This is a genomic window from Rhizobium sp. NZLR1b (assembly GCF_019685155.1).
Taxonomy (GTDB): Bacteria; Pseudomonadota; Alphaproteobacteria; order Rhizobiales; family Rhizobiaceae; genus Rhizobium.
Genome location: NZ_JABDWC010000005.1, coordinates 282,553 through 336,737 on the forward strand (window position 1 = coordinate 282,553; position 54,185 = coordinate 336,737).

59 protein-coding genes and 3 pseudogenes (2 of these 62 only partly in view) are annotated in these 54,185 nt (G+C 61.0%); 33 read left to right on the forward strand and 29 right to left on the reverse strand.

The annotated features are described in order from the left end of the window. The 3 genes from HJB84_RS10090 to HJB84_RS10100 form a co-directional block, all read left to right on the forward strand. Positions 1-819, forward strand: the 3' portion of a protein-coding gene (locus HJB84_RS10090; RefSeq protein WP_221115846.1) for an MFS transporter. It extends 348 nt beyond the left edge of the window; 819 of the gene's 1,167 nt are visible here — the last part of the coding sequence; the start codon falls outside the window, past its left edge; its stop codon occupies positions 817-819. A gap of 25 nt (positions 820-844) precedes the next feature. Next, on the forward strand, positions 845-1,969 hold the full coding sequence (locus tag HJB84_RS10095) for an alkene reductase (RefSeq protein ID WP_207581246.1): 1,125 nt from the start codon (positions 845-847) through the stop codon (positions 1,967-1,969). A 73-nt stretch (positions 1,970-2,042) separates the two neighbouring features. Next, a complete protein-coding gene (locus tag HJB84_RS10100; RefSeq protein WP_221115847.1) occupies positions 2,043-2,843 on the forward strand; it encodes an aminoglycoside phosphotransferase family protein in 801 nt (266 codons plus the stop codon). Here the strand turns inward: HJB84_RS10100 and HJB84_RS10105 are convergent. Next, positions 2,840-3,862, reverse strand: a complete 1,023-nt coding sequence (locus HJB84_RS10105) for an NAD(P)H-binding protein (RefSeq protein WP_221115848.1) — start codon at positions 3,860-3,862, stop codon at positions 2,840-2,842. The genes HJB84_RS10100 and HJB84_RS10105 overlap by 4 nt on opposite strands. A 94-nt stretch (positions 3,863-3,956) precedes the next feature. Here HJB84_RS10105 and HJB84_RS10110 point away from each other — a divergent pair, with 94 nt between their 5' ends. Further along, positions 3,957-4,856: a LysR family transcriptional regulator gene (locus HJB84_RS10110; protein WP_207581249.1), complete on the forward strand. Its 900-nt coding sequence runs from the start codon at positions 3,957-3,959 to the stop codon at positions 4,854-4,856. 208 nt (positions 4,857-5,064) lie between these two features. Next, positions 5,065-5,580 carry a GrpB family protein gene (locus tag HJB84_RS10115; protein ID WP_221115849.1) on the forward strand — a complete coding sequence of 172 codons (516 nt, stop codon included), beginning with the start codon at positions 5,065-5,067 and terminating at the stop codon, positions 5,578-5,580. A 3-nt stretch (positions 5,581-5,583) separates the two neighbouring features. Here HJB84_RS10115 and HJB84_RS10120 read toward each other — a convergent pair whose 3' ends face one another. Beyond that, positions 5,584-5,865 carry a DUF2188 domain-containing protein gene (locus HJB84_RS10120; RefSeq protein ID WP_164013504.1) on the reverse strand — a complete coding sequence of 94 codons (282 nt, stop codon included), beginning with the start codon at positions 5,863-5,865 and terminating at the stop codon, positions 5,584-5,586. Between the two features lie 230 nt (positions 5,866-6,095). Here HJB84_RS10120 and HJB84_RS10125 point away from each other — a divergent pair, with 230 nt between their 5' ends. After that, a complete protein-coding gene (locus HJB84_RS10125; protein WP_221115850.1) occupies positions 6,096-7,193 on the forward strand; it encodes a calcium:proton antiporter in 1,098 nt (365 codons plus the stop codon). A gap of 73 nt (positions 7,194-7,266) precedes the next feature. Here HJB84_RS10125 and HJB84_RS10130 read toward each other — a convergent pair whose 3' ends face one another. From HJB84_RS10130 to HJB84_RS10155, 6 genes are all read right to left on the reverse strand, one after another. Continuing rightward, entirely contained in the window at positions 7,267-8,136 is an 870-nt protein-coding gene (locus HJB84_RS10130; RefSeq protein ID WP_221115851.1) for a 3-deoxy-manno-octulosonate cytidylyltransferase, read from the reverse strand. 35 nt (positions 8,137-8,171) lie between these two features. Continuing rightward, complete coding sequence (locus HJB84_RS10135) at positions 8,172-9,077, reverse strand: glycosyltransferase family 8 protein (protein ID WP_221115852.1); 906 nt, start codon at positions 9,075-9,077, stop codon at positions 8,172-8,174. A gap of 182 nt (positions 9,078-9,259) precedes the next feature. Next, positions 9,260-9,646, reverse strand: a complete 387-nt coding sequence (locus tag HJB84_RS10140) for a type II toxin-antitoxin system VapC family toxin (RefSeq protein WP_207581254.1) — start codon at positions 9,644-9,646, stop codon at positions 9,260-9,262. A 2-nt stretch (positions 9,647-9,648) separates the two neighbouring features. Then, positions 9,649-9,909: a type II toxin-antitoxin system Phd/YefM family antitoxin gene (locus HJB84_RS10145; protein WP_221115853.1), complete on the reverse strand. Its 261-nt coding sequence runs from the start codon at positions 9,907-9,909 to the stop codon at positions 9,649-9,651. 97 nt (positions 9,910-10,006) lie between these two features. Next, entirely contained in the window at positions 10,007-11,209 is a 1,203-nt protein-coding gene (locus HJB84_RS10150) for a pyridoxal phosphate-dependent aminotransferase (RefSeq protein ID WP_207581256.1), read from the reverse strand. Positions 11,210-11,219: 10 nt separating this feature from the next. Beyond that, on the reverse strand, positions 11,220-11,534 hold the full coding sequence (locus HJB84_RS10155; RefSeq protein ID WP_207581257.1) for a hypothetical protein: 315 nt from the start codon (positions 11,532-11,534) through the stop codon (positions 11,220-11,222). Between the two features lie 78 nt (positions 11,535-11,612). Here HJB84_RS10155 and HJB84_RS33520 point away from each other — a divergent pair. The 5 genes and pseudogenes from HJB84_RS33520 to HJB84_RS10175 form a co-directional block, all read left to right on the forward strand. After that, positions 11,613-11,759 (forward strand): annotated as a pseudogene (locus HJB84_RS33520) (ATP-dependent DNA ligase); the annotation flags it as partial. 22 nt (positions 11,760-11,781) lie between these two features. Further along, positions 11,782-13,413 carry a glycosyltransferase family 39 protein gene (locus HJB84_RS10160; RefSeq protein ID WP_221115854.1) on the forward strand — a complete coding sequence of 544 codons (1,632 nt, stop codon included), beginning with the start codon at positions 11,782-11,784 and terminating at the stop codon, positions 13,411-13,413. A gap of 281 nt (positions 13,414-13,694) precedes the next feature. Further along, positions 13,695-14,009: pseudogene (locus HJB84_RS10165) on the forward strand (marine proteobacterial sortase target protein); the annotation flags it as partial. Positions 14,010-14,160: 151 nt separating this feature from the next. Continuing rightward, a pseudogene (locus HJB84_RS10170) lies at positions 14,161-14,403 on the forward strand (class GN sortase); the annotation flags it as partial. A gap of 127 nt (positions 14,404-14,530) precedes the next feature. Continuing rightward, the gene (locus HJB84_RS10175; RefSeq protein ID WP_207581258.1) at positions 14,531-15,673 is read left to right on the forward strand and encodes a PQQ-dependent sugar dehydrogenase; all 1,143 of its coding nucleotides are present in this window, start codon (positions 14,531-14,533) and stop codon (positions 15,671-15,673) included. 4 nt (positions 15,674-15,677) lie between these two features. Here HJB84_RS10175 and HJB84_RS10180 read toward each other — a convergent pair whose 3' ends face one another. Continuing rightward, complete coding sequence (locus tag HJB84_RS10180) at positions 15,678-16,151, reverse strand: DUF3052 domain-containing protein (RefSeq protein ID WP_207581259.1); 474 nt, start codon at positions 16,149-16,151, stop codon at positions 15,678-15,680. Between the two features lie 99 nt (positions 16,152-16,250). Between HJB84_RS10180 and HJB84_RS10185 the strand changes: the two genes are divergently transcribed. Next, positions 16,251-17,141, forward strand: a complete 891-nt coding sequence (locus tag HJB84_RS10185; RefSeq protein ID WP_207581260.1) for a DMT family transporter — start codon at positions 16,251-16,253, stop codon at positions 17,139-17,141. Between the two features lie 65 nt (positions 17,142-17,206). On the opposite strand, the gene HJB84_RS10190 is transcribed toward HJB84_RS10185, so the two are convergent. Further along, the gene (locus HJB84_RS10190) at positions 17,207-17,416 is read right to left on the reverse strand and encodes a hypothetical protein (protein ID WP_207581261.1); all 210 of its coding nucleotides are present in this window, start codon (positions 17,414-17,416) and stop codon (positions 17,207-17,209) included. Between the two features lie 211 nt (positions 17,417-17,627). Between HJB84_RS10190 and HJB84_RS10195 the strand changes: the two genes are divergently transcribed. Both HJB84_RS10195 and HJB84_RS10200 read left to right on the forward strand, forming a co-directional pair. Next, positions 17,628-17,843, forward strand: coding sequence for a cold-shock protein (locus tag HJB84_RS10195; protein ID WP_003561293.1), 216 nt, complete (start codon positions 17,628-17,630; stop codon positions 17,841-17,843). A 148-nt stretch (positions 17,844-17,991) separates the two neighbouring features. After that, positions 17,992-18,453 carry a BA14K family protein gene (locus HJB84_RS10200; protein ID WP_207581262.1) on the forward strand — a complete coding sequence of 154 codons (462 nt, stop codon included), beginning with the start codon at positions 17,992-17,994 and terminating at the stop codon, positions 18,451-18,453. Between the two features lie 168 nt (positions 18,454-18,621). Here HJB84_RS10200 and HJB84_RS10205 read toward each other — a convergent pair whose 3' ends face one another. After that, complete coding sequence (locus tag HJB84_RS10205) at positions 18,622-19,467, reverse strand: oxidoreductase (protein WP_207581263.1); 846 nt, start codon at positions 19,465-19,467, stop codon at positions 18,622-18,624. 35 nt (positions 19,468-19,502) lie between these two features. Between HJB84_RS10205 and HJB84_RS10210 the strand changes: the two genes are divergently transcribed. Further along, complete coding sequence (locus tag HJB84_RS10210; RefSeq protein ID WP_207581264.1) at positions 19,503-19,976, forward strand: helix-turn-helix domain-containing protein; 474 nt, start codon at positions 19,503-19,505, stop codon at positions 19,974-19,976. On the opposite strand, the gene HJB84_RS10215 is transcribed toward HJB84_RS10210, so the two are convergent. Genes HJB84_RS10215 through HJB84_RS10225 form a run of 3 tightly spaced genes read right to left on the reverse strand, consistent with a single transcriptional unit; the run spans position 19,973 to position 22,573 of the window. Next, positions 19,973-21,349, reverse strand: coding sequence for an ATP-binding protein (locus tag HJB84_RS10215; protein WP_207581265.1), 1,377 nt, complete (start codon positions 21,347-21,349; stop codon positions 19,973-19,975). The two genes, HJB84_RS10210 and HJB84_RS10215, sit on opposite strands and share 4 nt — an antisense overlap. Positions 21,350-21,379: 30 nt before the next feature. Further along, positions 21,380-22,081: a response regulator gene (locus tag HJB84_RS10220; protein ID WP_003581129.1), complete on the reverse strand. Its 702-nt coding sequence runs from the start codon at positions 22,079-22,081 to the stop codon at positions 21,380-21,382. Beyond that, positions 22,082-22,573, reverse strand: coding sequence for a MarR family winged helix-turn-helix transcriptional regulator (locus tag HJB84_RS10225; RefSeq protein ID WP_207581266.1), 492 nt, complete (start codon positions 22,571-22,573; stop codon positions 22,082-22,084). It abuts the gene before it with no gap. A 263-nt stretch (positions 22,574-22,836) separates the two neighbouring features. Between HJB84_RS10225 and HJB84_RS10230 the strand changes: the two genes are divergently transcribed. Further along, on the forward strand, positions 22,837-23,727 hold the full coding sequence (locus HJB84_RS10230; protein WP_207581267.1) for a branched-chain amino acid aminotransferase: 891 nt from the start codon (positions 22,837-22,839) through the stop codon (positions 23,725-23,727). A 90-nt stretch (positions 23,728-23,817) separates the two neighbouring features. Here the strand turns inward: HJB84_RS10230 and HJB84_RS10235 are convergent, their stop codons facing one another. Together HJB84_RS10235 and HJB84_RS10240 are read right to left on the reverse strand one after the other, a co-directional pair. Continuing rightward, positions 23,818-24,087 carry a hypothetical protein gene (locus HJB84_RS10235; RefSeq protein WP_207581268.1) on the reverse strand — a complete coding sequence of 90 codons (270 nt, stop codon included), beginning with the start codon at positions 24,085-24,087 and terminating at the stop codon, positions 23,818-23,820. A 188-nt stretch (positions 24,088-24,275) separates the two neighbouring features. Beyond that, positions 24,276-24,893, reverse strand: a complete 618-nt coding sequence (locus tag HJB84_RS10240; RefSeq protein ID WP_207581269.1) for a DUF1236 domain-containing protein — start codon at positions 24,891-24,893, stop codon at positions 24,276-24,278. 287 nt (positions 24,894-25,180) lie between these two features. Here HJB84_RS10240 and HJB84_RS10245 point away from each other — a divergent pair, with 287 nt between their 5' ends. Further along, positions 25,181-25,825: an MBL fold metallo-hydrolase gene (locus HJB84_RS10245; RefSeq protein WP_207581270.1), complete on the forward strand. Its 645-nt coding sequence runs from the start codon at positions 25,181-25,183 to the stop codon at positions 25,823-25,825. Between the two features lie 62 nt (positions 25,826-25,887). Here the strand turns inward: HJB84_RS10245 and HJB84_RS10250 are convergent, their stop codons facing one another. From HJB84_RS10250 to HJB84_RS10265, 4 genes are all read right to left on the reverse strand, one after another. After that, positions 25,888-26,229 (reverse strand): tRNA-binding protein, encoded by a 342-nt coding sequence (locus HJB84_RS10250; RefSeq protein WP_207581271.1) that lies wholly within the window; start codon positions 26,227-26,229, stop codon positions 25,888-25,890. A 10-nt stretch (positions 26,230-26,239) separates the two neighbouring features. Next, positions 26,240-27,067, reverse strand: a complete 828-nt coding sequence (gene proC, locus HJB84_RS10255; protein ID WP_221115855.1) for a pyrroline-5-carboxylate reductase — start codon at positions 27,065-27,067, stop codon at positions 26,240-26,242. Position 27,068: 1 nt separating this feature from the next. Beyond that, a complete protein-coding gene (locus tag HJB84_RS10260) occupies positions 27,069-27,569 on the reverse strand; it encodes a YbjN domain-containing protein (protein WP_207581273.1) in 501 nt (166 codons plus the stop codon). A gap of 493 nt (positions 27,570-28,062) precedes the next feature. Then, positions 28,063-28,323, reverse strand: a complete 261-nt coding sequence (locus HJB84_RS10265) for an accessory factor UbiK family protein (RefSeq protein ID WP_207581274.1) — start codon at positions 28,321-28,323, stop codon at positions 28,063-28,065. A 202-nt stretch (positions 28,324-28,525) separates the two neighbouring features. Here HJB84_RS10265 and lgt point away from each other — a divergent pair, with 202 nt between their 5' ends. From lgt to HJB84_RS10295, 6 genes are all read left to right on the forward strand, one after another. Further along, entirely contained in the window at positions 28,526-29,374 is an 849-nt protein-coding gene (gene lgt / locus HJB84_RS10270; RefSeq protein WP_207581275.1) for a prolipoprotein diacylglyceryl transferase, read from the forward strand. A gap of 19 nt (positions 29,375-29,393) precedes the next feature. Continuing rightward, on the forward strand, positions 29,394-30,494 hold the full coding sequence (locus HJB84_RS10275) for a class I SAM-dependent methyltransferase (protein ID WP_207581276.1): 1,101 nt from the start codon (positions 29,394-29,396) through the stop codon (positions 30,492-30,494). A 111-nt stretch (positions 30,495-30,605) separates the two neighbouring features. Then, positions 30,606-31,400 (forward strand): peptidoglycan editing factor PgeF, encoded by a 795-nt coding sequence (gene pgeF / locus HJB84_RS10280; protein WP_207581277.1) that lies wholly within the window; start codon positions 30,606-30,608, stop codon positions 31,398-31,400. Between the two features lie 5 nt (positions 31,401-31,405). Next, a complete protein-coding gene (locus tag HJB84_RS10285; RefSeq protein ID WP_207581278.1) occupies positions 31,406-32,557 on the forward strand; it encodes a Xaa-Pro peptidase family protein in 1,152 nt (383 codons plus the stop codon). Positions 32,558-32,644: 87 nt separating this feature from the next. Continuing rightward, positions 32,645-33,472 (forward strand): hypothetical protein, encoded by an 828-nt coding sequence (locus tag HJB84_RS10290; protein ID WP_207581279.1) that lies wholly within the window; start codon positions 32,645-32,647, stop codon positions 33,470-33,472. Positions 33,473-33,577: 105 nt separating this feature from the next. Then, positions 33,578-34,510: a ribose-phosphate pyrophosphokinase gene (locus HJB84_RS10295; protein WP_207581280.1), complete on the forward strand. Its 933-nt coding sequence runs from the start codon at positions 33,578-33,580 to the stop codon at positions 34,508-34,510. 78 nt (positions 34,511-34,588) lie between these two features. On the opposite strand, the gene HJB84_RS10300 is transcribed toward HJB84_RS10295, so the two are convergent. Next, a complete protein-coding gene (locus HJB84_RS10300; RefSeq protein ID WP_221115856.1) occupies positions 34,589-35,617 on the reverse strand; it encodes an aldo/keto reductase in 1,029 nt (342 codons plus the stop codon). A 118-nt stretch (positions 35,618-35,735) separates the two neighbouring features. Between HJB84_RS10300 and HJB84_RS10305 the strand changes: the two genes are divergently transcribed. Beyond that, entirely contained in the window at positions 35,736-36,641 is a 906-nt protein-coding gene (locus HJB84_RS10305; protein ID WP_207581282.1) for a LysR family transcriptional regulator, read from the forward strand. Positions 36,642-36,697: 56 nt separating this feature from the next. On the opposite strand, the gene HJB84_RS10310 is transcribed toward HJB84_RS10305, so the two are convergent. Next, complete coding sequence (locus HJB84_RS10310) at positions 36,698-38,161, reverse strand: hypothetical protein (protein WP_221115857.1); 1,464 nt, start codon at positions 38,159-38,161, stop codon at positions 36,698-36,700. Positions 38,162-38,508: 347 nt separating this feature from the next. On the opposite strand from HJB84_RS10310, the gene HJB84_RS10315 reads away from it, so the two are divergent. The 5 genes from HJB84_RS10315 to HJB84_RS10335 all read left to right on the forward strand — a co-directional run bounded on the left by HJB84_RS10315 (position 38,509) and on the right by HJB84_RS10335 (position 43,664). Further along, positions 38,509-39,117, forward strand: coding sequence for a 50S ribosomal protein L25/general stress protein Ctc (locus HJB84_RS10315; RefSeq protein WP_164013558.1), 609 nt, complete (start codon positions 38,509-38,511; stop codon positions 39,115-39,117). A gap of 186 nt (positions 39,118-39,303) precedes the next feature. Then, entirely contained in the window at positions 39,304-41,655 is a 2,352-nt protein-coding gene (locus HJB84_RS10320; protein WP_207581285.1) for an EAL domain-containing protein, read from the forward strand. Positions 41,656-41,668: 13 nt separating this feature from the next. After that, positions 41,669-42,382: an ABC transporter substrate-binding protein gene (locus HJB84_RS10325; protein WP_207581286.1), complete on the forward strand. Its 714-nt coding sequence runs from the start codon at positions 41,669-41,671 to the stop codon at positions 42,380-42,382. Positions 42,383-42,474: 92 nt separating this feature from the next. Next, positions 42,475-43,206 (forward strand): aminoacyl-tRNA hydrolase, encoded by a 732-nt coding sequence (gene pth, locus HJB84_RS10330; protein WP_221115858.1) that lies wholly within the window; start codon positions 42,475-42,477, stop codon positions 43,204-43,206. After that, the gene (locus tag HJB84_RS10335; RefSeq protein ID WP_207581288.1) at positions 43,203-43,664 is read left to right on the forward strand and encodes a GNAT family N-acetyltransferase; all 462 of its coding nucleotides are present in this window, start codon (positions 43,203-43,205) and stop codon (positions 43,662-43,664) included. Before pth ends, HJB84_RS10335 begins: the two co-directional genes overlap by 4 nt. An 8-nt stretch (positions 43,665-43,672) precedes the next feature. Here HJB84_RS10335 and clpS read toward each other — a convergent pair whose 3' ends face one another. Continuing rightward, positions 43,673-43,984 (reverse strand): ATP-dependent Clp protease adapter ClpS, encoded by a 312-nt coding sequence (clpS, locus tag HJB84_RS10340; protein WP_207581289.1) that lies wholly within the window; start codon positions 43,982-43,984, stop codon positions 43,673-43,675. Between the two features lie 315 nt (positions 43,985-44,299). Here clpS and ychF point away from each other — a divergent pair, with 315 nt between their 5' ends. After that, entirely contained in the window at positions 44,300-45,403 is a 1,104-nt protein-coding gene (gene ychF, locus HJB84_RS10345) for a redox-regulated ATPase YchF (protein WP_207581290.1), read from the forward strand. A 23-nt stretch (positions 45,404-45,426) separates the two neighbouring features. On the opposite strand, the gene HJB84_RS10350 is transcribed toward ychF, so the two are convergent. Then, entirely contained in the window at positions 45,427-46,530 is a 1,104-nt protein-coding gene (locus tag HJB84_RS10350) for a hypothetical protein (RefSeq protein ID WP_207581291.1), read from the reverse strand. 191 nt (positions 46,531-46,721) lie between these two features. Here HJB84_RS10350 and HJB84_RS10355 point away from each other — a divergent pair, with 191 nt between their 5' ends. Further along, positions 46,722-47,213, forward strand: coding sequence for a MaoC family dehydratase (locus HJB84_RS10355; protein WP_207581292.1), 492 nt, complete (start codon positions 46,722-46,724; stop codon positions 47,211-47,213). Then, a complete protein-coding gene (locus HJB84_RS10360) occupies positions 47,210-47,677 on the forward strand; it encodes a MaoC family dehydratase (protein WP_207581293.1) in 468 nt (155 codons plus the stop codon). Before HJB84_RS10355 ends, HJB84_RS10360 begins: the two co-directional genes overlap by 4 nt. Before the next feature lie 21 nt (positions 47,678-47,698). Here HJB84_RS10360 and HJB84_RS10365 read toward each other — a convergent pair whose 3' ends face one another. The 4 genes from HJB84_RS10365 to petA form a co-directional block, all read right to left on the reverse strand. Beyond that, entirely contained in the window at positions 47,699-48,244 is a 546-nt protein-coding gene (locus tag HJB84_RS10365) for an adenine phosphoribosyltransferase (protein ID WP_207581294.1), read from the reverse strand. Between the two features lie 110 nt (positions 48,245-48,354). Then, positions 48,355-49,239 carry a cytochrome c1 gene (locus tag HJB84_RS10370; protein ID WP_207581295.1) on the reverse strand — a complete coding sequence of 295 codons (885 nt, stop codon included), beginning with the start codon at positions 49,237-49,239 and terminating at the stop codon, positions 48,355-48,357. Positions 49,240-49,264: 25 nt separating this feature from the next. Beyond that, a complete protein-coding gene (locus HJB84_RS10375; RefSeq protein ID WP_207581296.1) occupies positions 49,265-50,545 on the reverse strand; it encodes a cytochrome b N-terminal domain-containing protein in 1,281 nt (426 codons plus the stop codon). A 14-nt stretch (positions 50,546-50,559) separates the two neighbouring features. Further along, the gene (petA, locus tag HJB84_RS10380) at positions 50,560-51,138 is read right to left on the reverse strand and encodes a ubiquinol-cytochrome c reductase iron-sulfur subunit (protein ID WP_207581297.1); all 579 of its coding nucleotides are present in this window, start codon (positions 51,136-51,138) and stop codon (positions 50,560-50,562) included. 285 nt (positions 51,139-51,423) lie between these two features. Between petA and HJB84_RS10385 the strand changes: the two genes are divergently transcribed. Continuing rightward, the gene (locus HJB84_RS10385) at positions 51,424-52,356 is read left to right on the forward strand and encodes an endonuclease/exonuclease/phosphatase family protein (protein WP_207581298.1); all 933 of its coding nucleotides are present in this window, start codon (positions 51,424-51,426) and stop codon (positions 52,354-52,356) included. Here the strand turns inward: HJB84_RS10385 and HJB84_RS10390 are convergent. Next, positions 52,312-54,185, reverse strand: the 3' portion of a protein-coding gene (locus HJB84_RS10390; protein WP_207581299.1) for an ABC transporter ATP-binding protein. Its footprint extends 40 nt past the window's final position; 1,874 of the gene's 1,914 nt are visible here — the last part of the coding sequence; its start codon lies off the right edge, out of view; the stop codon is at positions 52,312-52,314. The genes HJB84_RS10385 and HJB84_RS10390 overlap by 45 nt on opposite strands.

The window sequence follows — 54,185 nt, forward strand, 5'->3', positions numbered from 1 at the left end:
GCCGGGCTCGTCGCCGAAGACCGCAAGGCCCGCGCAGTCGCACTGATGTTTACCGGCCTGACGCTTGCCAACGTTCTCGGCGTACCGCTCGGCACCGCAATCGGCCAAGCCTATGGCTGGCGCGCCACCTTTGGGGTCGTCACCGTCATCGGCGTCGTCACCATTCTCGGCCTGATCGCCATCCTGCCCAGGGATAAGCAGCAGGAAAACGGCAGTATCCTGCGCGAAATCGCGGCGCTCAGGAATGGCCGCCTGTGGCTGGCGCTCTCCACCACCGTCTTCTTCGCTGCCTCGATGTTCGCCCTCTTCACCTATATCGCCCCGTTGCTGCGCGACGTCACCGGCGTTTCGCCGGAAGGCGTCACCTGGACGCTGTTCCTGATCGGCCTCGGACTGACCATCGGCAATCTCGTCGGCGGCAAACTTGCCGACTGGCGTCTTGGCGCGACGCTTGCCGGCGTCTTCGCCGCGATCGCCCTCACCTCGATCGTCTTCAGTTATACGAGCCGCTTCTTTATCCCGGCTGAAATCACGCTCTTCCTCTGGGCACTAGCAAGCTTCGCCGCCGTGCCGGCGCTCCAGGTCGGCGTCGTCAGCTTCGGCAAGGACGCCCCGAACCTGGTTTCAACCATTAATATCGGCGCCTTCAACACCGGCAATGCACTCGGCGCCTGGGTTGGCGGCCTCGTCATCGATGCCGGCTTCGATCTCACCCGCGTGCCGCTCGCCGCAGCCCTGATGGCCCTGATCGGCCTCGGCGCGACGGCGCTCACCTATCTCTCCGCCCGGGGCCGAGCCGCCCTCGCCCCCGCTGAGTGAACCTCCCGCAAAAGAAAGGACCATCATGGCCAAGCTTTTCGAACCCACCAAGGTCGGCGATATCGCAGTCAAGAACCGCATCGTCATGGCGCCGCTCACCCGCAACCGCTCGCCGGGCGCGATCCCGAACGACCTCAACGTCGAATATTACCGCCAGCGCGCCACGGCTGGCCTGATCATCACCGAAGCGACAGCGATCACCCATCAGGGCCAGGGTTATGCCAACGTGCCCGGTCTCTATAGCAAAGAGGCTCTCGACGGCTGGAAGCGCGTAACCAACGCGGTCCATACAGCAGGCGGCAAGATCGTCGTCCAGATGTGGCATGTCGGCCGCATCTCGCACACGACGCTGCAGCCGAACGGCGGCAAGCCGGTCTCTTCGACCGACCGCGTCGCCAAGGCCAAGACCTATCTGGTCAACGGCGACGGCAGCGGCAGCTTTGCCGACACCTCCGAGCCGCGCGCGCTCGAAACTACCGAAATCCCCGGTATCGTCGAAGATTACCGCAAGGCCGCCCGCGCGGCGATTGACGCCGGTTTCGACGGCGTCGAGATCCATGGCGCCAACGGCTACCTGCTCGACCAGTTCATCCGCGACGGCGTCAACGAGCGCACCGACCAATATGGCGGCTCGATGGAAAACCGCACCCGTCTGACCTTCGAGGTCGTCGATGCCGTTGTGAGCGAAATCGGCGCAGGCCGCACCGCGATCCGCATCTCACCGGTGACGCCATCGGGTGAAAGCTACGATTCCGATCCGCAGGCGACCTTCACCCATGTCGTCGAAGGTCTGGCAAAATACGATCTCGCCTATATCCATGTGATCGAAGGCCAGACCGGTGGTGATCGCGACTACCGCCAGGGCGACAATCCGTCCTTCGACTATAAGGCGTTGCGCGAGGCTTATGAAACGGCCGGCGGCAAGGCCGACTGGATGGTCAATAACGGTTATGACCGGGAACTGGCGGTCGACGCCATTGAAAGTGGCCGCGTGGATCTCGTCGCCTTCGGCAAGCCCTTCATCGCCAATCCCGATCTTGTCGAACGGCTGGCGAAGAACTTGCCGCTCAACACGCCAGACCAGTCGACCTTCTATGGCGGCACCGCCAAGGGTTATGTCGATTACCCCGTCCTCGAAAAGGTCGCCTGAGCCTTTCCACGCCAACGCGAATCCCGCCGAAAGGCGGGATTCCATTTCCGAGATGTCTTTGTAGGGTGCCATCATGTTCGCTCCCCATCTTGATCGCTGGTCGCTGATTGCCGACGGCGAACCCATCATCACCCATTCAAGCCGCCTGCTGCCAGTCCTTTGGCAGGACAGGCCCGCCATGCTGAAAGTGGCGGCCGATATTGACGAACGATACGGCGCGCTGTTGATGCAATGGTGGGCGGGTGATGGCGCAGCCCATGTCTATGCCCAGGAAGGCGACGCCGTGCTTTTGGAAAGGGCGATGGGAAAACGCTCGCTGCTTGCCATGGCGATGAACGGCGAGGACGACGAGGCGAGCCGCATCCTCTGCCGAACGGCGGCACGGCTGCATGCGCCGCGCGAAAAACCGCTTCCTGATCCCGTGCCCCTCGCCCACTGGTTCCGCGATCTGGAACCGGCAGCCAAAAAACATGGCGGCACGCTTGCCAATTGCTCAGCGATTGCCGACGCCCTGCTTGCCGACCAGCGCGACCTCACCGTCCTGCATGGCGATATTCATCACGACAACATTCTCGACTTCGAGGCGCGTGGTTGGCTGGCGATTGATCCGAAACGGCTCCATGGCGAGCGCGGCTTCGATTTCGCCAATATCTTCGCCAATGAGGACCTGCCTGTTATCACCGATCCCGCCCGTTTCCGCCGCCAGCTCACCGTCGTTTCGGCCGAGGCCAGGCTGGAGTCAAAACGGCTGCTGCGATGGATTGCGGCCTATTCCGGCCTTTCCGCCGCTTGGTTCCTCGGCGACACAGACACGCGGCAGGCGGAGACGGCTCTGACAGTCGCCCGGCTCGCCCTCGCTGAATTAGAGGCCTAACCCGCATTCTCATGCGAAGGCGCGATCAAGCCGGTCATCATGTCACGATGCGATTCAGGCAGGCAGCCGAGCGCCACGAGCGAAGCCCTGACCGCCTCGTCGATCGGCGTCTGCGGCTCTTTGCCGAGTTCGGCAACCAGCTTGCCGTTCCTCATCCGCAACGGCACCTTCCAGAGATAGCGCATCTCCCTGATCTCCCGCATCACAGCAACAAACGGCGCCGCCAGCGGCACGATCCACCAGGGGAAGCCGCCGATTTTCGCCTTGCCGCCGGCGACACGTTTGATGGCTTCGGCCATCTGCATGCCATCCGCATCCCAGAAGCCTTCCATATGATAGACGGCAAAGGGCGGCAGCCGATCGGCCCGCTCGGCAAGCCGAGCGATTGTTTCCGCCATGTCGGGCAGATAGGCCCACTGATGGCCGACGCCGTGCCGTCCCGGATTCTTGATCGTGCCGACCGGCTTGCCCGGCGTCACCAGGCCGGATGAGAACCAGCTGTTTCCAGTCGCACCCGGACCGAAGAAATCCCCGGCCCTGACGATGATGACGCCCGCGCCGGATTGCGACGCCGCCTTCAGCCGCTTCTCCATTTCGACACGGACTAGCCCCTTCTTCGTCACCGGATGCTGCGGGCTATCTTCCGTCGGCGCCGGCAGGGCATCGGGGCCGAAATTGTAGACGTTGCCCGGCAGCACGATGCGCGCGCCGACGGCGCGAGCAGCGGCAATGCTATTGTCGAGCATCGGCAGCACCAGCGTTTCCCAGTCGCGGTAACCGGGCGGATTGACGGCGTGGACGATCAGGTCGACGCCTTCAGCCGCCCTCAACACGTCGCCGGCATTCATCGCATCGCCCTGCATCCATTCGAAAGCCGGCTCGCGCCTCGACGCCTTGGCGGCATCACGGTTGAGCGCCCGGATGCGCCAGCCGCGGGCAAGCAGCTTGCGGGCAACCGCTCCGCCGATGCCGCCGGTGGCGCCGAGAATGAGCGCCGTCGTGTTCATTTTGCTGTTCATGACAATCATCTCCATCGATCCGATAAAAGGACTATGCCACCGGGAGGAGATAAACAAAATTGACGAAATAAATGCAGCTGCTATACAAAAATACATGATCGCTGAACCGAGCTGGGATTTCTACCGCAGTTTCCTGACCGTGCTCCAGCAAGGGTCGCTTTCGGCCGCCGCCCGCGAACTGGGGCTGACGCAGCCGACCATAGGTCGTCATGTCGACGCACTGGAAATGGCAATCGGCGCCGAACTCTTCACTCGATCCCCGAACGGGCTATTGCCGACCGACGCCGCACTGGCGCTGAGACCCTATGCCGAGACGCTGGCGGCAACCACTGCCGCCCTTTTGCGCACCGCATCCGGCGAGCGCGATCGCGTGGCTGGAACCGTCAGGATCAGCGCCAGCGAGGTCATCGCCATCGAAGTGCTGCCTGGGCTTCTTGGACGGCTGCAGGAGACATATCCCGAACTCCAGATCGAGCTGTCGGCTTCCGATACGATAGAGGACCTGGTGAACCGCGAGGCCGATATCGCCGTGCGCATGGCCGAGCCGCAGCAGGGTGCGCTCGTCGTGCGTCGCATTGGCGATATCCCGCTCGGCTTCCATGCCCATCGCCGCTATCTCGAACGATACGGCATTCCGCAAACCTTGGCTGACCTCGCAAACCACCGGCTCATCGGCTTCGACCGGCAGACGGCCTATGTCCGTATGGTGATGAAGCGCTACGCGGTTCCCGGCATCCACTTCTCCTACAGGACCGACAGCAATCTCGCCCAGCTTGCCGCGGTCCGCGCCGGCGTCGGCATCGGCCTCTGCCAAGTCGGGCTTGCACGTGAAAACCCCGATCTGGTGCACGTGCTACCCGATGCTTTCGGCCTACCGCTCGGCACGTGGGTGGCGATGCATGAGAGCCTGAAGACCTCGCCGCGCTGTCGCGCCACCTTCGACGCACTGGTCAAGGGGCTTCAGGACTATCACCGATATTCGACCAGCACATAAGCTCCAAATCCGGAATCGATTTTCGCAAAGAATCTTGCGCAAATTCAACGTGATTGAGCATCTAAAGCATGTCGCGCAAAAGTGTTCAGCGGTTTTGCGCTAACGACATGCGTAAAAACAAAGACCTAAAGCGCGAGGGGCGAATCTGAAGATCGCGACGCGCTTTAGAACCTGTCCTATCGGACGCGCGGCGCTGTAGCGGAAGAAGATGATGACCCACGATCCGGTTGAACTCGTGCCCTACGATCCGCAATGGCCAGAGGCGTTTCGGCGCATCCGCGACAGGTTACTCGTCTTGCTGCCGCAGGCGCTCTCCATCGACCACATCGGCAGCACGTCCATATCGGGCATGAGTGCCAAACTGCTGATCGATATCGACATCGTTCTTCCCGGCCTCGGGCACATCGAGGATGCCACCGATGTGCTTCTGGCAGAAGGCTACGAACCGCGCGGCAATCGTTACGACGACGAGGTCTGGGCATTTTTATCACGAGGTTCCGTGCCGCGGGAGCGCGTCTACCTCGGCCTGCTCGGCAATGGCACGCATCGAAACAGGCTCGCTTTTCGGGATTATCTCATCATGCATCCGCAGGCGGCGGCCGATTATGCCGCGCTCAAACGCAGGCTGGCAGCCGAATTCAGGATGGACGGCAATCGCTATACTGCGCATAAGCGCGAATTCGTCGACGCGATCGTCGCGCGGGGCTTAACGGACGACGATTAGGCTTCAGATGCCTTGCGAGGCCTCGGCCGAGCGGTCCTTCCACTGGCCGTCCACCACCTCGGTTTCCGGCCGGTCGCCGCCTTCGGCATATTCCTCATGCCACTTGCCGTTCTCGTCCTGCCAACTGATCTCGGCGGAATCGCCGCCGACCTGCTGTTCGGCCGCGACGATACGCGCAGCTTCCACTGCCTCGGCATGGGTCGGGAATGCCTCGGAATAGACGCCTCCGAGCCGGTAGGCCCAACCGCCGTCATGCGGCACGACTTCGTAGACCACCTTGATCATGCATTCACCTCCTCATCTTCTTGTTGCGCATTCGCACGCTTCCGGACAGGATCCGGATCATCGCGGCCGCTTGACGAGAATTCGAGGACGCCGCGATCTGCTTTTCGGCCCCGATGACATCAGTATTCCATTAAACGCCGAAGACTGCAAATGGGACTGGATCGATGCTTGCTTGATATGCGGAATCAGTGACTTAGATAAAACGCATGGATCGGGACAGGAGCTGAAGCTTGGGGATTGCATCACGCTTGAAAGAAGAGAAGTTTCTGGTCGCGGCACTTGTCGTTGCAGCGATCGCCTATTTCTTGGAACACGCGGTGATCGAGATGGGACGCGGCATCGCCCTGATCGCGGCCGCCGCCCTGGTCGGCACCATCGTTCTCGCCTCGATCCGAGTTGCCCATCACGCCGAGCTGCTCGCCGTCAAGGTTGGCGATCCCTATGGCACGATGATCCTGACGCTGTCGGCCGTCGCCGTCGAGGTCATCATCCTCGCCATCATGATGAGCGGCGAGAGTTCGCCGGCACTGGTGCGCGACACGATCTATTCCGCCCTGATGCTCGATATCAACGGCATTCTGGGTCTCGCCGCCCTGCTCGGCGGCCTCAAGCATGGTGAACAGCCCTACAACGACAATTCGGGCAAGACCTACGGCGTGATGATCCTCACCGCCATCGGCATCTCGATGATCGTGCCGGAATTCGTGCCCGGCGACAAATGGCACTATTATTCCGCCTTCACCATCGTCGCGATGATTGCGCTCTACGGCCTCTTCCTGCGCATGCAGGTCGGCCAGCACAGCTATTTCTTCAGCTACAGCTATCCGCGCTCCGAACGGAAGAAAGAAAGTCCGGACGAGCATGGTCCCGACGAATCGACCGCAATCTCGATCGCCACCATTCTGGTCGGCGTCGTCATCATCGGCCTGCTGGCGGAGTTCATGGCCACACTCATGACCGAGGGTCTGCGCGACAGCGGCGCGCCGATCGCGGTGACCGCCGTCGTCGTCGCGGCGATTTCAGCCGCCCCCGAGATTCTCACCGCCTTGAGGGCAGCCCTCAGGAACCGCATGCAGGCGACGGTCAACATCGCCATGGGCGCCTCGCTCTCGACGGTGATCCTGACGGTGCCGGTCATGGAGGCCATCGCACTCTATACCGGTCAGCCATTCATCATGGCGATGACCCCGGTGCAGACGGTGATGGTGACGATCACCTTGATTGCCGCCGCGATCAATCTTAACGACGGCGAGACCAACGCTATCGAAGGCATGACCCATTTCATCCTCTTCGCCACCTTCGTCATGCTGACGGGGCTGGGGCTTTGACGGCGGCGCGCTGAAGCCGATATTCGAACAGCCTTCTTGGCAGCTCACGCCTGTCAGCACGGACCTGCGACCATTATTCCTTCGACTTTTCGAGGAAACGCTGCTTACGGGTTTTCGGCTTGAAGCGCCGGAAGAAACCTTCGACGGCCCGGATGGATTTGGTGACGGACATCAGCCTGTCGATCTGGCTGTTGGCATTGTGAAGTCGCTCCGACAGAACCTCGGCCGCCGTCATCGCAATCTCGATCGGCGGCAGCTGTGGAAATCGTTTGGCGAGCGCCGCATAGGGGCTCGTATCGACACCACCCATCATCGAGATCGTGCCCATCCTGGCAAAGAGACGCAGGAATATCTGCTCGAACGTCCAATCGTGCACGTCGAAGACCTTCCACTTCTCGCTCCTCTTTGCCGAAAAGCCGGCAAGCAGGATCTTGCCCGGCAGTTGCAGCTCGGCGAGCCAGAGCGCCAGCGCAAAGCCGCTCGTCGCGATCTTGCCTGTCGGATAGAGATCCCCGATCATCTGCGTCAGATCAAGGTGACGGGCTCTGGCGCCGTTGAAGCGGCTCTCCTCGCTGAAGTTTTCCTCGGGAGAAACGCGAATATTGACGACGCCCAGAAAATTGTCGCCGGCAAAGAAGCGCAGGACATCCGCAGCCTCGCGCCGGTGGACGATATTGGCGCCCATCACGCCGCTGCGGGCAACCAGCACCGCATGGCCGGCGAAGGGTTCGTCGAGCACCTTGTAGACATTATTGAAGAAGACGTAGAGCGCCGTCTCCGGCAACTCGCTTCGCAGCTGCTCGAAATCGACCGCCTCGCTGTTTGCCACCAGCACGATGTGGGAATAGCGCGACAGCAGCGCTTTCCACGCTTCCGGCGTGAGGAAATGCAATCCGTCATCTGCTGCGGCCACGGTGTTGATATCGCTGGGGATCGATTCCATATCGGCTCACATGCACTTTCCAAGGACGCGCCTTACTAGCTGTTGCTGAAATAGGCGCGCATCCGTGCCAGCCGCGTCAGCCCGCCGATCTGCTTTCCCATATGCGAGAGAAAGCCCGCCACCCGGCCCGTCATCGACGGCTGTCTGCAGAAGGAAGCCCAGGGCGTGTCTCGCAGATCCTCGATATAACGCCTGGCCATCTGCCGGTGCACCCAGGGAACGGTCGCCTGCCACGGTTTTTTCCGGCCGGTGAAATGAAAGATCGCCGGCCGGCCCACGAAAGGCAGGAGGCCCGTCTGCGTGTTCCAGCGCGGATCGAGCGCCAGCCAGTCGCCGTCGAAGCTGACGTTCAGCGCATCCTGGTCGTTATTCTCGAAAAGATGCGACCGCTCCTCGAATATCTCCCGTGTCCTGGCAAAGAGCCCCTTCGCCCGGCAGGCCGACCAATCGAACAGCAGCACGCCGGCATTGAAATACCGGCCGCCCTCGCGCATGCCGATCTTTCGCTGCCGCGCGCCGGCCTTCTCAGGAAAGGCCATGACATAATCGTCGACCGCGGCAAGCGCCTTGCCTCGAAAATCTCTGGTGAAGAGTTCGTCGACGGGTGCCACCGCCAGCACGTCGGCGTCCAGGTAAAGCAGGCGCTCGATATGATCGGGAATATGCAGATCCATGTAGAGCCGCGCCAGTGTCGCGGCCGACCAGCGGCCTCGCGCCTGCTTTGCAGTTTCCGGCGTATTATAGGGCAGCACGGTGATCGCCATATCGTGCAGCCGCGCGAAATTTCCAACCTCGGCGATTTCGCTCGGCTTGAGGTCGATGCCGAGAAGCAGGAACTCCGCTGGCGAAGCCCCCAGATTGCGCTTGACGGAAAGCAGGGTGCAGCAGGCGGCCGGCAGCATGTTGACATCCGAACAGACGATCACCGCACTCTGCTGCAAAATCCCGGCCTCCCAAAGCGGCAACTTAAACTTAATGCCGGATATCTAGTTGGTTTGGCGCCGCCCCGCAACCGCAGATCACCCGCCGAACAGTCACTCTGCGTCACGTTTTGAATCTGAATTCAACGACTTGCGAGGCGAAGCGGAATCAAGGCCGCAAGGCGTTGAATCGGGATATGAGCCTATAATCGCACCGCCAGCGGATGGCCGACGAGCAACCGGTCGACCGTCGCTAGCTGCAGCCCCTCGACCTTGCACTGCGCCAGCAGCATTCGATCGAAGGGATCGCGCGTCTCCGGCTCGGGGTCGGCGGCAGTGATGACGTGCTGAATTTCGATCCGCAGCAGTATCAGCCCTATTTCCTCAAGAGATCGCGCGATGTCTTCGAGCGGCATGCCAGGATCCAGCTTTCCCAGCCGAGCCTTTATCGCCGTCTCCCAAAGACTTGCAACACTGACGAAACCCACGGTCTTGCTGTCACCAAGCAGCGCCGCGATCTCCCGGAACCGATGTCCGACGTCCTTGCGCAGGATCGCGAGAACGATATGGGTATCAAGGAGAAGCTGCATGGTTACGACAACGGCTTCAGGAGAAAATCCTCGGGCAGCGGATCGTCAAAATCATCTGCGATGAACGGGACGGGATTGGAAATGCCTCGTGAGCGAAGATAGGCCTGACCAGCTTCCAGGTTCAAACCGCCGCGTTTCTGATGTGGCACCAGATCGAACACCGGCCGGCCGTTCCGCGTCACAACAATGGTTTCGCCTTGCTCGACCTCGCGGGCAAGCTCGGTCAGCCGGTTCTTCGCGTCGCGGATCGAAACGGTCTTCACGCTTCAAATGTAGCCACATGCAGCCACATCGTCAACGTCGCCACAAAAAAGGCCCGCCGTCACCGGCAGGCCTTCGATCGATCTTATCGCAGTCCGCTTACCTGCAAGCGGCGCAGAAGCGCTGGATGCGGCGGCAGGCTTCCTCGAGCTGCTCTTCCGACGTTGCATAGGAGATGCGGAAGTTCGGGCCGAGGCCGAAGGCCGAGCCTTGAACGACGGCAACGCCTTCGGATTCCAGGAGCTCAGAAACGAAATCTACGTCCGTCTCGATGACCTTGCCAGAGGGTGCGGTTTTGCCAATCAAGCCCTTGCAGGAAGGATAGACGTAGAAAGCGCCTTCCGGCACCGGGCAGACGATGCCCTTGGCCTGGTTTAGCATCGAAACGACGAGATCGCGACGGCCTTCGAAGATCTTCTTGTTCTCAGGGATGAAGTCTTGCGTGCCGTTCAGCGCTTCGACAGCCGCCCACTGGGCGATCGACGTCGCCCCCGAGGTCTGCTGACCCTGAATCATGTCCATCGCCTTGATGAGCTGGATCGGGCCTGCGGCATAGCCGATACGCCAGCCGGTCATCGCATAGGCCTTGGAGACGCCATTCATCGTCAGCGTGCGGTCGTAGAGTTTCGGCTCGACTTCGACAGGCGTGACGAACTTGAAGTCGCCATAGGTCAGGTGCTCGTACATGTCGTCGGTCAGTACCCAGACATGCGGATGCTTCATCAGTACGTCGGTCAGCGCCTTCAGCTCGTCCTGCGTATAGGCAGCACCCGTCGGGTTGGACGGCGAGTTGAAGATGAACCACTTGGTCTTCGGTGTGATCGCCTTTTCGAGATCTGCCGCCTGGAGCTTGAAGTCATGCTCCTGGGTGGCCGAAACGAAAATTGGCGTGCCGCCGCATAGCGCAACCATCTCCGGATAGGAAACCCAGTAAGGCGCCGGGATGACCACTTCGTCGCCGGGGTTCAGCGTCGCCATGAAGGCGTTGAACAGGATCTGCTTGCCGCCGGTGCCGACGATCGTCTGCTCCCAGGTATATTCCAGGCCGTTTTCACGCTTGAACTTGGCAGCGATCGCCTTGCGCAATTCGGGAATCCCGGAAACCGGCGTGTACTTCGTCTCGCCGCGGTTGATCGCGTCGATGGCGGCCTTCTTGATATTCTCGGGTGTATCGAAATCCGGCTCGCCCGCGCCGAGGCCAATCACGTCACGTCCTTTTGCCTTCAGCTCGCGCGCTTTCTGGGAAACGGCGATGGTGGCTGAAGGCTTCACACGGGAAAGAGCGTCGGCAAGGAAAGCCATGATATCGGTCCTAATGGTTGAAACGGGCAGAAAGCCGGGACCGGAGTTCTGCGCCTAGCTCTATGTCCAATGTATGATGGCATTTCAAGCGCAAAGGCGTGATGGAGGCAATGATTCTTATTGATCGTTTCGCCACATCGGCGAGCGGGTCGCCGCCCTTTTCGGCAAGGCTTGCAGCGCGCAGTCGAAGCGCTACGCGCAACTCTTGAGTCAATCTCTTGAGAACATCGGGATTTATCTGTTTTGGAAGCTGCCGCTCGAAGTCATCCGCGAGCATGTCGAGGAGTTCAAGATTATCGCCGGCATCCGACCTGACCTTCGACATCACGCCGGTCCTGAGGAATGGAGTCAATAATCAATCTGGGCGAATTGCTTTTTAAGGCATTGGTGATGAACTGCCGTCATGACAAAGCCGCCCCGCAAGCCTTCCAAACCGCTGCTCGGTGATGGCTACGAGCCGCCCCGCAGCCGACCGCGCCGTCGGCGAGATCCCGCTCAACCCAATCTTCCTCTCGATCCGATGCCGGCGCGTATCGCGCCGTGCCGGGCGTCGGAAGGGACGCGGTTTTCAGATGACCGACGACCCGGAAATGAACCAGGCCGAAGGTCAGCACTACCCGCAGCAGATGACCGACCGGGACATGGCTTTTCGCAACTATCTGAGCCTCAACACGGCGATCTTGCTGGGGATCCTGTTTATTGCGATCGTCTTCAGGTTCCACAAGATCACCTTGCCGCTGGTCGACGGCTTCAGCTGGCGCGAGATAAGCACCGCCATGATGGCCGACAATTTCCAGCACCGCAGCTGGAACATCTTCTTTCCGGAGGTCAGTTGGACCGGGCCCGGGCCAAGCTATCAGGGCCGCGAGTTCCAGATCGTCAGCTATCTCACAGCCTTGCTCTATCAACTCTTCGGCTGGCACGACTGGTTCGGCCGCATGGTTGCGGCCTTCTTCGGTCTGGTGACGGTGTTTTCGCTGCACAGACTAACGGCGCTATGCTGGGACGAGATGCACGCCCACGCGGCGGCACTTGCCTACGCGCTGATGCCGGCGGCGATCATGATCGACAGCTCGTTTCTTCCCGATCCCGCGATGCTGGCCTTGGTGACCGTTGGCATCTGGCTATTCGCCAAATTCTGGGCCGGCGGCAGCGGCTGGCTCTTGCCACTCGCCACGGTCAGCTTCTCGCTCGGCGCGCTGTCAAAGCCACCAGGCCTCGCCGCCGGCGCCGTCATCTTCTATCTGATGGTCTGCTGGATTCTGGAGAAGAAGCGAAAGCAGGCGACCTGGGTCTTCCTGTCTGGGCTTTTGAGCCTGGCCGTCGTCGGCGCCTATTTCAGCTGGGCGATTTATCTCGGCCGCAGCTATCCGCCGTTTCATTTCGCCGGCAGTGGCGGTTATATCTGGGATTACGGCTTCTGGACATACGTCAGGGACAGGTTCTACTTCCAATCCTTATGGAACACCTCGGTCTTGTGGTTCTACGGCTATCCGTTCATGGTGCTGCTCGCGGTCGGCTTGTGGATGCCACCCAGGCCCGCCGAAGACCCGAAGCAACGCACCCTTTCGGCCATTCCCTATGTGTGGCTGGCTGCGGCCATGATCCTCTATCTGGCGGCGGCGGGCGAGATCACCAGCAATGTGTGGAACTTCCACATCTTCCATGTGCCGGTCGCGATGTTCTGCGGCCACGGCGCGCTTCTTCTGGCAACGCTTGCCTCCAGAACCGTTCCAACGCCGGCGGTGGTGTTTCGCTCGATCTGCATCGTGGCCGTCGCGCTTGCCTGGTCGACCTTGCCCCTTGTCAGGACGATGAAGAAGCCAATCGCCATGAAGGGCAAGCTGCTTGGCGAGGAACTGGCGCGGTTGGCGCAACCGGGCGACCTCGTAGTCGCCATCGCGCCCGAGGTCGGCGATCCCGTCGCAGTCTACTACAGCAGGGCGCGCGGCTGGGTGTTCCCGCCTGGCGGAGGCGATGTCGAATGGTCGAAATTCGTCGCGGATGACGCCACCGCGATCGCGCAGCTCGAGGAACTGCGCGCGCAGGGCGCCGATCTGTTCGGCGCGGCCAAGAATGCCGTCGACAAGCAGGACCGGCGGTTCGTCGAGCATCATGATGGGGTCATCGACTATCTGGACAAGACCGCAACCAAGCTTGTCGATTCGGACGATTTGCTGGTTTATAGGATCACCCGTCCATGAGAGCCGTGACCTTCTGGGCCATGGGTCTTGGATAGAAATAGCGTCTCGGACGGTTCAGCGGCACTCCGCCTGCGAAGGCCGGCAAGGCGGGGCCAGGCGACCTGATCCCCGAATCGCGTTTTCGTCGCCGATGTCTTTTGAAAACAAAGAGATCGTCGGTTTTCGTCATCGCCACCAATAAGCCGCAACAAATGCCGCACACCGCCGCAATTCGGTCGCGAGCGCGCCGAGATCGAAGCCGCATCATTCCGGTCTGCGAAATTGGTTATTGAGGGTCGCCAATGGTTCTGGAAGATGAGTTTGCCATCGGGCGCATGCGCCGGATCTCCGTTTCATTTCTTGTCGTCGTCACCGCCTTTGTTGCCTGCGTAGCCGCAACATTGGGTATTGCCTCCGCCGCGCGCGCCGCCGAGACGCAGCAGACATCCAGCCAACTTGCAGCACTTGTCCGACCGAACGACGTCAACAGCGGTTCGCTGCTCTTTCCGTCGAAGGAGCCGGGCTTCTATGTCGAAGCGCCATGGCTGAAGGCCGACGTCGCAATCGATGTCTCCGAGCCGATCGCCAGGGCCACCACTATGATCGCGCAGAAGTTCTCGACCGTGAACCTGCCGCAGGCGGCGATGCGCGCCGACGAGCAGATTACGCATGGGCTCACCATGCTGCTCCTGGCGCTGACGGCGGCAAGCGGGCTGGCAGTCTGGCGTCGTCGCCTCAAGGACATCGTCATGATCGGAGCCAAGCGCGATGGTCGATAGGCCCGCTACAGTTGAGAATGAGGGAGCGAGTGAATTCGAGCCGCTTCCGACCTATCTGGAACTTGCCCTAGCCACGACCCACGACATGCCGAAGACGCGGCAAAGGAAAGGTTTTTTCCTCTGGCGTCTTTCCTCGACCGAACGGGCGATCGTCTTTGCTATTGCCGGTCTTGCCGTTTACGGCCTGGCGCTGATCGGCGACGGTTTCCTGCTGAAGGCGAAGGCCGAACTGATCGACGGCCGGGCGACCGGCTCCGTTCAACCGGTAAACACAAAGCCGTTATTGCAGGTCGAATGAGGGTTGAAGCTCTCCCCTGCCCGCTCCACGTTCGGACGGGAGAGATGACCGGGGAAGCAAGATGAAGAGAATATCCGCCTTCCATTTCGCAGCAGCGCTGTTCCTGTTCGGCGCCGTGTCCGCCGATGCGGCCGATACCGTCAATACGCAGGGTCCCGCCGTTCGTGTCGACAATCTCGCCAAGGGCCTCGAGCATCCCTGGGCGGTCGAGGTGTTGCCCGATGGCGCCTATCTCGTCACCGAGCGGCCCGGCCGCATGCGCATCATCCGCGATGGCAATATCTCCGACCCGATCGGCGGCGTGCCCACGGTCAGCGCCCGTGGCCAGGGCGGCCTGATGGACGTGGCGCTCGCCCCGGACTTTGCGACATCTAGAAGGATCTATTTCACCGCCGCCATCGCCAATGCACAGGGCTCTGGCACTGAAGCCTTCAGCGCCACGCTTTCCGCTGACGAGAAGAGACTGGGCGCCGTAACGCCTGTTTTCACCATGCGGCGCTTCACCTCCGGCAATATCCAGTACGGCTCGCGCATCGCCATAGCCCGTGATGGTTCGCTGTTCATCAGCGTCGGCGACCGTGGCGACCGCGACCGCTCGCAGGACTGGCAGGATGATGCCGGCTCGATCATCCACATCAATGCCGATGGCAGCATCCCGGCCGACAACCCATTCAAGGACGGCGGCAAGGCGCTGCCGGAAATCTGGTCGAAGGGCCACCGCAACCCGCAGGGTATCACCTTCGATACCAAGGACGGCAAGCTCTACACCGTCGAACACGGCGCGCGCGGCGGTGACGAAATCAACCAGCCTGAGGCAGGCAAGAATTACGGCTGGCCGATCATCACCTATGGCCGCGACTATTCGGGTGCGGAAATCGGCGAAGGCACCGCGAGGGAAGGGCTGGAACAGCCGCTGCATTACTGGGATCCGTCGATTGCCCCTGGTGCGCTCACGGTCTACCGCGGCGCCATGTTCCCGGAATGGGACGGCAATTTCCTCGTCGCGGCGCTGAAGTTTCAGCTGCTTTCGCGCATGCAGCGCGACGAAAGCGGCGCCTTCGTCGCCGAAGAGCGCCTGTTCGAGGGTGAATACGGCCGGATCCGCGATGTCGTCGTCGCACCCGACGGCGCGCTGCTGATGGTGACGGACGAGGACAGCGGATCGCTGCTCAGGGTTTCGCGCGCTGAGGCCAATAACGGCTGAAAGATCACAACGCGCCACGTAACTCCTTGCGGATAACAAATTTCAGTCCGGACCAGACCTCATCGACGGCGCAGACCTTGACGTCAACAAGGCCGGTCGGAAGGAGGATCTCTCGTAGCACATCCTCGGTGACGTCCGTCGGCACCCGCGAACTCTTCTTCGGCCAGGAGATCCAGAGGATGCCATCCGGTCTCAGAACACGAAAAAGCGCGGACGCGAAAGCCTCCAACGTCGCTCGCTCGGTCGTAAACAGGTGCATGTAGTCAAACGCCCGCCGAGGCGTTTCGGGAAGCGCAAGGGCGACCGAGGCAAAGCCGTCGAAGCCATAGATCTCGCCAATCGTTTCGGGAACGCCGAGAAGAGCAGCCGCCTGGCCGCGCGCGAGGCCGAGCTTCTTGGCGAGCGGCGTGCCAGAATAGCCTGCCGTCCCGGGCATCGCCGCCATTTCGCCGGCCAGCCGGCCTTCGTCGCGTTGCATGCTGTCACCTCCGCCAACCGGCAACATAGTCTGCACCCTTGCCGAAAGGAAACGCAACTGCTAACCGCTGGGGCACATTCCTTCCCCATCGAGGACGACATGACGCGCGCTCAGGCGAACCTTCTGCTGTTGCTTGCAGCCGCCATCTGGGGTGGCGGCTTCGTCGCGCAATCGACGGCGATGAAGGCGATCGGCCCCTTCTGGTTCATTGCCCTGCGTTTCACCGTCGCGACGCTGGCCGTGCTGCCTTTCGTCGTTTTCGAAGCGCTCAACTCCAAGGTGAAGACCAGCGCACGCCATGCGAAACTCTATATTCTGACCGGCCTTGCGCTTTTCGGCGGCGCAGCCACGCAGCAGGTCGGGCTCCAGACGACGACTGTGACGAATTCGAGCTTCATCACCGGCCTCTATGTTGTCTTCGTGCCGCTGATCGCCGTGTTCTTCCTGCGTCGTGCCCCGCATTGGATCATCTGGCCGGGGGGGCTGATGGCTGTCACCGGCATCTATCTCTTGTCAGGCGATCACCTCTCGGCCCTTACATCAGGCGACCTCCTGACAATGGTCTGCGCCGGCTTCTGGGCAATCCAGATCACCCTTGCCGGCACGACTGTTTCTGCGACCGGACGGCCGCTCGCCCTCTCGGCCACGCAATTCGCCGTCACCGCAATCTGCGCGCTTGTCATTGCCGCAATCGTCGAACCGATCAGCCTCTCTGCGATACGGGCCGCGGCACCTGAGATCGTCTATGTCGGCATCTTCTCCTCGGGCCTGGCCTTCGTGCTGCAGGTGATCGCCCAGCGTTACACCACACCCTCGCAGGCAGCGATCTTCCTCTCCGCCGAAGCGCTCTTCGGCGCCTCGCTCGCAGCCCTGCTGCTGGGCGAGACGATGCCAGTGACCGGCTATGCAGGTTGCGCGCTGATGTTTATCGCTATGCTTGTGGTCGAACTCGTGCCTGGATTTGCCCGGCGACGCCTGCCAGTCACCTGAACACGCGTCGAAATGCGGGTGAGTCACGCGTTGAGAAAAAATTTATCGGATGCGTAAAGACGCGTTCACGTTGCATTATTGGGAAAATCTGCTCCGAACTTATATTGCAGACGATATAAAACGTTAATCATTCCTCTATCTTCGAAGAAAATTTTGCGTTTTTGCGCAAATTGGATATTCGCAGGGGTGCGCGCCGCACGGCACGCTAAAAACTTTTGCTTGCCAAAATCCTTTAACCGCAGCATTCTCAGCGCGTTCGGGCATTTTGCGAGCATGGGAAGTCCTTAAGTATTTGCGCGCCGGGAACGCTAATATTCCGGTCAGCCGGTTCCGAAGATGGCGGGCGAAGTCCTGCCTGGAACAGGCCGAGGTAGAGGGGACCTTTTTCTCACATTTCAAGAATTGCCTGCCTACACCTCCTGCAAGGAGGCAATGCTATGATGCTGCCCGTGTGGATGGCGGGCAGAGAGAAAAGGGACCTGACGCATGGCAGAGACTGGCACTGTAAAATTCTTCAATACCGACAAAGGCTTCGGCTTCATCAAGCCGGACCGGGGCGGCGCCGATATCTTCGTTCACATTTCTGCCGTTCAAGCCTCCGGGCTGGCCGGTCTGACGGAAAACCAGAAGGTAAGCTTCGACACGGAGCCGGATCGCCGCGGCAAGGGCCCCAAGGCCGTCAATCTGCAGATTGCGGGCTGAACCTCTTAACAAGGCTGTCGAATTCGAGTTGATGCCCGGCAGCGATGCCGGGTTTTGTCGTTCAGCCTTCGTTCAGCCACCAATCTATAGGACTGCCACCATCGAGAAAGGAACCGGCGTTCGGTTCCCGCGATTAGGACCTACGCTGATGAACAGGCTCGTAAAAACTCTTATGCTGACGGCAACGGCTGCTGCGCTTACCCTCTCCGCCATTGGCGATGCATCGGCCGGCGACCGTCATTGGCACCATCACAACGGCAACGATGCGCTCGTCGGCGGCGCCCTTGGTCTCGCGACCGGCCTGATCGTCGGTTCGGCCATCGCCAATACCAATAACGGTCCTGCATACGAAGAGCGCCGCTACATCGACCCGGCTTACGAGCCGGATTATTACGAGCCCGCTCCGGTCTATCGCGCCCCGCGTCGCGTCTATGTCGAGCAGCCGCAATATGTCGAGCAGCCGCGATACTATGCACCGGTCCGCACGTCGGTGGAGCCCTGGTCGCCGCAGTGGGAGCGTTACTGCTCTTACCGCTACCGCTCTTTCGATTCGCGTAGCGGCACCTATATCGGCAATGACGGCCGCAGCCATTTCTGTACCGCCGGCTGATCTCTCTAAAGCGCGTCGCTTCAAACTAAATTCACGCGACGCTCTTTTGCTATTGTGCATGCTATCCCGGAACCGCTGCACACTTCCGGGCGACATGCATTATCATCGCTGATGCCAGGCGCCGCTTTCGAGCGGCACTTTCTTTTGTGATCCGTCAGCGAATTTTTCTCAAAGCATATCGGCATCGGGTTCGAAATCGGTCGAGACGCTGACCGCGCGCCATTCCCGATCAGCGTCGATACGCGCGGCATCCGCTTTCTCGACATTGCGGACAGCATCGCTGCCGAGCAGCAGCCGGAGCGGTGCTGCATCGAGGCCGGCGATATGGATGACCACCGCAGCCGCTTTGGCAGGATCTCCGGGCTGGCGACCATTATACTCACGCTGGAAGCGCACGGTAGCGCCGACCGTCTCCGCATAGTCCTGCCGCCCTTCGGCAAGCACCGTCGAGGCGCCGGCGAAATCGGTCCTGAAGCCGCCGGGCTCGATCACCGTCACCCTGATGCCGAATGGCGCGACCTCTTTCGCCAACACCTCGGAAAAGCCCTCGACACCGAATTTCGCTGCCGAATAGGCGCCGCGCCCGGCAGGTCCGATCCGGCCACCGACGGATGAGAACTGGATGATATGCCCTGCCCCCTGTTCGCGCATCAGGGCGATGACCGCCTTGGTCATGATGATCGTGCCGAACAGATTGGCCTCGATCTGCGCCCGGAAATCGGCAAGGCTGGTATCTTCGATCGAGGAGACATTGCCGTAGCCGGCATTGTTGACAAGCACGTCGATGCGTCCGAACCGCTTCACACCGGCCTCGACCGCTGCCGTGGCCGCCGTCTCGTCGGTCACGTCGAGCGCGACCGTCAGCACCTGGCCGCCATATCGCTCGGACAGATCGGCAAGTTGGGCCGGATCGCGCGCCGTCGCCACCAGATTGTCGCCGGAGGCCAAAACCGCCTCCGCCAACGCTCGGCCGAGACCGCGCGAACTCCCTGTAATCAACCAGACCTTGGACATCGGAAACCTTTCCTTCTTTGGTTCCCGGCTCATGTATGGTCTATCGTATCCGATCGAAAGAAGGTACCCTGGCGATCTATACGCACCTTGAGGTAACTGACTTGCCGAGCGACATGTTCGATTTCTGCAGCAGCATGACGGATGAACAGGATGCGCGCGCCCGCGAACTGATCGAGCGGGCGGCGTCGAAATGGCCGCTGCGCATCCTGCACGTGCTCTCCGGTGCGGGCGCACCCCTGCGCTTCTCGCGCCTTATGGAAAGGGTCGAGGGCATCAGCCAAAAGGTGCTGACGCAGACGCTGCGCACCCTCGAAAGAGACGGCCTCATCATCCGCACGCTCTATCCGCAAGTGCCGCCGCGCGTTGAATATGAGTTGACGCCGCTCGGACGCGACCTCCTCATGCAGGTCGCTGGCCTCTGGCGTTGGATCGTCGAACATCTGGATGCATTCGATGCACGCAAAGCCGTGAAGCTGCCGACCGTTGCCGACAACCAAAACCCGTTCTAAGCAGGGATGCGGATCGTTGCCCTCAGTCCGCCGAGCGGGCTGTCGGCGAGGGTGACGTTGCCGCCGTGGCTGCGGGCGATGTCGCGGGCAATCGCAAGGCCAAGGCCGGTGCCCGACGCATCGAGGTTACGCGCCGCGTCCAGTCGGAAGAACGGCTTGAAAACGTCCTCGCGGTTCTTTTCCGGAATACCCGGTCCGTCATCGTCGAAGATGACGGTCAGCCATTTGGCATTGTGCTTGGCTTCGATGTCGAGCCTGCCGGCATAACGGCGGGCATTCGAGGCCAGGTTGGTGACGAGACGCATGAAAGCATTCGGCCTGACGGATATGTCGTCATCGCCTTCGATGGAATAGCTGAATGTCTTGCCGTGCAGAGCGAAATCGGATTCCAGCTTTACGAAGATCTCGCTGAGTTTCAGCTCGCCGACATCCTCTTCGACTTCGCCGCGTGCGAAGGCCGTGTAGGCCTCCAGCATGGCCTGCATATCGTTGACGTCGTCGTTCAGCCCATGCAGGTCGGGATTGTCGCCGGCGAGCGCCAGTTGCAGTTTGAAGCGGGTGAGGATGGTGCGCAGATCATGGCTGACGCCGGAGAGCATCGCGGTGCGCTGCTCGATCTGCCGTTCAATTCGCTCGCGCATCAGGATGAAGGCAAGGCCGGCGCGCCTGACCTCGTCGGCACCGCGCGGATAGAAATTATCGGGCTTCTGCCCCTTGCCGAAGCTTTCGGCCGCTCGCGCCAAGGTCAGGATCGGCCGGATCTGCCCGCGCAGGAAGAGGATAGAGATGCCGATCAGCACCAGCGAGGTGCCGACCATCCAGACGATGAAGATATGTGTGTTCGAGGCATAGGTCTGGCTGCGCTTGGTCAGCACCCTGAGGATCTTGTTGTCGAGCTTGATGCGGATCTCGACGAGGTTCGAGTTGCCGACCGTGTCGATCCAGAAAGGCCGGTGGATCTCGTCGGTGATCTCGTCGCTGAGGATGCCGTCGAGTATCGAGAAGAACGGCTTGACGCGCGGCGGCGGCAGATCGCCGTCCGGCTCGATCGAGATCTGCAGGCTGAGCTGGTCGCGGGCGATGCGGATGATCTCGTTATAGTCCGAATTCTGCGGGTAGGTCTCGATGATCTCGATGATCGCGGCGATGTCGCGGGTGACGGCCAGCGACAGCCGCTCCGTCACCATCTGCCAGTGGCGCTCCATGAAGACGGCGGCGACGACGGATTGCAACAGCACCATCGGAATGATGATGATCAGCAGCGAGCGCGCGTAAAGCCCGGTCGGCAGCCGCCGGCGCAGCCAGCGGGCAATCGAGCGCCAGCCCGGCCCAGAAGTGCGGTCTTCCCGCCGCAAGCTGTCGATCGTCACCATTAGCGCCGGTCCTGGCCTCTATCCTCAGATCTAGTCGATGCTCAGCCTGTATCCGATGCCGCGCACGGTCTGCAACCAGACGGGATTGGCCGGATCATCCTCGATCTTACGCCGCAGCCGGTTGATCTGCACGTCGATCGTGCGCTCGCCGACCTCTGTGTCGTTGCCGATCAGTTCATGGCGGGGGATCGTATCACCGGCGCGCCGTGCAAAGAGCAGCATGATCTCCTGCTCGCGGTCGGTGAGCCGGATCACCTCGCTGGCTTTCTTCAGCTCCTTGCGGGTGAGTGAGAAGGTATAGGGGCCGAACATCACCTGTTCGATCTTCGGTCCCTCGCCGCCGGCATTGCGGCGCAGAATGTTGTTGATGCGCAGCACCAATTCGCGCGGGTCGAAGGGCTTGGAAAGATAGTCGTCGGCGCCCGCCTCGAGGCCTTCGATCCGGTTGCCCGATTCCGCCAGCGCCGTCAGCATGATGATCGGCACGTTCTTGATGGCGCGAAGCCCGCGGGTGACGTCGATGCCGGATTCGCCGGGCATCATCACATCCATGATGATCAGGTCGAAATCGAGACCCGCGAGCTTGCGCTGAGCCTCGGCGCCGTCGGCGGCGACAGTGACGCGGAAGCCGTTCTCGGCGAGATAACGATTGAGCAGCGCACGGATGCGCGAGTCGTCGTCGACCACCAGCAGATGCGCCGCATCGTCTGAAATACCTGTCTTGACCGCCATTCAATCCGCCTTCTGTCTGTCCCGCATTCCCCTGAGGAAAGCTTTTACGCCCTCCCGCACCTCCGCAGAAGCCCCATCGAATGCCCGCTCAATGCGGCGCGATTGCGGCTCGGCAAGTGCAAGCGCCAGCTCTCGTCCCGATTTCGTTGGATAGAGCTTGCGCTGCCGCCGGTCCTCGGGGCCTGCCACCTGGCGAATATAGCCTGAATCGATCAGCTGTTTCAGCACCCTTGCAAGGCTCTGCTTGGTAATCCTCAGCGTATCGAGAAGATCGGCAACCGTCATGCCGGGATTGCGGTTGACGAAATGCACGACGCGGTGATGGGCCCGGCCGAAGCCGCTCTTTTCGAGGATGGCGTCAGGATCGGAAACGAAGTCGCGATAGGCGAAGAAGAACTGTTCGATAATCTCGAAATCGATGATGTCAGTATCTTCCATCGGCGTGGCCAGCGGCTCTGGCTTGCCTGCTTTGGGGCCGGTCTGTCGTGACACTCGGCATTCCTTTCTCTCTTCGCACCCCGCGGGAAACTTTCGCCAAGATATGTCAGCTTTATTGACATAAATTTGCGTCGCGGCTAGCTTTCCGACCTCTGGGAGAGCCCCGCACGGACTTTTATTCCTCGGCATTTCCCCAGAAACCAAGGCCCGTCCTGCACTCCGACGCAATACGCGATTTCCCCTTGCGTCTGTGGATAAAACGTAATGGGGACAACAATCAACAGGCATGGCGCTTGAAGCGCCGGAGGAGACTAGGGATGGCTTCAGTTCCTTTCGACCAGCTGGACGGCGAAATATGGTTCAACGGCGAGTTTGTCGCCTGGAAGGACGGCAAGATCCACGTGTTGACGCACGGCCTGCATTATGCCAGCGCCGTCTTCGAGGGCGAGCGCGCCTATGGCGGCCAGGTGTTCAAGCTCACCGAACATAACCAGCGCCTGCACAGATCCGCCGAGATCCTCGGCTTCAATGTGCCCTACTCCGTCGAGGAACTCGACGCGGCGACCGTCGAGCTCTTGAAGCGCCAGGGTTTCCAAGATGCCTATGTCAGGCCGATCGCCTGGCGCGGCAGTGAGATGATGGGCGTTTCGGCGCAGGCCAATCGCATCAATGTCGCCATCGCCATCTGGCAATGGGGCAGCTATTTCAATCCGACCGAGAAGCTGAAGGGCATCCGCCTCGATATCGCCGAATACCGTCGTCCCGATCCGAAGACTGCGCCTTGCGCCTCCAAGGCTGCCGGTCTCTACATGATCTGCACCATTTCCAAGCACGCCGCCGAAGCCAAGGGCTATGCCGATGCAATGATGCTCGATTATCGCGGCCAGGTCGCCGAAGCGACAGGCCCCAACATCTTCTTCATCAAGGATGGCGTCATTCACACGCCGACCCCGGATTGCTTCCTGAACGGCATCACCCGCCAGACCGTCATTGAACTCGCCAAACGCCGCAGCATCGAGGTCATCGAACGCGCGATCCTGCCGGAAGAGCTCCCCGGCTTCAGCGAGTGTTTCCTCACCGGCTCGGCTGCTGAGGTGACCCCAGTTTCCGAGATCGGCCCGCATCGCTTCACGCCGTCGGTGATTTCCGAGACGCTGATGAACGACTACATGAAGGACGTCTATCCGGCGGCAGTCGCTGCCGGATAAGATCCTTCACGCGATCGCCCGGCAATTCAAAGCGTTACGGCGCCGCACGGCTGAAAAGGCGCGGCGCTGAGCTGAACGCCGGCCGGGCATTTACCGATGCGCCCGTGCCATGACCAGTCCGGCGAGCGTCGAGAGAATGCCGCCGCCAATCAATCCGCCGATGCCGTCGGCGATCAGGCCGGTCATAGCCGCTTCCCCACCGACCATGCTGAGCAGCATGCCGCCGGCGACACCGCCGATCGCGCCTGCGATCGTACGGGCGACGACGTTAATCGCGTTCTGCTTTAAGGCGGCGCTCGCGGCATTGCCGCCGATGGCGCCGGCAATCAACTGTGTGACGAGCGGAAGTAGGGCTTCCATGACTTTCCTCCTCTGGCGATCTCCCCGATCGCCGTTTATATGCCGAACCTTCGGCATGTTAGCATTTTATCATATTCAGGAGGAAAGCGTTAAGAAAAAATCAACCCATGCGGGAGGCAAGGGATGAAGCAGAAGGGGCTGGAAACGAGGCGGCCAGCCGACCGCCCCGTTGTATTTTGCCGATTACATCACTGATAAACGTAGACGATCCGGCGTGTACCGGGATCGACCAGCACCGGCCGATCGTTGATCCTCGTATAACGGTACCCATAATCCGGGATCGTCTGGAAGGTGACGTCGCCAGGGACTTCGGCGCCGACGACGACATCGCCGCCGAGCTGCACCGTCTGGCCGGGATTGGTGTCGATATAGGTGCGGACCGTTTCGGGCGGAGTGATGGTCTCGACAGCCCCGACCGGGCCGAGCAACTCGTCGCCCGGCGCCGGCTGCGGATCAACTGGGACGACACTGGCGGTCGACTCGTAGGTCACGACGGGAACGCCGATCTCGGCGCGGTGCTGCTCGACGATGACCTGGCTGCCGCCTTGGTCGACCTGTAGATAATCGGCATAGACCCAGCCGCGCATGCCGTTGACGTCGACACGGCACCAGCGGCTGCCTTCGATGCAGCCATCAAGCACCGCGGTCGAGCCGCGCGTGGCAAGACCAACTGCCGGATATTGCGGGCCGGGGCCGGCGCGGACGTTGAGATCGTTGACGGTCGTCGCCGTCATCTCCGCCTGCGCAAGGCCAGCGGTCGCCAGGAGCACGGCCCCCGCCAGCAGAATGTTTCTCTTCAAGGTCATGTGAGCGTCTCCTTAGTTTCGATGGGCTGACAACGCGCGGCATTCCACGATGTTCCCATGCGCTCCGCAGTGCAAAGCGCTACGCTCAGGCGGCTTCAGGCAAGCAATTGAATTTTCGGGATAAAATTCGATTTTAATGACATCCAGCGACAGGGTGGAGATCCATAAATTCTTGTTTCAGCGCGTCTTTTTGCCGTGATACGCGCCTCTAAGGCAGAAGATTCCGGCTGTCCTTCGCACGGTTTCGGACTATACCCTGAGCATCCGAGACACCAAGCGAGGCAGTTATGGGCATGCTCCAGGCCGGCATTATTCCGGTGACACCCTTCCAACAGAACTGCACGATCTTCTTCGATGCAGACACCAAGGAAGGCGTCGTCGTCGATCCGGGCGGCGATGTGCCGCTCATCCTGCAATCGATCGCGGAGAACGGTTTGGTCATCAAGGAAATCTGGCTGACGCATGGCCATCTCGACCATGCCGGCGGTGCCACCGAGTTGAAGGAGGCCCTCGGCATCGACGTTGTCGGCCCGCATCAGGACGACTTGCCGCTGCTGCAGCGGATCGAGACCCAGGCCGAAAAATACGGCATATCGGGATTGCGCAACACCCTGCCCGACCGCTGGCTGAAGGATGGCGACAAGATTGCGTTCGGTGCCCACGAATTCGAGGTCTACCACACGCCCGGCCACGCCCCCGGCCATGTCATCTATTTCAACCGGGTGCAGAATTTCGCCCACCTCGGCGACGTGCTCTTCAACGGTTCGATCGGCCGCACCGACCTGCCGGGCGGCAATCATCAGCAGCTTCTCGATTCGATCCGCGACAAGGTGCTGCCACTCGGCGACGACGTCGGCTTCATCTGCGGCCACGGCCCCGGCAGCCGCATCGGCGACGAACGGCGAAGCAATCCATTTCTAAAGGGTATTTGAGCCGGTGAAGATCCGGGCGAGCGCATCGGACGAAAAGCCGATAAAACGGTGTGAGCTCACGGTCACATCATCTTGCTACCGTTCGGCACCGGCCGTTCGACGGAAGCAAGCACGATCGCGCCGCTCTCGTCCTCGAAGCCCAGCGTCAGCACTTCCGAGCGGAACGGCCCGATCTGGCGTGGCGGGAAATTGACGACGCCGAACACCTGCCGGCCGATCAGGCTTTCCGGCGTGTAATGCACGGTGATCTGCGCTGAGGATTTTTTCGTGCCGATCTCGGGACCAAAATCGATCGCCAGCTTGAATGCCGGCTTTCGCGCTTCCGGAAAGGGACTGGCCTCGACGATCGTACCGATACGGATGTCGACACGCTCGAAATCGGCGTAGGTGATCTCTTCGGCCATATCGTCTCCGTCAGCCGGCCAGCTCTTCGGCCCGCTTGCGCGCCGCCGCCAGTGCTGCGTCGAACAGAGGCTGCATGCCGTTTTCGGACATCAACACGGCGAGTGCCGCCGCCGTCGTGCCGCCGGGAGAGGTCACATTTTGCCGTAGCCGCGAAGCGTCGTCGGGGGACTGGTGCAAGAGTTCACCAGCCCCCGCGACTGTTTCCCGCGCAAGACGCATGGCGAGGTCCGCCTGCAAGCCGAGTTTACGGCCTGCTTCCGCCATACATTCGACGAGATAGAACACATAGGCAGGACCGCTGCCCGAAAGCGCCGTCACGGCATCGATATCGGCCTCTGCAGGCACCCATTCCACAGGCCCCGAGACGCTGAGAAGCGAATGAACACGCTCTCGCTGCTGATTGCTGACCCCTGAATTGGCAAAGGCGCCGGTAACGCCGCGCCCGACTATGGCCGGCGTGTTTGGCATAGCTCGCACCATGGCGGCTTTGCCCAGATGCCTTTCGAGGAAACCGAGCGTCTTGCCGGCCGCGACCGAGACCACGACCGTATCCGGTCCGACGGCGCTCTTAACCGCCGGCAACACCGTCTCCATTACCTGCGGCTTGACCGCGAGAAACAGCACGCTTGCCTTCAAATCCGCCGGAGGCGCGATCACATGGGTCGCGCCGGCCTCGTTGATTGTCGCCAGCATCGCCACCGACGGGCCGGGATCGACGACAATGACGGCCGAGCCCGGAACGCCGCTTTTCAGCCAGCCGGAGAGCATTGCCCCGCCCATATTTCCGGCGCCGATCAGGACGACGGGATTTGTCGAGGAGACAAGGTTCGCGGGCATCTTATGCCTCGCCGACTGTTTCGAACAGCACGGCTTCCATCGCTTTCGTCGCTTCCATGCCGGACCATACGACGAACTGGAATGCCTGGAAATAGGCTTCGCAGGTGTCGAGCGCGCTGGAAAGCAGCACCTCGACCTGGCGATTTGTGGGTTCCGCGCCACCGGCAAGCAGCAGCGATTGGCGGAAAATGACGACATCTTCCTGGCGCCAGAGGTCGAAATGCCCCATCAGCACCTGCCCATTGATCGCCGAGAGCAGCTTGACCACCTCGTTGACCCTGATGTCGGGAACTTTGATATCGAAGGCGCAGCCAAGGTGCAGCGCTTCGAATTCCTCCATCCAGGAGAAGGAGACGTGATAGTCCGTCCAGCGCCCCTCGACCGTCATCGCGATCTCGTCCTCGCCGGACCGTTCGAACGACCAGTCGTTGTGGGAGGCAACGTACTCGATCATGTCGACCGGGTTCGACTGACGCTCAACTTCCAATTCCATCAGGTTCATGCAGCACCTTCTTGACCGGAACGAATGCGACCTAACTTGATGTATGAACACAAGAAAGACACACGCAAATACCGGAAACCACCACTCGGATGATCGTTGAACCGCTGCCAGACGTAACGCAGAAAACCTGCCCGGAGCTTACCAAGTCGCTTCGAATCATCATTTAAAATCAGTGTATAATGCCACCTGCCCCCTGCCAGCCCCCTGGGGGGAAAATAGGACCGGGCGACTGTGGAAAGCTCTTCGAAACTCAATTCAGAAGGGAGAATAAGCGACTCTGCGAATTGGCTTTTTTGGCAGTGTCCACAGGCGGAAAATTCACCTGATTTTTTTGTGGCACATGCGGCATCTGCAATGAAGGCGGCTGCCGCATCTGCTTCATGTCGGGACTTTGAAGCATGTCGCGCAAAAGTGTTCAGCGGCTTTGCGGTTACGACATGCGAAAAAACAGAGACCTAAAGCGCAGGAAGCGAATCTGAAAGATCGCGACGCCTTAGTGACCCTCGCCGGCAAGCCTCGCCTCGAGTGCCGCGATGCGGGCGGTAAGCGCCTCGTTCTCGTCGCGCGCCTTGATCGCCATCTCGCGCACCGCCTCGAACTCCTCGCGCTTGACGATATCCATGCTATTCAGCCAGCGCTCCGCCTGAGCGTTGAAGGCGGTCTCGATCTCCTTGCGGACGCCCTGGGCGGCGCCAGCCGCATCGGTCATCAGCTTGGCGAATTCGTCCATGATGCGGTTCGTTCCGGTCGTCATGGCGGTTTTCTCCCTTCGCATGAGGTGAATTCAGCCCTTCGGGGCCTCAAAGATTGAGGTAGGGCTTCGCCAGCCGCGATGCAAGCGCTTTGCATGGGATAAGCGTGCCTGAACCGGCTGCGGAAGGGCCATCACGAACAATGGACTTGACCGTCCGGGATCGCAGCGGCATGTTCCGCGCAAACAAACAGGTGGGAAAACCTTGCCGACAGCAGCCAATCTCCTTGCCATCATGCCTTTCCCTGACATCGATCCGATTGCCTTTTCGGTCGGCCCGCTGGCGATTCATTGGTACGGTCTTGCTTATGTCGCCGGCATCCTGCTCGGCTGGGCCTATGCGCGCCGCCTCGCCGCCAATGATGGACTCTGGCTGGGCAATGTCTCGCCGATGTCAAGGACGCAGCTTGACGATTTCATCGTCTGGGCGGCACTTGGCGTCGTCCTCGGCGGTCGTCTCGGCTATATTTTCTTCTATGATCTCCCCGCCGTCCTGCGCAGTCCTATCCGTGCACTCGAGATTTGGAACGGCGGCATGTCCTTCCATGGCGGCCTCACCGGCACGACGATCGCCATGATCTTGTTTGCCCGCCGCAACGCTATCCCGATCTGGAGCCTGTTCGACATCGTCGCCACCGTCGTTCCCTTCGGCCTCTTCTTCGGCCGCATCGCCAATTTCATCAATGGCGAGCTCTGGGGCCGGTTGACCGACGTGCCCTGGGCTGTGGTCTTCCCGAGCGGCGGTCCATTCGCCCGCCACCCAAGCCAGCTTTACGAAGCCGGCCTCGAAGGCATCGTTCTCCTGCTGGTGCTGGCCGCTCTCGTTTACGGCATGCGCGCGCTGAAAAGCCCCGGCTTCATCACCGGTGTCTTCGTCTGCGGTTATGCGCTGTCGCGCATCTTCGTCGAATTTTTCCGCGAGCCTGACGCCCAGCTCGGTTACCTCCTAGGCACGAACTGGCTGACCATGGGCATGGTGCTCTCGTTCCCGATGATCCTGCTTGGCCTCTGGGCGATGCTGCGGGCACGCCGCCAGGCTGCGCTGCAGCTCTGAAAACGGCAGGACGCGCGACATGACCACCGCTCTAGGCGAAAAGATCAAGGCGATCATCCAGGCCAACGGCCCGATCAGCGTCACCGATTATTTCTCGCTCTGCCTGGCCGATCCCGAACACGGCTATTATCGCACCCGCGAGCCCTTCGGCCGTTCGGGTGATTTCGTTACCGCGCCCGAGGTCAGCCAGATCTTCGGCGAAATGATCGGCGTCTTCATCGTGCATGCCTGGCAACGTCACGGCGCCCCGACGGGCGTCCGCCTCGTCGAGATCGGCCCCGGTCGCGGCACCATGATGGCCGATATGCTGCGCGTCATCTCCCGCATCGCCCCGCCGCTTTTCGACGCGATGACCGTGCATCTCGTCGAAACCAGCGAACGCCTGCGCGACGTCCAGAGCCAGACGCTCGAAGCCTACGCCGGAAAAATCGCCTGGCACGACGGCTTCGACGAAGTGCCATCAGGCTTCACGCTGATAGCCGCCAACGAATTGTTCGACGCTATCCCGATCCGCCAGTTCGTCCGCATGCCGACGGGTTTCCGCGAGCGCATGATCGGCATTGATGCCGATGGCGCGCTGACCTTCGCCGCCGGCGTCGCCGGCCTCGATCCGGCACTTCTCCCCGAACTGGTGCAGAACCTGCCGCTCGGCACGCTCTTCGAGATCTCGCCTGCCCGCCAGGCTGTGATGATGGCAATCTGCGAGCGGCTGCGCGCCTTCGGCGGAACAGCGCTCGCGATCGACTATGGCCATCTCGTAACCGGCTTCGGCGATACGCTGCAGGCCGTGCGTATGCATGAATTCGACCCGCCGCTCGCCCATCCCGGTGAAGCAGATCTGACGAGCCATGTCGACTTTCAACAGCTCGCCGAAACGGCGCTTGCGGTCGGCGTCCATTTGAACGGCGCCCTGCATCAGGGTGATTTTCTGAGCGGCCTCGGCATCCTCGAACGTGCCGCTGCCCTCGGCCACGACCGCGAACCGCAAACCCAGCAAGTCATCCAGACGGCAGTGGAACGGCTCGCCGGAGCCGGTGAAGGCCGGATGGGCGAACTCTTCAAGGTGATGGCGGTCTCTCATCCCGCAGTCGACCTCATGCCCTTTCGTCCGGTGGATTGACAGGGCGCCCGCGGCTGGTTCAACATCCGCGCGAACAAGAACTTGAAGCGCGCCGCCTGTGCGATGCGCTTGGGATAATAACAAACCCCTTAAAAAACCCCGGAATCACAGATGCAGGACGCGGCTTCTCCCGCACCGATCGAAAGCGCGCTGCTGAACGAAGCGGCGGGCGCCACTATTCGCCACGGTTATTTCACCCGGGCCGGCGGCGTTTCCGAAGGGCTTTATCGTGGCCTCAATGTCGGCCTCGGCTCCAGTGACGAACGCGACAAGGTCCTGGAAAACCGCCGCCGCGTCGCCGCCTGGTTCAGCCTGCCGGTCGAGCGGCTGGCGACCGTGCATCAGGTCCATTCCCCAGACGTCGTGACGGTCGACGCCGATTACGACGGCGCCCGCCCCGATGCGGATGCGATGGTGACGCGCACCCCTGGCATCGCGCTTGGCGTGCTTGCCGCCGATTGCGGCCCGATCCTGTTCGCCGACCCGGACAATCGCGTCGTCGGCGCTGCCCATGCCGGCTGGAAGGGCGCGCTGACGGGCGTGCTCGAAAACACCATCGCCGCCATGGAGGCGCTGGGGGCGGACCGCACGCATATTGTCGCCTGCCTCGGCCCCTCGATCAGCCAGACAAGCTATGAGGTCGGCCCGGAATTCATCGAGCGCTTCATCGCCGAGAACCCGGATTACCAACGTTTCTTCGCGCCTTCGGCAACGCCCAGCCACGCCATGTTCGATCTGCCGGCGCTGACCGTCGACCGGTTGACGAAAGCCGGCGTGCGGACCGAAAACCTCGGCCTTTGCACCTATCCGGACAGCGAGCGCTTCTTTTCCTACCGCAGGACGACACATCGCAAGGAGCCGGATTACGGCCGCCAGATTTCCGCGATATCAATCAGGGAGACGTGAGCAGAATGGCACTGCACTTCGAAAAGGCCGAATTCGCAAGCCGGCTTGCGCGCCTCACCGAGAAAATGAAGGAAGAGAAGCTCGACGCCCTGCTGCTCTTCGCTCAGGAAAGCATGTACTGGCTGACCGGCTACGACACCTTCGGCTACTGCTTCTTCCAGACGATGATCGTCAAGAGCGACGGCACCATGGCGCTGATCACCCGCTCGGCCGATCTTCGCCAGGCCAGGCATACCTCGATCCTCGAGGACATCCATATCTGGGTGGACCGGATCAACGCCGATCCGACGCTCGACCTGAAGAACCTGCTGGTCGAGATGGACCTGCTCGGCGCCCGCATCGGTGTCGAATATGATACGCACGGCATGACCGGCCGCGTCGCCCGCCTGCTCGATGCGCAACTGACCACCTTCGGCCAGATTGTCGACGCTTCCTACCTCGTCAGTCGGCTGCGCCTCGTCAAAAGCCCGACTGAGGTCGCCTATGTCGAGCGTGCCGCCATCCTCGCCGACGATGCGCTCGATGCCGCGATCCGGCTGACAAAACCCGGCGCCGACGAGGCTGATATCCTCGCCGCCATGCAGGGCGCGATCTTTTCCGGCGGCGGTGACTATCCCGCCAACGAGTTCATCATCGGCTCCGGCGCCGATGCCCTGCTTTGCCGTTACAAGGCTGGCCGCCGCAAGCTCGACGCCAGCGACCAGCTGACGCTCGAATGGGCAGGCGCTTACGCCCATTACCATGCGGCCATGATGCGCACGATCGTCATCGGCGAGCCGATGCAACGCCACCGCGAGCTCTATAATGCCTGCCGTGAAACCATCGAGGCGATTGAGACCGTCCTGAAGCCCGGCTACACCTTCGGCGATGTCTTCGACATGCATGCCAGGATCATGGACGAGCGCGGCCTCGCCCGCCACCGGCTGAATGCCTGCGGTTATTCGCTCGGCGCCCGCTTCTCGCCCTCCTGGATGGAGCACCAGATGTTCCATGTCGGCAATCCGCAACCGATCGAGCCGAACATGTCGCTCTTCGTGCACATGATCATCGCCGATTCCGACACGGGCACCGCGATGACGCTTGGCCAGACCTATCTGACGACGGCGGATGCGCCGCGCGCGCTGTCCCGCCATCCGCTCGATTTCATCGGTCTTTGACCCTTGAGAATCCGGAATTGACAGACGCCCGCCCCCGCCCGCATAAATTCGGACGGGGCTGATGCGATGGGAAGGACGGATCAAGGGATGACGCGAGCTGCGATTGTGCCCACGCTCCTGGTCGTAACGGCGCTGCTGACCGCCTGCAATACCACCGATGCGCTGACACCGCAGGTCGATATCGGCGATTCTTCCGCGCGCGCGTCGTCGAGTCCGGTGACGCAGAGCGAGGCCGAGGATCTGGCGGGCTCCCGCCAACGGGTCTTCGCCGGAAATTCGCAGCCGCGCACCTACCATCCAGCCTATGATCAGTCGCAGCAGGCCTATCGGGCGGGCACCGGCGCACCGCCGACGACAATGCAGGAGCAGGCAGACGCCCTGTCGCGAAGCAGCTCCTCGCCCGCCGCCTCCGCTCCGATCGAGGGGCAATCGCTGCCACCGCCGGCTTCCAACGGACAACAACTTCCCGCACAGTCGACGCAGCAACCGGCCGAGACGCAACAGCCGCAACAGACCGCCGCTCTCAACGCCCGCGCCTCCTCTGGCCGGGGCAACACGGTGCGCTTCCTGCCGATCATCGGCGCACCGGTGCAGGCGGTGACGCCGCTTTCGCGCCAGCTTGGCGCCGAGGCCCGCGCGCACGGCCTTTCCATCAAGAGCTCGACCGATGCGAGCAGCGACTACATTCTCAAAGGCTATCTCTCCGCCTTCAGCGACGACGGCAAGGTCACCGTGGTCTACGTCTGGGACGTCCTCGACAGTGGCGGCGGCCGCCTGCACCGCATTCAGGGGCAGGAAAGCGTGCCGACGGCGGCGGCCGACCCCTGGGCGGGCGTTCCTGCCTCGGTGATGCAGCAGATCGGCTCGAAAACCATCGCGGAATTCTCTTCCTGGCGGCAGGCGCAGGGCGGTTAGTCACAAACTTTTTGCAAATATGAATGCCTGTGGCGCCTTTCCCCTTGCATTCACGGGGAAGCTGGCTAAAAAGCGCGGCTATCAGCGCATAACAGGCGGACCAAAATGAAGGTTTTCGCAGGCAATTCGAACCGGCAACTCGCCGAAGCGATCTGCACCTATCTCAACGTTCCCTTGGGGAGAGCCAGTGTTCGAAGGTTTGCCGATCAGGAAATCTTCGTGGAAATCCAGGAAAATGTGCGCGGCGAGGACGTTTTCCTCGTACAGCCCACCGCCTTCCCCGCTAATGACCACCTGATGGAACTGCTGATCATGATCGACGCGATGCGTCGTTCCTCAGCCCGTCGCATCACCGCAGTGCTTCCCTATTTCGGCTATGCGCGTCAGGACCGTCGTGCTTCAGGCCGCACACCGATCTCCGCCAAGTTGGTTGCAAACCTCATTACCGAAGCCGGCGCCGACCGCGTCATGACGCTCGATCTTCATGCCGGGCAGATCCAGGGCTTCTTCGATATCCCCACCGACAATCTCTTCGCCATGCCCGTGCTGACGCGCGACATCAAGAGCCATTATGACCTCAGCAACGTCATGGTCGTCTCGCCTGATGTCGGCGGCGTGGTTCGCGCCCGCGCGCTTGCCAAGCGGCTAGACTGTCTTCTGGCCATCGTCGACAAGCGTCGCGATCGGCCGGGTGACTCAGAAGTCATGAACATCATCGGCGACATCACCGGCAAGGACTGCCTGCTGATCGACGACATCGTCGATTCCGGCGGCACGCTCTGCAACGCAGCCGACGCGATGTTGGCCAAGGGCGCAGCCAGCGTCACCGCCTATATCACCCACGGCGTGCTTTCCGGCGGCGCGGTCACCCGCGTCGCGTCCTCAAAGCTTCGCGAACTCGTCATCACGGATTCGATCCAGCCGACCACGGCCGTGCTCTCGGCCCACAATATCCGCATCGTGACGACGGCGCCGCTGATCGGCGAAGCCATCAGCCGAACGGCCCAGGAAGAGTCTGTCTCTAGCCTTTTCGACTGAAATTCAGCTATCTGCCGGCACGGGGAAGCCGTCCGCAATGATATGCAGACGGCTTTTCTCAAATTGCGATGCTGCCGCTCAGCGGCTGAAAGCAGCCTTCTGCTGTGAATCGACGAAATTATCGATGAACCAGTTCGGATAGACCGGCGCCGGCTCGGTCGCCGCGTCAAGGGCTGCGAGTTCCCCTTCATCCAGCACCAGATCCGCCGCGCCGAGATTGTCGGCCAGTTGATGCGGCTTCGAAGCCCCGAGCAGCACGCTGGTGACCGCCTTCGTCGCCAGCAGCCAGGCGATCGCCACCTGCGCGACGCTCGTCCCGTGCGCCGTCGCGATCGCCCGCATGCGCTCGACCAGCGCAAAGCCCCGTTCCTTGTCGAAGGGTAGAATGTCGAAACCGGAATAGCGGTTTTCCGGATCGCCGAGCGTTTCGCGAGTGTATTTGCCGGAGAGAAACCCCGAGGCGAGCGGGCTCCAGACGGTCAGCCCAAGACCGTAACGCTGTAGCATTGGAACCATGTCGCGCTCGACATCGCGGCCGAGCAGCGAGTAGTACATTTGTCCATGCGTGAAGGGGGCGAGCCCGTTGGCCTTCTGGATTTCGAGCGCCGCCGCCACCTTCCACGCCGACCAATTGGAAAAGCCGATATAACGCACCTTGCCGGAACGCACCACCGCATCGAGCGCCGAAAGTGTCTCCTCCAGTGGCGTGAACGGGTCTTCCTTATGGACGATATAGACGTCGATCCAGTCCGTTCCGAGCCGTTTCAGGCTCTGCTCGATCGACCAGAGGATGTGACGTCGGGAGAGCCCGGCCTGGCCGAGCAGCGTACCGGTGCGGAAGCCGACCTTGGTGGCGATTACCACCTCGTTGCGCCGCGCCTTCAGAACCTGGCCGAGGATCGTTTCCGACTGACCGGATGCGTAGGCGTCGGCCGTATCGAAGAAGTTGACGCCGGCATCAAGAGCCTGCCCGACCAGCGCATCGGCAACATCGGCATCGGTCTTGTAGATCGAACCGATGCTGCGATCGCCCGATGTGAAGGTCATCGCGCCAAAGGCTAGCCTGGAAACGGCAAGTCCGGTCCGGCCAAGGGTCGTATATCGCATGTCATCTCTCCATTCGTTGGATTGTCGTGATCGGCTGGAAAGACAATGCCAGAAAGGATTATTGCGAAAAATCCGCGAATTCGATAAGGCTTATGAAGCTCAACTTCATAATCGACCGATGGCGCCTGATCCCTTTACCGGACTGACCGAATTCCTGGCGGTCGCAGACGCCAGGAGCTTCACTGCTGCCGCCGCATCGCTCGGCGTCACACCAACCGCCGTCAGCCAGACGATTCGGGCGCTTGAGACGAGGCTCGGCCTGCCGCTCTTTGTCCGCACAACGCGGCGCGTCGCGCTGACTGAAGCAGGTGCGGCACTCTTTCAGCGCGTCCGTCCGGCTGCTGCCGACATCGCCGACGCCTTCGACATGCTTGGCGGCTTCCGCGACCGCCCGCTCGGCCATCTGCGCCTCACGGTGCCGCGCATGGCCGTGCCGCTGATCGTGACGCCGCTATTGCCGCGATTCCGCAAAGCCTATCCTGATATTTCAGTGGAGATCTCGGTCGACGATGCGGCGATCGACATCACCGAACGCGGCTTCGACGCCGGCATCCGCATCGGGGAGGCGATCGAAAAGGACATGATCGCCATGCGGCTGACATCCGATATCACCTGGACGGTCGTCGGCTCGCCCGACTATTTCGCCCGATGCGGCAGGCCGGAAACACCCGAGGATCTTACCCGCCATCAAGCGGTCCGCTACCGCTATCCGACATCGGGCGCCATCTATCGCTGGGAATTCGAGCGCACCGGGCGCGACTTCTCGGTCGATCCGCCCGGCGGTCTGATGGTCAACGATTTCTTGCTGCTGCTCCAGTTCGCCGAAGCCGGGCTCGGCCTTGTCTATTTGCCGGATATCTCGGTCAGCGAGGCGGTGGCGTCAGGGCGGCTCGAGCGTGTGCTCGACGCTTTTCTACCGACCTCGCCAGGCCTCTTCGCCTATTTTCCTGCCCGCTCGCAGACGCAGCCGAAGCTGCGCGCCTTTCTCGACATGGCGTCGACGCTGATGCGCCGCAAGGGATGATATCCCAGGCGGCGCGTCTGCTCTTCGAACGAAGACCCAATATCGGTCCGGTAGGATTACGGCTGCTGATCCGCTTCCTTGACCACCTGCCCGTTGACGGCGATCGCGCCGTCGCGGCTGATGCTGATATCCCAGCGCGAGCGTCCATCCGCATCGGTCTTGGCAAAGCCCTTCACCATCATGATGCCGAAGGAGACCTGATTGAGATCGGGATCGGTCTTGGCAAGCTCCTGGACCGCGGCGATCGTCTTGTCGAGATCGCGGGCAAGGATGGTCGCCTCCATCGAATAGTCCTTCTGGCTATCGACGCGTCCTTCGATCTTGCCGGTCATGTCGATATCGTAGACATCCGACTTGGCGCTGATCTTCGGAAATTCGACCGTAAGCTGGCCGTCGCGGAAGAGCTTCTTGCCCATCTCCTCGCCGCTCGTCTCCGGCGCCTTGTCGTTGAAATCCATCGCCATGAAGGCATCGCCAAAACTTGCGAAATCCAGGTTAGGAACCGCAAGCTGCAGATCGAAGCTGGTCGGCATGAAGGCCGAATAGCTTGCCGGCATCAACGGACTGTCGAGGCTGATGTCTTGCGCATTCATGCCGAAGCCGAAACGCATGGCGTCGCTCGGCCCATCCATGGCGACGTTATAGCCGAACGCCTTGACGCCGCCATTGCCCATCTGCGTGTTGACGGTCAGATTGTTGACCCCGATCGTCTCACTGAACGAGGTGAGAAGTGGGAAGGCCCCCTTGAGGATTCCCTTGATCTTGCCGCTGTTTTCGGGGCTCAACTCCTTCTCCTCGACATGATCGAGAATGAAGAAGACCATCTCGCGGATTTGCTTGACCGGCAGACCGTTCACCTTGGCCTCGACATCGATCGAGTCGGCCCGGATTTCAACGGGCGGCATTTGCGCGCCGGAAACCTGCTCGACGAAAGTCGACATCGAGCCGCTGCCCGTAAGATCGATACGCCCGTTGCCGCCTGCGCTGTCCGTCGAACTCAGCTTCTGGTCCATGCTGGCGATGCTGGCGCTGACTTCGTCGGTGTCGGATTTGCTGGTGAGCTTGATGTCCTTGGCCGTAGAGGTGCCGGAGCGCAGATAGCTGATCGCAGGGTCGAAGACACCAGCGTAAACAAGCGACGCGATGGAATAGGAGAAATCCGTCGGCTTCTCGTCCTTGCCCTTGAAATGGCCGGAGACGTTGAATTTGTTGTCACCCTCGATGTTCCAGAGGCCGCTATCGAGCGGTGTGGCAAACGTCGAGAACGGCGCCAGGCCGTTGATCGTGAACGTCGCCGGATCGACCTTGGTCAGCAGCTTCGCCAGATCGTAGATGATCTCGTAGCGCGTGCCGGCCGGATTGACGGTGACCAGGCCGCTCTTCGCCAATTCCTTCGGAAGCAGCTTCGTCAGGTTGCCCTTGAGCGCGTCGGCGCCGTCCTGGTTGATCTCGACGCTCTGCGCCGTAGTGACAAGGCAAAGTGCCAGCAAGCTCGTTGCCGTGACAAGTTTGAGACGCATAGTCCGATTTCTCCTCAGCCGCTTTTTGAATGCGGCATCCAAAGAGGTGAAGCGCGCCGATGTCAACCTCGACTGTGCCGGGAATGGCGATTTTGCCGCTTCCGGCACCGTCGATACCATCGCCTCGATGTCGAGTGCGGTTTCGGCTTGCCGAAGGGCGGATATCAGCGGAAAACACCCTCAATCCGCAACTTGCGTTTCCGAGCGACTTATAATATAGGCCACCGGTCCGCGTAGACACCCTTGGAGGCAATGCGGATGAGGTTGGGTCATACCCGCCTCCGGTTCGTCGGAGCAAGGCTTCTGCCAGCCGTCGAACTCTCCATATAACCTCGAAAGGAATAGCCATGAGCCAGGAAACTTACGAGCTCAAGGCCGAGGCGCGCGAACGGGTTGGTAAGGGGTCCGCCCGTGAACTTCGCCGCAACGGTTTAATTCCCGCTGTCATCTATGGTGACAAGCAGGCCCCCATTGCCATCGCTCTCAACACCAATGAGGTGACGAAGCGCATTCATGCCGGTGGTTTCATGACCACCGTGGCGACGATCGAAGTCGACGGCAAGACGTACAAGGTTCTGCCGAAGGACTACCAGCTCGATCCGGTCCGTGACTTCACGATGCATGTCGATTTTCTGCGCGTCTCCGGCAACACCCAGGTGACCGTCGAAATCCCCGTTCACTTCATCAATGAAGCGAAGTCCCCGGGCATCAAGGTCGGCGGCGTTCTGAACATCGTTCGCCATGAAGTCGAAGTTCATTGCCCGGCCGATGCGATCCCCGAATTCTTCAACGTTGACCTCAACGGCAAGAAGATCGGCGACAGCATCCATATTTCGGAAGTCACCCTGCCGAAGGGCGTCACCCCGGTCATCGACCGCGACTTCACGATCGCGACCATCATTGCCCCGGCCGGCGGCATTGACGAGACCGCTGCAGAAGGCGGAGCCGAAGCCTGATCGCTTCGACCAATTTGTAAAGCATATGGCCCGCTTTCCCCTGGAAAGCGGGCTTTTCATTGCCCGGCATAGGCCTCCGTTTCAGCAAATTTAATATATTCGTGAAAGCATGCCCCGTCAGCTGCGAAGAAGCCTGCCCGAACACGCAGCAGCAAATTTGGCCGGCCTGGGGAGTAGACGGAACCAATGAACAATTCCGTTGAGAACAGATTTTTTGCGATAGTTTGTGGAGCGCTGCTTGTCTTTGTCGCTCCCCTCTTTGTTCTCTTCCTTTTTCTTTCCTCGGAACGGGCCGACAAGGAAATACGCGATCATATTTCTGTTCTTCTTGTCGCCAATGCCCAGGCGCTGGCAAAGCCGCTCTGGGATCTCGACGAGGAGAGCGTCACCCAGATCAGCGCGACGGTCGTTTCGCAGGGTGCCATCGTCAAAGTCGAGGTGCGCGACCAGTCGGGCCAGCTCGACATCAGTCAGTCCACCATTCCGCGCTCCTTCGACGGCAAGCTCGTCCAGGTGTCGCGTGCCATCATCTACAACACCGTCGACGGTCCGAAGAACCTTGGCAGCATCAGCGTCTATTATCCGGCGCTCGGTCTGTTCTCCGGCCTGAAGCAGGAAGAGGTCGTCTTCATCTCGATCTTCATCTTCGCGGTGCTGACCGTTTTCGGCACCGCGCTGATCGGCAACCGTTTCTTCGTTATCCAGCCGCTGATGCGGCTGACGGCAGCCATCGAGGCCACCCGCCAGCTGGGCTCCCGCCATCATGTCGACTGGCAATCGAACGATGAAATGGGACGGCTTGCCCGCAGCTTCAACGAGATGCAGACCAAGCTTGAAAGCGAGGAGAAGGAGCTGAAGCTCGCCCACCGCCGCGCCACCGACATCTATAATCTGACGCCCGCCATGCTCTTCTCGCTCGACGAGGAAGACCGCATCACCGCCGTCAGCGATTACTGGCTGCTTGCCACAGGATATAACCGCGCCGCCGTCATCGGCCGCAACTTCGCCGATCTGGTCACATCAACCACCCGCGACAAGTTCCTCAAGCGCCGCCAGGCGGATAGCGGCATGACCGTCACCGTCAAGTTCGTCTGCCTGGATGGCCGCATCATGGACGTCCTCATCATGGAATCGGAGGCGGAAGCCGGCGTTCACGACCGCCTCTCGCTATCGGTCATGACCGATGTGACCGAACTCAAGGCCTCCGAAGATCGCAACCACCGCCAGGCGATCACCGACCATTTGACCGGGCTTCTCAATCGCCAGGGCTTCGAAGCCGTCCTCGACAACAAGATCGCCGCCGCCGACGCGGCAGGCCAGGAACTCGCCTGCCTCTTCGTCGATCTCGATCGCTTCAAATGGATCAACGACAATATGGGCCATGCCGCCGGCGACATGGCGCTGATCGAGCTTGTCGAGCGTCTGAAGACCTATCTTGCCCCCTCCGATGAGGCGGCCCGTCTCGGCGGCGACGAATTTGCCATCCTGCTGCCGGCGAAGGACGCCGAAAAACGCGCCAAGGTGATGTGCGAGCAGATCGCCTCGATCTTCGAAACGCCGTTCGCCCCCGACATGCATCTGAGCGCTTCCGTCGGCATCGCCATCTATCCGCACCATGCCGCAACCGCGGCCGAACTGCTGCAGAAATCCGACCTGGCGATGTATGCCAAGAAACGCGACGGCAAGAATGGCGCGCAGCTCTTCGACAACGCGATGCTCGACCGGGCCCGCAGCCGCGCCGAGATCGAGGCCAATATCGAAGCCGGCCTCGTCGACAACTGGTTCGAGGCCTTCCTGCAGCCGATCGTCAATCTGAACGGTCGCGGTATTGCCGGTTTCGAAGCGCTGATGCGCCTCAACCATCCGCACAAGGGCTTGATGCCGCCGGCCGAGATCATCAGCGTCGCCGAAGAGACGGCAAAGATCGTCCGCGTCGGCAACGTCATCATGGAAAAGGCGATCTGCAATCTCGCGAAAATCTCCCGCATATCAGGCATGCAGGATACCTATCTCGCCATCAACTTCTCGCCGCTGCAGTTCGAGCCGGCGCTGCCGGCCCGCCTCGCTGCCATCGTCGGTCGCCATGGCATCCGCCCCGAGCGAATCGTCGTCGAGATTACCGAAGCCGTTTTGATGCACGACAACCCGCAGATCCGTATGATCGTCACCGAGCTTCGCCGCTTCGGCTGCCGCATCGCGCTTGACGATTTCGGCACCGGTTATTCGTCGCTGAGCTACCTCAACCGCTTCCCTGTCGACATCATCAAGATCGATCAGTCCTTCACCCGCGCCATCAACGACGGTGATGACGACGTGCGCCAGAAGAGCCGCATGCTGATCGAAGGCATTACCACGCTCTCCCACAAGATGAACTGCACCGTCATCGCCGAGGGCATCGAGACCGAAGAGGAATGCCGCACGCTTCACCAGATGGGGCTTGATTATGGCCAGGGCTACCTCTTCCATCGTCCACAGCATGCAGCCATGCTGATCGAGCAACTGATAGCCTCGGAATCGGCCGTCGCACGCGCCTCATGAAGGAGATGATACGATGAAAAAGCTCCTGCTTCTCGCATGCCTGGCGCTGCCCGGCGCTGCCCATGCGCAAACGGTGACTTTCACCACCGAGGATTATGCCCCCTTCAACTATCGCGAAGGCAAGGAGATCAAGGGCGCGACCGTCGAGCAGGTCGAAAAGTTGATGGCCGCGATCGGCGTTGACTACACAATCGAGGTCATGCCGTGGGCGCGCGCCTTCGGCCTTGCCCGCACGGCGCCGATGACCTGTGTGTTCGCCACCGCCCACAATGGCGCCCGCGACCCGTTGTTCAAATGGGTCGAGCCGCTGCTGATCGATCGCAACATCCTGATCACCCGCAAGGGTTCGGGCGTCACCGCCAATAATCTGGACGAGGCGAAGAAATACACGATCGGCACCCAACGCGAGGATTATACCGAGACGATCCTGAAGGAGAAGGGTTTCACCAAGCTCGATGTCGCCAGCGACTTCAACGCGACGCTACGCAAGCTGCTCGGCGGACGCATCGACATGATGCCGATCTCCGAACTCTATTTCGAAAAGCTGAAGGCCGACCAGCCGGTGGAAATGGTGACCGTACTCTCCGCCCAGCCGATGAGCATCGCCTGCGAGAAAAGCTTTCCGGACGATCTGCTCGCCAGGATGCAGGCTGCCCTCGACAAGCTGATCGCCGATGGCGACCAGAAGCAGATCTTCCTGAAATACGGCATGAACCTGTCGGAGTGATTCTGCTCAACTGGCTCATGCCCTTTCCGCTTGACTTTGCCATCGTTTCGCGGTGGTGAACGTCGGGACGTTCTAGCGAAGAAAGACAGGCCATGCTGATCATCGCGGGTCTCGGCAATCCCGGCAGCAAATACGCCGGCAACCGGCACAATATCGGCTTCATGGCCGTCGACGCCATTCAGCGGCGCCACAGCTTCTCGCACTGGTCGAAGAAGTTCAGGGCCGAAATCGCCGAAGGCGAAGTCGGCGGCGAGAAGGTGCTGCTGATCAAGCCGCAGACCTTTATGAATCTTTCCGGTGAGGCCGTCGGCGAGGCGATGCGCTTCTACAAACTCGAGCCCGCCGACCTTGTGGCGATCTACGACGAACTCGACCTTCCCCCCGGTAAGGCGCGGCTGAAGACCGGCGGCGGCCATGGCGGCCACAACGGCATCAAGTCGCTCGACGCCCATTGCGGCAGGGAATACCGGCGGCTGCGCCTCGGCATCGGCCATCCCGGCGTCAAGGACATGGTGCAGAACCACGTGCTCGGCGATTTCGCCAAGGCCGACAAGGCCTGGCTGGAGCCGCTTCTCGACACGCTTGCCGACAATGCCGACATGCTGGTGCGAAACGAGGATTCGCAGCTGATGAACAAGATCGCGCTGGCGCTCGGCGGCAAGGCCGAGGAGGAAAAGCCGCGGAAGGCGAACAAGACGACCGAAAAGAAGCCGGCCGGCCAGTCGCATATCCACCAGGCCCGCAATCACAATCAGCCGAAGCTCCTGACCACTGGTCCGATGGCCGATATTCTGAAGAAGATGTTCGGCAACAAGGGAGAATGAGACTGGTGCCGGAGCGGAATGTCGCCATCCGCGCCGCCGTTGCAAGCGATCTACCGGGACTGACCCTCCTCTATCGGCATTTGAACCCGGCCGATCCGGTTCTCGACAAAGCCATGGCCGAAGAACGCTTCTCCGCCATCCTCGCTCAGCCCGGAATGACTGTTTTCATCGGCTTTGCCGGCGATCTCGCCGCTGCCACCGCCACCCTGATCGTCGTGCCGAATCTGACGCGGAACGGCGCCTCCTATGCGCTGATCGAAAACGTCGTCACCCATGCCGGTCACCGCCAGTGCGGTTATGCCGGCAGCGTCATCGGCCATGCGGTGACTGAGGCCTGGAAGGCCGGCTGTTACAAGGTGATGCTGCTCACCGGCTCGACCAACCCGGCAACGCATCGCTTCTACGAAAACTGCGGCTTCGTGCGAGGTAAGACCGGCTTTCAGATCCGCCGGCCCTGAATCCGAACTTATTCCTCCGGCTCCGTCGTGAACATCAACGGAAAGCCCATTTCCTTCGCAAGGTCTATGCCCTCCTTGGCCTTGGTCTCGGCAATATCCCTGGCGCAGACCACGACCACGCAGGAGCCGAGCTTGTGCGCGGTCATCATCACCCGGTAGCCAGTCTCCTCGCTCATACGGAAGACTGACTTCAGGATCATAATGACCAATTCGCGCGGGGTATAATCGTCATTGACGAGAATGACTTTGTAGAGCTTCGGCTTGTCCAGCTTCAGCTTCACCTTGGTCTTCGGCTTAAGGGCTATGTCATTGTCACTCATCGGAAAAATCCACCCGTTGACATGGGTCAGGAAATGTCAAGACCATTGAATCATTGTCGATGACGAGTTTTCGACAGGCCGTCGCCGCAATTCCCAGTTTGAATGCAGCAGCGCCAGTCTGGCATCGAGAGGGTCAATTGGGTGACCGGCATACTGACGACATCCGCCGAGCGTCGAAATCCCCGTCGCCATCAAGAATAGGTCAGCACCGATCCATCGGCAAGTGAGCAAGGTAAAAGCTCTCTAAGACTTGACCACATTGCTCCTTTATCCCATAGGCACCAGCAACGAATTTAAGAACAGCAGGTATTCGCCATGGGTTTCAAATGCGGCATCGTCGGTCTGCCGAACGTCGGCAAATCAACCCTCTTCAACGCGCTCACCAAGACGGCCGCGGCACAGGCGGCGAACTATCCCTTCTGCACTATCGAGCCGAACACTGGTGAAGTCGCCGTGCCCGATCCGCGCATGCGCAAGCTTGCCGACATCGCCAAGTCGAAGGAGCTGATCCCGACCCGGATCTCCTTCGTCGACATCGCCGGCCTAGTGCGCGGCGCCTCGAAGGGTGAAGGTCTCGGCAACCAGTTCCTCGCCAATATCCGCGAAGTCGATGCCATCGTCCATGTGCTGCGCTGCTTCGAAGACAGCGACATCACCCATGTCGAAGGCCGCATCAATCCTGTCGCCGATGCTGAGACCATCGAGACCGAGTTGATGCTCGCCGACCTCGAAAGCCTGGAGCGCCGGACAGAGCAGACGCGCAAGCGCGCCACCGGCAAGGACAAGGAGTCGATGGCGATGCTGCCGATCATGGAAGCGTCGCTGAAGCTGCTCAACGAAGGCCAGCCGGTGCGCACGCTGCTGTCGACGCTCGATGCCGAGGAAATCGCAATCCTCAAGAGCCTCAACCTTTTGACCTCGCATCCCGTGCTCTACGTCTGCAACGTCGCCGAGGCCGAGGCTTCGACCGGCAACGAATTCACCGAGGCCGTCGCCGTCATGGCTCGCGAACAGGGTGCCGAAACCGTCGTCATCTCGGCGGCGATCGAGGCTGAGGTCGCTCAGCTTCCCGAGGATGAGGCCAAGGAATTCCTCTCCGCCCTCGACCTTGACGAGGCCGGCCTCGACCGGCTGATCCGCGCCGGTTACAAGCTGCTCCACCTCATCACCTATTTCACCGTCGGCCCGAAGGAAACGCGTGCCTGGACGATCGAGCGCGGCACCAAGGCGCCGCAGGCCGCCGGCGTCATCCATTCGGATTTCGAGCGCGGCTTCATCCGCGCCAACACCATCGCCTATGACGACTACATCAAATTCAACGGCGAAGTCGGCGCCAAGGATGCCGGCAAGGCGCGTGACGAAGGCAAGGAATACGTCGTCCAGGACGGCGACGTCATCCACTTCCGCTTCAACACCTAAGTGAAAACGCTGCCGCCTTAGCCTTAACCCGGCGGCAGTCGGTTTGCGATTGCCGGCGGCAGTGCACGCAGCACCAGCCGCCGAAGTGGCATCCAACCGGTGCCGATGATTAATACGATTGCGCCGACGACAATCAGCGTCGAGAAGATATAGGTGTCGGCTGTGGCGCTTCCCTGCCGGAAGACGCTGAAGATCGCCACGCCGAGCGACAGAAGCCCTGATGTCACGAAGGCGCGCCGGTCGATGATGAGACCGATCAGCATCAGCGCCGTCACCGTCGCAACGACTGCAGGTGTCCGCGCCGACATGTTCGCGACGTCGAAGATATGGACGTCTCCCCCGAACGACAGCAGGGAAACCGTGCTGTAGAGCAGCGCCGGCGCGGCGCCGAGATGCAGCCAGAAAGCGATGTCGGAACGCGTCGTCCGTCGCAGCCGGTCGCCGAGATCGAAATAGAGCGCCATGGCAAACAGTCCGAGCGCGCAGATAAGGGCAAGCAGCGCCAACGCGACGGGATGATCGAGGAAAAACGCAGGATTGCTGCTCGCCCATTGCACCAGCCGCAAAAGCAGAGTGAGGACGAAAGCAAGCACCGACATGATGCAGAGCGCAAGCGACAGCGGCACGCGATACCGGACATAATAAGCGCCGAGGATGATCGGGAAGCCGGCGACGAACTGCGTCGCCTCCGCTCCGAAAGATTGGGAGGTCGGAGTCCACGGCGGGAAGAAACGGGACATCAGCAGGCATGTCCAGCAGAACAGCGCGATCGTCAGGCTGACGGCCGGCAGGGCAAGCCGCTGGCGGTTCACCAGGATTTCCGAAAGCACGATGATGGCAGGCAGCACGGCATAAAGTGCGGCAAGCCCCCAGAGGCCGCAAAGCGCCACGATAACGCCGATGGTGATCAGCACGTCGTGGAAGCCGCGCACGAAACGCGGCGTCTCTGTGTCCGACCATGCCTGCCCCTGCGCCGCCACGGCCGGCCGCCCCTCGGCAACGCCGATGGCGTGCCCGACGACGGCGACGCCGCGCTCGCTCAGAAATGGCAAAAGCCGCCCGCCCGCCTCCGGCGAAATCAGCCCTTCGCGCGCTGCCTCGTCGAGTATCGACCTTAGTTCAGTCATGCCGGTTTATCTCCCCGGAATCATTGAGCCCGCGCGGATGCTATTGTAAGCACTAGAGCAAGACGCCGAAAAGTGTAAGCGGTTTTCTTATGACATCATGCTCTAACTCTTTAATTTAGAACAGGAATCAGATTTTAGGCCGACCTGCCTAAAACATCCTGTTCTAGGCGCTGCATATGGCGGAGGTACGAATGACGGCAGAAAAGCTTTCCCTAGAGGATTTCCAGCCCGGCCGCCGCTTCGCCCTCGGTCCAAAGCTGGTGTTGGCCGAGGAAATCATCGAGTTTGCGCGGGAATTCGATCAGCAGCCCATGCATCTCGACGAGGCTGCCGGCCGCGCCAGCATTCTAGGCGGGCTCGCGGCCTCCGGCTGGCATACCTCTTCGATGCTCATGCGCATGATGGCCGACAGCTATATCCTGAACGCGCTCTGCGAGGGTGCGCCGGGCATAGACCTGATGGAATGGCGCAAGCCGGTGCTGGCAGGCGACACGCTGCAAGGCCACTCGACCGTGCTCGAAGCCCGGCCGATGCGCTCGCGCTCCGGAATGGGCATCGTCAAGTTCCGTCACGAGATGGAAAACCAGCGCGGCGAACTCGTTTGTCTCTCGGAGAATTCGGTCATGATCCGAATGCACCCCGGCCTCACTGACATCAGCATCAGCCCGGAGACATCAGCATGAGAATGTCCGAGCTTTGCGCCGTCGGCGAGAAGGCCGAGATCGGCAGCTACACCTTCACCGAGGAAAACATCATCCGCTTCGCGACGCGCTTCGATCCGCAGCGTTTTCACGTCGACAAGGAAGCAGCCAAGGATACCCTCTTCGGCGGCCTTTGCGCTTCGGGATGGCACACCACCGCCGCCTGGATGCGGACCTTCCTCGCCTTCTGGAAAAGCCAGAGCGTCGCCCTCGCACAAAGAGGCATGACGGCTCCGAACCTCGGCCCTTCACCCGGCTTCCAGAAACTGCAATGGCTGCGGCCGATCTTCCCAGGCGACGTCGTGACCTATTCCGTCACCCTCCTTTCCAGCCGGCCGCTCGCGTCGCGGCCGGGCTGGCACCTCAACACCATCCTCTGCGAGGGCGCCAATCAGAACGGCGATCCCGTCATGCGCTTCGAAAGCGGCGTCTTGGAATTCGACTGACGCCGCGTGCGGAATGCCGGGTCAGTGGCCGGAGAATTCGACCAGGGTGTGAACGACGACGCCGAGCTCTTCCAGCTTCTTGCGACCCCCAAGGTCCGGCAGGTCGATAACGAAGCAGGCGCCGACCACTTCCGCGCCGATCTGGCGCAGCAGCTTCGTGGCACCCACCGCCGTGCCGCCGGTTGCAATCAGGTCGTCGACCAGGATCACCTTCTCGCCGGGCTGCACCGCATCGCGGTGCATCTCCATCTCGTCGACGCCATATTCCAGGCTGTAGGCAATGCGCACGGTCTCGTGCGGCAGCTTGCCCTTTTTGCGGATCGGCACGAAGCCGGAGGAAAGCTGATGCGCCACCGCACCGCCGAGAATGAAGCCGCGCGCCTCCATGCCGGCAATCTTGTCGATTTTCGTGCCTGCATAGGGCTGCACGAGTTCGTCGACCGCCCGGCGGAAAGCGCGGGGGTTGCCGAGCAGCGTGGTGATGTCCCGAAAGATGATGCCGGGCTTGGGGTAGTCGTGGATGGAGCGGATGCTGGCGGCCAGCTCCGAAGTCATATTCTTGTCCATCGAAAGTCCATATCTGCGAGCGAAATTCGCCGCACCCTATCAATTGCCAGGGGCGGAACCAACAAAAAAGGCGGCTCGCAAGCCGCCTCTAAGATTCCGGCAAGGAGCGCTCAATGCTCTTTGTTGGCGTAGACCGAACGCTTCGTCAGGTAGATCAGCACCGTGAAGATCGCCAGGAAGATCATGACCATGAAGCCGGTGCGCTTGCGCTCCTCAAGATGCGGCTCGGCGGCCCACATCAGGAAGGAGGAGACGTCCTTGGAATACTGGTCGACGGTCTGCGGTGCGCCGTCGTCATAGGTCACCTGGCCATCGGAGAGCGGCTTCGGCATGGCGAGGACGGCAGCGGCATGGAAATACGGGTTATAATGTCCCCCCTGCGGCACTTGGAAACCGGCCGGCGGCTCTTCATAGCCGGTCAACAGCGCGTGGATATAGTCCGGGCCGTTTTCCTGATACTGCGTGAAGACGTCGAAGACGAATTGCGGGAAGCCGCGCTCGACTTCGCGGGCTTTGGCGATCAGCGAAAAATCAGGCGGAGCCGCACCGTTGTTGGAAGCGGCAGCCGCCTCCGCATTGGCGAAAGGCGCCGGGAAGTGGTCGGAAGGGACCGCCTTGCGGGTAAACATCTCGCCGGCCGCATTCGGGCCGTCTTGGACTTCGTAGTTCGCGGCGAAAGCTTTCACCTGCCCCTCGTTGTAGCCGAGCTCGTCGAGCATGCGGAAAGGCACGAGGTTCATCGAATGGCAGGCGGAACAGACTTCGGTGTAGACCTTGAGGCCGCGCTGAAGCTGAGCCTTGTCGTAATGGCCGAACGGACCGGCGAAAGTCCATTCCTCCTCCTTCGGCTCCTTCAGCGGATAGTGCGGCGTCGCACTTTCCGCGTGATGGGCAGGAGCAGCACCGTTGGCGGGCGTCGCTTCCTGGGCGACGGCGGCGCTGCCGAGAACAGCAGCGACTGCGAGCGAAAGAATGCTTGCAACAAGCGTTTTCATGTTTTTGTTCCCTTCCGCCGCGCGCTTACGCATTGGCCGCCGCACTGGCGGCAGCTGTCTTGTTGCGCTTTTCGAGCACCGCTTCGGTGATCGAGTTCGGGATGCGGCGCGGCGTTTCCACCAGGCCGAGAACTGGCATGGCGACCAGGAAGAAAGCGAAGTAGAGAAGCGTGCAGATCTGCGAAATCGTGGTGAACAGGCCTTCCGCCGGTTGCGAACCCAGCCAGCCGAGGATGATCGCGTTGATCACGAACAGCCAGTAGAACAGCTTGTACCAGGGACGGTAGACCGCCGAGCGGACCTTCGAGGTATCGAGCCAGGGCAGGAAGAACAGCACGATGATCGCACCGAACATCACCAGCACGCCGCCGAGCTTGGAGTCGATCGGGCCGACGTTGAAGGTGATCGAACGCAGCATCGCGTAGAACGGCAGGAAGTACCATTCCGGAACGATGTGGGCCGGTGTCTTCAACGGGTCGGCCGGGATGTAGTTGTCGGCATGGCCGAGGAAGTTCGGCAGGTAGAAGACGAAATAGGCATAGACCAGCAGGAAGATTGAGACGCCGAGCGCATCCTTCATCGTCGCATAGGGCGTGAAGCGCACGGTGTCCGTCTTCGTCTTGACCTCGACGCCCGTCGGGTTGGTCTGGCCGACGACGTGCAGCGCCCAGATATGCAGGACGACGACGCCGGCGATCATGAAGGGCAGCAGGTAATGCAGCGAGAAGAAGCGGTTCAGCGTCGGCTGATCGACGGCGAAGCCGCCCAGCAGAAACTGCTGGATCCATTCGCCGACCAGCGGGAAGGCCGAGAAGAAGCCGGTAATGACGGTCGCGCCCCAGAAGGACATCTGCCCCCACGGCAGAACGTAGCCCATGAAGCCGGTCGCCATCATCAGCAGGTAGATGACCACGCCGAGGATCCAGAGGATTTCGCGCGGTGCCTTGTAGGAACCGTAATAGAGGCCGCGGGCGATGTGCAGATAGACGGCGACGAAGAAGAAGGAGGCGCCGTTGGCATGCATATAGCGCAGCATCCAGCCATGATTGACGTCACGCATGATCTTTTCAACGGAGTTGAAGGCGATCGTCGTGTCGGCGGCATAGTGCATGGCCAGCACCACGCCCGTCAGGATCTGCACGATCAGCATGACGGCGAGCATGGCGCCGAATGTATAGGCGTAGTTCAGGTTCCTGGGAACCGGATAGGCGATGAAGCTGTCATAGACCATGCGCGGCAAAGGCAGGCGCGCATCGACCCATTTCTCAAGGCCGGTTGATGGCTCGTAGCTGGAATGGCCACTCATTAATCAGTCTCCCCTCAACCGATCTTGATCTTGGTATCGGATATAAATGAAAAGGTCGGAATCGCCAGGTTCTGCGGCGCAGGACCCTTACGGATGCGGCCGGCCGTATCGTAGACCGAGCCATGGCAGGGACAGAACCAACCATTGTATTCGCCGGCCTGGCCGAGCGGCACGCAGCCGAGATGGGTGCAGGTGCCGATCATGACGATCCAGTTTTCCTTGTCCTTGCCACCTGAACGGTCGACACCCGTTGCCTGAGCTTCGGGCGGCAGATTGGCATTGCGGGCGATCGGATCCTTGAGGTCCGCCAGCGCAACATCGGCGGCGGCCTTCACTTCTTCAGCCGTGCGGTTGCGGATGAAGATCGGCTTGCCGCGCCACTTGACCGTCAGCGACATGCCGGGCTCGAGGCTCGCAACATCGACTTCGATGGAGGCCAGCGCCAGCGTCGACGCATCCGGGCGCATTTGGTCGACGAACGGCCAGGCAACCGCGACGGCGCCGACAGCACCTGCCATACCAGTGGTGAGATAAAGGAAATCACGGCGAGTAGGCTCTGTTGAAGCCTCGCTTGTCGTTACGTGTTCGCTCACGGCCTAACCATCCTCTGCGCAATTATCGCGGAATTCCGCCCTGCCCCCTCTGCCGGCGAATCGATCCAGACACAATTCGGCCATAGATTCCCCGGCAATCCGGCGCGTTCTAAGCTTGATCGCAAATTATGTCCAGCCTTGGCAAGGGGAAGAGGGCACAATGTCGCGGGAATTTCCGATGAATTTTTTAAGGCAAACACGAGCTTGCGATTATGTTGCATTGCAACAAAAATGCCGCCGTGATAGGCGCAGTCGCAATCACGCCAGCGAGCCGGACCGGAGCGGATGAGAGACACGATTTTCTGCGTATTCAGCGTTCTCACAACCCTGGTTCTCACCATCGTCTCACTGCGATACGTTAGCAACTTCTATCTGCTTTCTCTCTTTTACAGTTTCCAGATCCATCTGGCGGTGGCAGCAGCGGCAGCGTCGATCGCAGCCTTTCTCGTCAAGCGGCACTGGTATGCGCTGCTGACGCTCGCCGTATCCGCGGTCCTTGCCGTCCATGGTGTGGTGATGACGCGCGAATTCGTCGAGCCCGCCGTCGCCGAAGGCCGCCCGGCCCTCTTCAAGCTGATGTCTTTCAATATCGAGAATGATAATTTCGCCAACGGCGCAGCAATCGCCGATATGGCCATCGCCTCGGGTGCCGACGTCGTCAGCATCCTGGAGGCCGAACCGCTGCTGTCGGAACTACCGCGGTTATTGAAGACCTATCCCTATTACGTCGGCTGTGGTGTCGGCATGCAGGAATGCGATACGCTGGTGCTGTCGAAGCGCCCGCTCATCGAACCTCGCATCCGCAACCTCGGGCTGCTCTGGCGCAACCGGCTGACGATCTCGACGATCGACTTCGACGGCCAGAAGATCAATTTCCTCGCCGCGCACCTGACCAAACCTTATTACGACGAATTCCATGGCCTGGAAATCGAAGATCTCACGGAGATTATTCCCTCACTGCCGGGACCGCTCGTTCTTGCCGGTGATTTCAACACGTCGATTCTGGCGCCCGACGTGCAGTATCTCATGCGCAGCCAAGGCTTGGGCACGGTATCGCTGGAGCCGGCGACATGGCCGATCGCCGCAGGCGCCTTCGGCATTCCGATTGATCACGTCTTCAGCAGGGCGCCCCTGCGGCTGAAATCGGTCCGCCGCATCGGGGACAGTTTCGGTTCAAATCATTTTGGCCTCATGGCGGAATTCGTCGTCGACCCTTGAGCCCACGTCTTCGTCCGCCGCGAGGAAGCCGCCGGACTGGCGCGCCCAGAGCTCGGCATAGAGCCCGCCGCGGCGAAGCAGTTGGTCATGGCTGCCCTCCTCGATGATCCGGCCGAGATCAACAACGATCAGCCGGTCGAGTGCTGCAATCGTCGACAGCCGGTGGGCGATCGCAAGCACCGTTTTGCCTTCCATGATCCGATGGAGATTGGATTGGATCGCTTCCTCCACTTCCGAATCGAGGGCCGACGTCGCTTCGTCGAGGACGAGGATCGGAGCGTCCTTGAGCATGACGCGGGCAATGGCGATGCGCTGCCGCTGTCCGCCTGACAGTTTGACACCGCGTTCGCCGACATGCGCATCGAAACCTCTACGGCCCTGCTGATCCTGCAGCCGCTCGATAAAGTCGATGGCTTCGGCACGCCTGGCCGCCTCGACCAACCGCTCCTCACCGGCATCCGGCCGTCCGAACAGGATATTGTCGCGCACCGAACGATGCAGCAGCGAGGTGTCCTGGCTGACGACGCCGATCTGCATCCTGAGAGATTCCTGCGTCACGGCCGCAATATCCTGGCCGTCGATGAGAATGCGACCATCCTGAATGTCGTAGAGGCGCAGCAGCAGGTTCATCAGCGTCGATTTTCCCGCCCCCGAACGGCCGACGATCCCGACCTTTTCGCCCGGTTGGATGGTCAGTGAGAAATTCTCGACGACCGGCAGGTGACCCTTGCCGTAGCGGAAGGAAACATTGTCGAAGCGGATGCCGGGCTGCCGGATCAGCAGGCTCTTCGCATCCGGCCGATCGACGAGCCCCAGAGGTTGGGATATCAGCTCGGCGGCGTTCTGAATGGTGCCGAGATTGCGCATGATACCGTTAAACTGCGTCATCAGCCGCCCGAGCAGGAAATTCAGCCTGAGCACCAGCGCCAAAGAAAATGCCACGGCACCGGAGCTGATCAGGCCGCGCAGCCAGAGATCGACGCTCAGCCCCGCCATCGTTACAATCATCAGGCCGGAGAGCAGCGCCATCGAGGCCCTGACGCCGGTGATGAACCGCGTGAAACGCAGAACCGTATCCTGAAAGATATCGAAGCCCTGCCGCATGTATCGGTCGCTTTCCTCGTCGCGCGCAAACAGCTTCAGCGTCTGCATGTTGCTGTAGGAATCGACCATTCGGCCGTTCAGCATCGATCCGGCCTCCGCTGTTTCGCGGGAATGAAGGCGGATCCGCGGAACGAAATGACGGGCAAGCAGGCCGAAGGCGCCAAGCCAGAACAGCACGACGGCGGCAAGGGAAAAGTCCAGCCGGGCGACGAGCACCAGCGTCGTCACGGCATAAATTCCGACGAACCAGACGCTTTCCATCAGCGAAGTGACGAGATCCCCGGTTGCCTGCCCGGCCGACCAGACCTTGGTAACGATGCGTCCGGAGAAATCGCTCTGGAAGAACGATAAAGACTGCCTGGAGACATGGAGATAGGATTGCCAACGTGCTAGATTGTAGAAACCCGGCGTGATCACCTGCTGATCGACGAGCGCGATCAGGAAGGCGACGACGAAACGCACGAGCCCGATGAGCGCGAGCATGCCGAACAGCTCGCCGCCATGGGCTGCGAGAAGACCGCTCCAGCCGGCGCCGGGCCTGATACTGCCAAGGATATCGACGAGCCGGCCGACGAACCAGAAAAGTGCGGCCTCGATGGCCGCCGATGTGCCGCCGAGAATGAGCATGGCGACGAACGGCATCTTCGCCTGGCCGATATAGAACCGGATGAAACCGAGCGTCGAGCCCGGCGGCTGAAGATTGGCGCGCGGACCGAACGGATCGA

Excerpts from the sequence above, each read along its gene's own strand:
- HJB84_RS10095 (WP_207581246.1), top strand. The coding sequence starts at position 845 with ATGGCCAAGCTTTTCGAACCCACCAAGGTCGGCGATATCGCAGTCAAG.
- HJB84_RS10100 (WP_221115847.1), top strand. The coding sequence starts at position 2,043 with ATGTTCGCTCCCCATCTTGATCGCTGGTCGCTGATTGCCGACGGCGAA.
- HJB84_RS10105 (WP_221115848.1), bottom strand. The coding sequence starts at position 3,862 with ATGAACAGCAAAATGAACACGACGGCGCTCATTCTCGGCGCCACCGGC.
- HJB84_RS10110 (WP_207581249.1), top strand. The coding sequence starts at position 3,957 with ATGATCGCTGAACCGAGCTGGGATTTCTACCGCAGTTTCCTGACCGTG.
- HJB84_RS10115 (WP_221115849.1), top strand. The coding sequence starts at position 5,065 with ATGATGACCCACGATCCGGTTGAACTCGTGCCCTACGATCCGCAATGG.
- HJB84_RS10120 (WP_164013504.1), bottom strand. The coding sequence starts at position 5,865 with ATGATCAAGGTGGTCTACGAAGTCGTGCCGCATGACGGCGGTTGGGCC.
- HJB84_RS10130 (WP_221115851.1), bottom strand. The coding sequence starts at position 8,136 with ATGGAATCGATCCCCAGCGATATCAACACCGTGGCCGCAGCAGATGAC.
- HJB84_RS10140 (WP_207581254.1), bottom strand. The coding sequence starts at position 9,646 with ATGCAGCTTCTCCTTGATACCCATATCGTTCTCGCGATCCTGCGCAAG.
- HJB84_RS10150 (WP_207581256.1), bottom strand. The coding sequence starts at position 11,209 with ATGGCTTTCCTTGCCGACGCTCTTTCCCGTGTGAAGCCTTCAGCCACC.
- HJB84_RS10155 (WP_207581257.1), bottom strand. The coding sequence starts at position 11,534 with ATGTCGAAGGTCAGGTCGGATGCCGGCGATAATCTTGAACTCCTCGAC.
- HJB84_RS10160 (WP_221115854.1), top strand. The coding sequence starts at position 11,782 with ATGACCGACGACCCGGAAATGAACCAGGCCGAAGGTCAGCACTACCCG.
- HJB84_RS10175 (WP_207581258.1), top strand. The coding sequence starts at position 14,531 with ATGAAGAGAATATCCGCCTTCCATTTCGCAGCAGCGCTGTTCCTGTTC.
- HJB84_RS10180 (WP_207581259.1), bottom strand. The coding sequence starts at position 16,151 with ATGCAACGCGACGAAGGCCGGCTGGCCGGCGAAATGGCGGCGATGCCC.
- HJB84_RS10185 (WP_207581260.1), top strand. The coding sequence starts at position 16,251 with ATGACGCGCGCTCAGGCGAACCTTCTGCTGTTGCTTGCAGCCGCCATC.
- HJB84_RS10190 (WP_207581261.1), bottom strand. The coding sequence starts at position 17,416 with ATGCTCGCAAAATGCCCGAACGCGCTGAGAATGCTGCGGTTAAAGGAT.
- HJB84_RS10195 (WP_003561293.1), top strand. The coding sequence starts at position 17,628 with ATGGCAGAGACTGGCACTGTAAAATTCTTCAATACCGACAAAGGCTTC.
- HJB84_RS10200 (WP_207581262.1), top strand. The coding sequence starts at position 17,992 with ATGAACAGGCTCGTAAAAACTCTTATGCTGACGGCAACGGCTGCTGCG.
- HJB84_RS10205 (WP_207581263.1), bottom strand. The coding sequence starts at position 19,467 with ATGTCCAAGGTCTGGTTGATTACAGGGAGTTCGCGCGGTCTCGGCCGA.
- HJB84_RS10210 (WP_207581264.1), top strand. The coding sequence starts at position 19,503 with ATGGTCTATCGTATCCGATCGAAAGAAGGTACCCTGGCGATCTATACG.
- HJB84_RS10215 (WP_207581265.1), bottom strand. The coding sequence starts at position 21,349 with ATGGTGACGATCGACAGCTTGCGGCGGGAAGACCGCACTTCTGGGCCG.
- HJB84_RS10220 (WP_003581129.1), bottom strand. The coding sequence starts at position 22,081 with ATGGCGGTCAAGACAGGTATTTCAGACGATGCGGCGCATCTGCTGGTG.
- HJB84_RS10230 (WP_207581267.1), top strand. The coding sequence starts at position 22,837 with ATGGCTTCAGTTCCTTTCGACCAGCTGGACGGCGAAATATGGTTCAAC.
- HJB84_RS10235 (WP_207581268.1), bottom strand. The coding sequence starts at position 24,087 with ATGGAAGCCCTACTTCCGCTCGTCACACAGTTGATTGCCGGCGCCATC.
- HJB84_RS10240 (WP_207581269.1), bottom strand. The coding sequence starts at position 24,893 with ATGACCTTGAAGAGAAACATTCTGCTGGCGGGGGCCGTGCTCCTGGCG.
- HJB84_RS10245 (WP_207581270.1), top strand. The coding sequence starts at position 25,181 with ATGGGCATGCTCCAGGCCGGCATTATTCCGGTGACACCCTTCCAACAG.
- HJB84_RS10250 (WP_207581271.1), bottom strand. The coding sequence starts at position 26,229 with ATGGCCGAAGAGATCACCTACGCCGATTTCGAGCGTGTCGACATCCGT.
- proC (WP_221115855.1), bottom strand. The coding sequence starts at position 27,067 with ATGCCCGCGAACCTTGTCTCCTCGACAAATCCCGTCGTCCTGATCGGC.
- HJB84_RS10260 (WP_207581273.1), bottom strand. The coding sequence starts at position 27,569 with ATGAACCTGATGGAATTGGAAGTTGAGCGTCAGTCGAACCCGGTCGAC.
- HJB84_RS10265 (WP_207581274.1), bottom strand. The coding sequence starts at position 28,323 with ATGACGACCGGAACGAACCGCATCATGGACGAATTCGCCAAGCTGATG.
- HJB84_RS10275 (WP_207581276.1), top strand. The coding sequence starts at position 29,394 with ATGACCACCGCTCTAGGCGAAAAGATCAAGGCGATCATCCAGGCCAAC.
- pgeF (WP_207581277.1), top strand. The coding sequence starts at position 30,606 with ATGCAGGACGCGGCTTCTCCCGCACCGATCGAAAGCGCGCTGCTGAAC.
- HJB84_RS10285 (WP_207581278.1), top strand. The coding sequence starts at position 31,406 with ATGGCACTGCACTTCGAAAAGGCCGAATTCGCAAGCCGGCTTGCGCGC.
- HJB84_RS10290 (WP_207581279.1), top strand. The coding sequence starts at position 32,645 with ATGACGCGAGCTGCGATTGTGCCCACGCTCCTGGTCGTAACGGCGCTG.
- HJB84_RS10295 (WP_207581280.1), top strand. The coding sequence starts at position 33,578 with ATGAAGGTTTTCGCAGGCAATTCGAACCGGCAACTCGCCGAAGCGATC.
- HJB84_RS10300 (WP_221115856.1), bottom strand. The coding sequence starts at position 35,617 with ATGCGATATACGACCCTTGGCCGGACCGGACTTGCCGTTTCCAGGCTA.
- HJB84_RS10305 (WP_207581282.1), top strand. The coding sequence starts at position 35,736 with ATGGCGCCTGATCCCTTTACCGGACTGACCGAATTCCTGGCGGTCGCA.
- HJB84_RS10310 (WP_221115857.1), bottom strand. The coding sequence starts at position 38,161 with ATGCGTCTCAAACTTGTCACGGCAACGAGCTTGCTGGCACTTTGCCTT.
- HJB84_RS10315 (WP_164013558.1), top strand. The coding sequence starts at position 38,509 with ATGAGCCAGGAAACTTACGAGCTCAAGGCCGAGGCGCGCGAACGGGTT.
- HJB84_RS10320 (WP_207581285.1), top strand. The coding sequence starts at position 39,304 with ATGAACAATTCCGTTGAGAACAGATTTTTTGCGATAGTTTGTGGAGCG.
- HJB84_RS10325 (WP_207581286.1), top strand. The coding sequence starts at position 41,669 with ATGAAAAAGCTCCTGCTTCTCGCATGCCTGGCGCTGCCCGGCGCTGCC.
- pth (WP_221115858.1), top strand. The coding sequence starts at position 42,475 with ATGCTGATCATCGCGGGTCTCGGCAATCCCGGCAGCAAATACGCCGGC.
- HJB84_RS10335 (WP_207581288.1), top strand. The coding sequence starts at position 43,203 with ATGAGACTGGTGCCGGAGCGGAATGTCGCCATCCGCGCCGCCGTTGCA.
- clpS (WP_207581289.1), bottom strand. The coding sequence starts at position 43,984 with ATGAGTGACAATGACATAGCCCTTAAGCCGAAGACCAAGGTGAAGCTG.
- ychF (WP_207581290.1), top strand. The coding sequence starts at position 44,300 with ATGGGTTTCAAATGCGGCATCGTCGGTCTGCCGAACGTCGGCAAATCA.
- HJB84_RS10350 (WP_207581291.1), bottom strand. The coding sequence starts at position 46,530 with ATGACTGAACTAAGGTCGATACTCGACGAGGCAGCGCGCGAAGGGCTG.
- HJB84_RS10355 (WP_207581292.1), top strand. The coding sequence starts at position 46,722 with ATGACGGCAGAAAAGCTTTCCCTAGAGGATTTCCAGCCCGGCCGCCGC.
- HJB84_RS10360 (WP_207581293.1), top strand. The coding sequence starts at position 47,210 with ATGAGAATGTCCGAGCTTTGCGCCGTCGGCGAGAAGGCCGAGATCGGC.
- HJB84_RS10365 (WP_207581294.1), bottom strand. The coding sequence starts at position 48,244 with ATGGACAAGAATATGACTTCGGAGCTGGCCGCCAGCATCCGCTCCATC.
- HJB84_RS10370 (WP_207581295.1), bottom strand. The coding sequence starts at position 49,239 with ATGAAAACGCTTGTTGCAAGCATTCTTTCGCTCGCAGTCGCTGCTGTT.
- HJB84_RS10375 (WP_207581296.1), bottom strand. The coding sequence starts at position 50,545 with ATGAGTGGCCATTCCAGCTACGAGCCATCAACCGGCCTTGAGAAATGG.
- HJB84_RS10385 (WP_207581298.1), top strand. The coding sequence starts at position 51,424 with ATGAGAGACACGATTTTCTGCGTATTCAGCGTTCTCACAACCCTGGTT.